The 45,421-nt window shown below is 48.3% G+C and carries 36 protein-coding genes and 1 pseudogene; 11 read left to right on the top strand and 26 right to left on the bottom strand.

The genetic code is table 11. The features are described 5' to 3' along the window. The 3 genes from Xkoz_RS27070 to Xkoz_RS27060 all read left to right on the top strand — a co-directional run. Positions 1–1,024 (top strand): non-ribosomal peptide synthetase (locus Xkoz_RS27070; RefSeq protein WP_141554389.1); only part of this gene is annotated, 1,024 nt, incomplete at its 5' end. After that, complete coding sequence (locus Xkoz_RS27065; RefSeq protein WP_099140168.1) at positions 1,017–11,804, top strand: non-ribosomal peptide synthetase; 10,788 nt, start codon at positions 1,017–1,019, stop codon at positions 11,802–11,804. The genes Xkoz_RS27070 and Xkoz_RS27065, both read left to right, overlap by 8 nt. A gap of 420 nt (positions 11,805–12,224) precedes the next feature. After that, a complete protein-coding gene (locus Xkoz_RS27060; protein ID WP_099140169.1) occupies positions 12,225–12,851 on the top strand; it encodes a beta/gamma crystallin domain-containing protein in 627 nt (208 codons plus the stop codon). Between the two features lie 150 nt (positions 12,852–13,001). On the opposite strand, the gene yfcD is transcribed toward Xkoz_RS27060, so the two are convergent. Continuing rightward, positions 13,002–13,520 (bottom strand): NUDIX hydrolase YfcD, encoded by a 519-nt coding sequence (gene yfcD, locus Xkoz_RS27055; RefSeq protein ID WP_099140170.1) that lies wholly within the window; start codon positions 13,518–13,520, stop codon positions 13,002–13,004. A gap of 122 nt (positions 13,521–13,642) precedes the next feature. Between yfcD and Xkoz_RS27050 the strand changes: the two genes are divergently transcribed. The 3 genes from Xkoz_RS27050 to Xkoz_RS27040 all read left to right on the top strand — a co-directional run bounded on the left by Xkoz_RS27050 (position 13,643) and on the right by Xkoz_RS27040 (position 15,758). Continuing rightward, complete coding sequence (locus tag Xkoz_RS27050) at positions 13,643–14,263, top strand: glutathione binding-like protein (protein ID WP_099140171.1); 621 nt, start codon at positions 13,643–13,645, stop codon at positions 14,261–14,263. Between the two features lie 149 nt (positions 14,264–14,412). Then, positions 14,413–15,324 (top strand): TIGR01777 family oxidoreductase, encoded by a 912-nt coding sequence (locus Xkoz_RS27045; RefSeq protein ID WP_099140172.1) that lies wholly within the window; start codon positions 14,413–14,415, stop codon positions 15,322–15,324. A 32-nt stretch (positions 15,325–15,356) separates the two neighbouring features. Then, positions 15,357–15,758: a DoxX family protein gene (locus Xkoz_RS27040; RefSeq protein WP_099140173.1), complete on the top strand. Its 402-nt coding sequence runs from the start codon at positions 15,357–15,359 to the stop codon at positions 15,756–15,758. A gap of 118 nt (positions 15,759–15,876) precedes the next feature. Here the strand turns inward: Xkoz_RS27040 and Xkoz_RS27035 are convergent, their stop codons facing one another. The 11 genes from Xkoz_RS27035 to Xkoz_RS26985 form a co-directional block, all read right to left on the bottom strand. Next, the gene (locus Xkoz_RS27035) at positions 15,877–16,455 is read right to left on the bottom strand and encodes a UbiX family flavin prenyltransferase (protein ID WP_099140174.1); all 579 of its coding nucleotides are present in this window, start codon (positions 16,453–16,455) and stop codon (positions 15,877–15,879) included. Positions 16,456–16,603: 148 nt separating this feature from the next. Next, positions 16,604–18,121 carry an amidophosphoribosyltransferase gene (gene purF / locus Xkoz_RS27030; RefSeq protein ID WP_099140175.1) on the bottom strand — a complete coding sequence of 506 codons (1,518 nt, stop codon included), beginning with the start codon at positions 18,119–18,121 and terminating at the stop codon, positions 16,604–16,606. Positions 18,122–18,153: 32 nt separating this feature from the next. Beyond that, positions 18,154–18,642 (bottom strand): colicin V production protein, encoded by a 489-nt coding sequence (cvpA, locus tag Xkoz_RS27025; RefSeq protein ID WP_099140176.1) that lies wholly within the window; start codon positions 18,640–18,642, stop codon positions 18,154–18,156. A 260-nt stretch (positions 18,643–18,902) separates the two neighbouring features. Next, a complete protein-coding gene (dedD, locus tag Xkoz_RS27020; RefSeq protein ID WP_099140178.1) occupies positions 18,903–19,571 on the bottom strand; it encodes a cell division protein DedD in 669 nt (222 codons plus the stop codon). Continuing rightward, entirely contained in the window at positions 19,561–20,859 is a 1,299-nt protein-coding gene (gene folC / locus Xkoz_RS27015) for a bifunctional tetrahydrofolate synthase/dihydrofolate synthase (RefSeq protein WP_099140179.1), read from the bottom strand. The genes dedD and folC overlap by 11 nt, the downstream gene beginning before the upstream one ends. After that, a complete protein-coding gene (gene accD, locus Xkoz_RS27010; RefSeq protein WP_099140180.1) occupies positions 20,852–21,799 on the bottom strand; it encodes an acetyl-CoA carboxylase, carboxyltransferase subunit beta in 948 nt (315 codons plus the stop codon). Before accD ends, folC begins: the two co-directional genes overlap by 8 nt. Positions 21,800–21,932: 133 nt before the next feature. Continuing rightward, on the bottom strand, positions 21,933–22,631 hold the full coding sequence (locus Xkoz_RS27005) for a DedA family protein (protein ID WP_099140181.1): 699 nt from the start codon (positions 22,629–22,631) through the stop codon (positions 21,933–21,935). Positions 22,632–22,677: 46 nt separating this feature from the next. Next, positions 22,678–23,517 carry a tRNA pseudouridine(38-40) synthase TruA gene (gene truA / locus Xkoz_RS27000; RefSeq protein ID WP_099140182.1) on the bottom strand — a complete coding sequence of 280 codons (840 nt, stop codon included), beginning with the start codon at positions 23,515–23,517 and terminating at the stop codon, positions 22,678–22,680. Next, complete coding sequence (locus Xkoz_RS26995; protein WP_099140411.1) at positions 23,517–24,527, bottom strand: aspartate-semialdehyde dehydrogenase; 1,011 nt, start codon at positions 24,525–24,527, stop codon at positions 23,517–23,519. Before Xkoz_RS26995 ends, truA begins: the two co-directional genes overlap by 1 nt. Positions 24,528–24,595: 68 nt before the next feature. Then, positions 24,596–25,723 carry a 4-phosphoerythronate dehydrogenase PdxB gene (gene pdxB, locus Xkoz_RS26990; RefSeq protein ID WP_099140183.1) on the bottom strand — a complete coding sequence of 376 codons (1,128 nt, stop codon included), beginning with the start codon at positions 25,721–25,723 and terminating at the stop codon, positions 24,596–24,598. A 150-nt stretch (positions 25,724–25,873) separates the two neighbouring features. Beyond that, complete coding sequence (locus Xkoz_RS26985; protein ID WP_099140184.1) at positions 25,874–26,653, bottom strand: AraC family transcriptional regulator; 780 nt, start codon at positions 26,651–26,653, stop codon at positions 25,874–25,876. Positions 26,654–26,903: 250 nt separating this feature from the next. On the opposite strand from Xkoz_RS26985, the gene Xkoz_RS26980 reads away from it, so the two are divergent. Next, positions 26,904–27,806: a DMT family transporter gene (locus tag Xkoz_RS26980; protein ID WP_099140185.1), complete on the top strand. Its 903-nt coding sequence runs from the start codon at positions 26,904–26,906 to the stop codon at positions 27,804–27,806. On the opposite strand, the gene Xkoz_RS26975 is transcribed toward Xkoz_RS26980, so the two are convergent. Together Xkoz_RS26975 and tctD are read right to left on the bottom strand one after the other, a co-directional pair. Continuing rightward, entirely contained in the window at positions 27,756–29,189 is a 1,434-nt protein-coding gene (locus tag Xkoz_RS26975) for a sensor histidine kinase (RefSeq protein ID WP_099140186.1), read from the bottom strand. The genes Xkoz_RS26980 and Xkoz_RS26975 overlap by 51 nt on opposite strands. Further along, a complete protein-coding gene (gene tctD / locus Xkoz_RS26970) occupies positions 29,186–29,854 on the bottom strand; it encodes a transcriptional regulator TctD (protein ID WP_099140187.1) in 669 nt (222 codons plus the stop codon). The genes Xkoz_RS26975 and tctD overlap by 4 nt, the downstream gene beginning before the upstream one ends. A 283-nt stretch (positions 29,855–30,137) precedes the next feature. Between tctD and Xkoz_RS26965 the strand changes: the two genes are divergently transcribed. Genes Xkoz_RS26965 through Xkoz_RS26955 form a run of 3 tightly spaced genes read left to right on the top strand, consistent with a single transcriptional unit; the run spans position 30,138 to position 33,087 of the window. After that, positions 30,138–31,112 (top strand): Bug family tripartite tricarboxylate transporter substrate binding protein, encoded by a 975-nt coding sequence (locus tag Xkoz_RS26965; protein WP_099140188.1) that lies wholly within the window; start codon positions 30,138–30,140, stop codon positions 31,110–31,112. A gap of 12 nt (positions 31,113–31,124) precedes the next feature. Beyond that, positions 31,125–31,556 carry a tripartite tricarboxylate transporter TctB family protein gene (locus tag Xkoz_RS26960; protein ID WP_099140189.1) on the top strand — a complete coding sequence of 144 codons (432 nt, stop codon included), beginning with the start codon at positions 31,125–31,127 and terminating at the stop codon, positions 31,554–31,556. A 10-nt stretch (positions 31,557–31,566) separates the two neighbouring features. Next, positions 31,567–33,087, top strand: a complete 1,521-nt coding sequence (locus tag Xkoz_RS26955) for a tripartite tricarboxylate transporter permease (RefSeq protein WP_099140190.1) — start codon at positions 31,567–31,569, stop codon at positions 33,085–33,087. A gap of 74 nt (positions 33,088–33,161) precedes the next feature. On the opposite strand, the gene fabB is transcribed toward Xkoz_RS26955, so the two are convergent. Further along, on the bottom strand, positions 33,162–34,376 hold the full coding sequence (gene fabB, locus Xkoz_RS26950) for a beta-ketoacyl-ACP synthase I (protein ID WP_099140191.1): 1,215 nt from the start codon (positions 34,374–34,376) through the stop codon (positions 33,162–33,164). A 204-nt stretch (positions 34,377–34,580) separates the two neighbouring features. Between fabB and mnmC the strand changes: the two genes are divergently transcribed. Further along, positions 34,581–36,629 (top strand): bifunctional tRNA (5-methylaminomethyl-2-thiouridine)(34)-methyltransferase MnmC2/FAD-dependent 5-carboxymethylaminomethyl-2-thiouridine(34) oxidoreductase MnmC1, encoded by a 2,049-nt coding sequence (gene mnmC, locus Xkoz_RS26945; protein WP_099140192.1) that lies wholly within the window; start codon positions 34,581–34,583, stop codon positions 36,627–36,629. Positions 36,630–36,720: 91 nt separating this feature from the next. Here mnmC and Xkoz_RS26940 read toward each other — a convergent pair whose 3' ends face one another. From Xkoz_RS26940 to Xkoz_RS26890, 11 genes and pseudogenes are all read right to left on the bottom strand, one after another. Next, positions 36,721–37,320 carry a GNAT family N-acetyltransferase gene (locus Xkoz_RS26940; protein WP_099140193.1) on the bottom strand — a complete coding sequence of 200 codons (600 nt, stop codon included), beginning with the start codon at positions 37,318–37,320 and terminating at the stop codon, positions 36,721–36,723. 73 nt (positions 37,321–37,393) lie between these two features. Further along, positions 37,394–37,767 (bottom strand): annotated as a pseudogene (locus tag Xkoz_RS26935) (IS982 family transposase); the annotation flags it as partial. 350 nt (positions 37,768–38,117) lie between these two features. After that, positions 38,118–38,399 (bottom strand): hypothetical protein, encoded by a 282-nt coding sequence (locus Xkoz_RS26930; protein WP_099140194.1) that lies wholly within the window; start codon positions 38,397–38,399, stop codon positions 38,118–38,120. Between the two features lie 538 nt (positions 38,400–38,937). After that, on the bottom strand, positions 38,938–40,599 hold the full coding sequence (locus Xkoz_RS26925; RefSeq protein ID WP_099140196.1) for a terminase large subunit: 1,662 nt from the start codon (positions 40,597–40,599) through the stop codon (positions 38,938–38,940). 11 nt (positions 40,600–40,610) lie between these two features. Next, positions 40,611–40,970, bottom strand: coding sequence for a phage terminase small subunit P27 family (locus tag Xkoz_RS26920; RefSeq protein WP_099140197.1), 360 nt, complete (start codon positions 40,968–40,970; stop codon positions 40,611–40,613). A 130-nt stretch (positions 40,971–41,100) separates the two neighbouring features. Further along, positions 41,101–41,535 (bottom strand): HNH endonuclease, encoded by a 435-nt coding sequence (locus tag Xkoz_RS26915; RefSeq protein WP_099140198.1) that lies wholly within the window; start codon positions 41,533–41,535, stop codon positions 41,101–41,103. Next, positions 41,535–41,837, bottom strand: a complete 303-nt coding sequence (locus Xkoz_RS26910) for a head-tail connector protein (RefSeq protein ID WP_099140199.1) — start codon at positions 41,835–41,837, stop codon at positions 41,535–41,537. Before Xkoz_RS26910 ends, Xkoz_RS26915 begins: the two co-directional genes overlap by 1 nt. After that, positions 41,830–42,168 carry a phage head closure protein gene (locus Xkoz_RS26905; RefSeq protein WP_099140200.1) on the bottom strand — a complete coding sequence of 113 codons (339 nt, stop codon included), beginning with the start codon at positions 42,166–42,168 and terminating at the stop codon, positions 41,830–41,832. The genes Xkoz_RS26910 and Xkoz_RS26905 overlap by 8 nt, the downstream gene beginning before the upstream one ends. Continuing rightward, a complete protein-coding gene (locus Xkoz_RS26900; RefSeq protein ID WP_099140201.1) occupies positions 42,165–43,388 on the bottom strand; it encodes a phage portal protein in 1,224 nt (407 codons plus the stop codon). Before Xkoz_RS26900 ends, Xkoz_RS26905 begins: the two co-directional genes overlap by 4 nt. A gap of 2 nt (positions 43,389–43,390) precedes the next feature. After that, the gene (locus Xkoz_RS26895; protein WP_099140202.1) at positions 43,391–43,939 is read right to left on the bottom strand and encodes an HK97 family phage prohead protease; all 549 of its coding nucleotides are present in this window, start codon (positions 43,937–43,939) and stop codon (positions 43,391–43,393) included. A gap of 43 nt (positions 43,940–43,982) precedes the next feature. Then, a complete protein-coding gene (locus Xkoz_RS26890; protein ID WP_099140203.1) occupies positions 43,983–45,137 on the bottom strand; it encodes a phage major capsid protein in 1,155 nt (384 codons plus the stop codon). Positions 45,138–45,421: the final 284 nt, after the last annotated feature.

Raw genomic sequence — 45,421 nt, 5'->3', positions numbered from 1 at the left:
CCGCTGGATTAACTCCTATGGCCCGACGGAAACCACGGTGATTGCCACCACCCTGAAACTGGACAACCAAAACCTTCCGCCTTTCGACGGGGCTATCCCGATCGGTTATCCACTCCCCAATACCCGCATTTATATTCTGGATACCCAAGGACGACCGGCGCCGATTGGCGTCAGGGGTGAAATTCATATTGGTGGCGCAGGCGTCGCACGGGGTTATCTGAATAAACCGGAGATGACTGCCGAGAAATTTATCCCTGATCCCTTCAGCACGCAGCCAAATGCACGCATGTACAAAACCGGTGACTTAGGGCGCTGGTTGCCAAACGGCATGATTGACTATCTGGGACGCAACGATTTTCAGGTCAAAATCCGCGGCTTCCGCATTGAATTGGGGGAGATTGAGGCACAACTGGCCGCCTGTGAAGGCGTCAGGGATGCGGTGGTGATCGCCCGCACAGAAGAAACCGGTGACAAACGACTGGTAGCCTATGTCATACCGCAATCCGGCTTCACGCCAGATGCCAATAGCCTGCGTGAACAACTGAATCGCCGTCTGGCTAGCTATATGGTGCCTGCCGCGTTTGTCATGCTGGCAGCCTTCCCATTAACCGGCAGTGGCAAATTAGATCGTAAGGCTCTGCCCGCGCCCGATCGCAGCGCCATCGCCAGCCGTGACTATGAGGCTCCCCAAGGTGAAATCGAGCAGCAGGTTGCCGCCATCTTGCAGAGTTTATTGGGGTTAGAACAAATCGGCCGCCATGACAGCTTCTTTGATTTAGGTGGGAATTCCTTATCAATCATTCAGTTAATGGCAAGATTACGGGATAAATTCCAGCTTGAAGTGTCCATCCAGGACATATTTACCCATCCAGAACTTTCTGAACTCGCTGAACTTATTGCGTCAAGACAGATTGAAACCTTTTTTGCACCAGAAGATATCGAATCGCTGCAAAAAGAGTTGGAAAACTTGTCCGAAGATGAACTGCGCGCCCTGCTAAATGGAGAGAGTGAATTAAATGAGTAACAAAGAACTAAGCCTGCTTGAGTTAAGACAAGCGGTACTCCAGAAAAAGATGAAAGAACGCATCAAAAATAGTCAGATTGGGGAAACCAGGCCGCTTGATGAAAAAAGGCAAATTTTACCGAGAAAGGCTGATCAGCAAACGCTTCCCCTCTCCTGGGCACAACAGCGTTTGTGGTTTCTGGCACAGTTAGATCCCGCAGCCCAAACGGCATACCACATTCCGGGTGGCCTGCGTCTGCAAGGCTATCTGAATTTAGATGCCCTGCAAGCCGCACTGGACAGAATTGTCGCTCGCCATGAAATTTTACGTACCACGATCAAGATGGTCGAAGGGCAGGCCCTGCAATTCATTGATAAGCCAGAGTGTGGCTTCTGTTTGGCAACAGACGATCTCAGCCATTTGCCGGCAAAAGCGCAACAAACCACCATCGAAGGGATAACCCAACGTGAAACCCATCAGCCATTCAATTTCGCACAAGGCCCCCTTATCCGGGGGCGTCTGCTGCGGCTGGCTGAGAATGAACATATCCTTTTGATAACCCAGCATCATATTATTTCTGATGGCTGGTCCCTCAACATTCTGATGCAGGAGCTGGCCACGCTTTACCCTGCGTTCAGTCAAGGGCGGGATGATCCCTTGCCCGCCCTGACACTCCAGTATGCCGACTATGCCCTTTGGCAAAGGGCGTGGCTACGGGAAGAGGTGCTGGAAAAACAGGTGAATTTCTGGCGCGACGCGTTACAGGGTGCCCCCGCACTGCTGGAACTCCCGACTGACAGGCCACGCCCGGAGAAACAGAGTTATGCCGGAGGATATGTCGAGATCGCCCTGTCACCGGCATTAAGTGCCGGATTGAGAAGCCTTAGCCAGCGCCACGGGACAACATTATTTATGACGCTGATGGCGGGATGGGCCATTTTGCTTTCCCGTCTTAGCGGGCAAAAAGATCTGGTGATTGGCACCCCCATAGCGAATCGGCAACACAGTGAATTGGAGCCACTGATTGGGTTCTTTGTTAACACACTGGCTCTGCGGCTCCAGTTAGATGGCAATCCGACGGTCAGCGCTCTGCTCACACAGGTTAAGACCCATGCACTGGAAGCCTATGCCCATCAGGATCTGCCCTTCGAACAGTTAGTCGAGGCACTGAAACCCCCGCGCAGCCTGAGCCATAGCCCGATTTTTCAGGTGATGATGTCCGTGGATAACACCCCAGGCCAGCAAAATATCACCTTGCCGAATATCACTATCCGTGAAATGAATCTGGCTGAAAACAGCTCGCATTTCGATCTGTCCCTCGCCATCAGTGATACTGAGCAGGGTTTAGTCGGTGGCCTGGAATACGCCAGTGATCTGTTTGACCATGCCAGTGTTGAACGTATCGCCGGTTACCTGCAAACCCTGCTAACTGCCATGGTTGAGGATGATGCGCAACCCGTGGAAAATCTGCCGCTCTTGCAACCCGACCAACGTACCCAGCTTTTAGTCGATTTTAATGCGGTCGATTTTAATGAAGTGGCCTTCCCATCCCCACAGGCGTCATTGATCCATCAACGGCTTGAACAACAAGTCGAACAAACGCCGGATGCCATCGCCTTAGTGTCCGGCGATAGCCAATTGAGTTATGCGGCGCTAAACCGCCATGCCAATCAATTGGCACATCATTTGATCGCTTTTGGGGTTCGTCCTGATGATCGCGTGGCAATTTGTGTCGAGCGCAGTCTGGATATGATCATCGGCATTTACGCCATCCTTAAGGCAGGCGCCGGCTATATCCCGCTCGATCCCGAATACCCTGCCGAACGGCTGGCTTACCAGTTATCGGACAGCCAGCCCGTGTTATTGCTCACCCAGCAGCATTTAGCTACCCGCTTGCCCATACAGGATATTCCGGTCTGGTTACTGGATGACCAGCAGCATCGGGATGACGTGGCAAAACAGCCCACCCATAATCCTGATCCCCGCCAACTGGGGCTTAAGCCGCACCATCTGGCCTATATCATCTATACCTCCGGCTCCACCGGCCAGCCCAAGGGCGTGATGCTGGAGCACCGCAATGTGGTGAATTTTATCCAGGCCCAACATCAGACCAGCGAACCGAAATTAGGCGATCGCATCCTGCAATTCGCCACCATCGCATTTGATACCTCGGTTTCCGATATTTTCCCGACCCTCGCCTCCGGTGCGACACTGGTTCTGCGCCCGCCCCATATCCGCATCCCGGATATGACCTTTGTGAACTACCTACGCGAGCAGAAGATCACCATCATGGATATGCCCACCGCCTTCTGGCATTACTGGGTGCAGGAGATGATGGCGGGGCGCAGTGGTTTTAGCCCGTACCTGCACACGATTATTGTCGGCGGCGAGAAAGCGGAATACCGCCATCTCATGAGCTGGCTGTCCCATCCCGAAACCCAGGGCTGCCGCTGGATCAATTCTTATGGCCCGACCGAAACCACAGTGATTGCCACCACACTAAAACTGGATAACCAAAATCCACCGCATCTTGAAGGGGTTATCCCCATCGGTTATCCACTCCCCAACACCCATATTTATATTTTGGATCCGCATGGACAACCGGTTCCGATTGGCGTCAGTGGTGAGATCCACATTGGGGGCGCGGGCATTGCCCGTGGTTACCTGAACCGACCTGACCTGACCGCAGAGAAATTTGTGGCTGATCCGTTCAGTACACAACCCGATGCCCGGATGTATAAAACCGGTGATCTGGGGCGCTGGTTGCCCGATGGCACGATTGAATATTTGGGGCGTAATGATTTTCAGGTCAAGATCCGCGGTTTCCGTATTGAACTGGGGGAAATTGAGGCGCAACTGGCGGCCTGTGACGGTGTCAGTGATGCCGTGGTGATTGCCCGTGACGAAGGCACCGGTGACAAACGGCTGGTGGCTTATTTCATCCCCCAAACCGGCATCACCCTCAGCCCGGCTGAATTACGTAAGCAACTGAGCACCCGATTGATGGATCATATGCTGCCCAGTGCGTTTGTGATGCTGGATGCCTTTCCGATGTCCGCCAATGGCAAGCTGGATCGCAAAGCGCTGCCGGCGCCGGATGGAAGCGCTATCGTCAGCCGTGACTATGAAGCGCCACACGGGGAAACTGAACAGAAACTGGCGGCAATCTGGCAATCTCTGCTGAATGTGGAGCAGGTTGGGCGCCATGATAACTTCTTTGAACTGGGCGGGCATTCACTGCTGGTGGTCAATCTGATTGAGCAATTACGCGCCCACGATTTGTCGCTGGATGTCAGCGCCGTGTTCTCTGCCCCCACGCTGGCAGCCATGAGCGCCTTAATCCGTCATCATCACGCCCACACCACGACCATACAGGCAGTGCCGCCTAACCGGATTCGGGAAGGGAGTTCTGTCATTACGCCAGATATGCTGCCATTGGTGAAATTAACCCAAGATCAGATAGCGCAGATTGTTTCCCGTGTCACGGGGGGGATCGCCAACGTTCAGGACATCTATCCATTGGGACCCTTGCAGGAAGGTATCCTGTTCCACCATTTGCTGGAAACGGAAGGGGATCTCTATCTGGATAACCACCTGATGACTTTCGACAATCGCACACGATTGGATAATTTCTTGCAGGCACTCCAGCAGGTAATCGACCGACACGATATTCTGCGCAGCGCCGTCCACTGGCAAGCGCTGCTTAAACCCGTACAGGTCGTCCATCGCCATGCACCGTTGCCAATTAGTGAACTCACGTTATCGGCAGAAGAATCCGCAGAAAGCCAGTTACGTCGCCTCACTGCCCGGCTGGACATCACCCAAGCCCCCCTATTGGCGGCTTATATCGCCAAAGATCCCGGTTCCGAACAATGGCGACTTTCCTTGCTGTACCACCATTTAGTCTGTGATCACGTCTCACTGGATATGATATTTGGTGAAATACAAACCCTGCTGTTGGGGGAAAGTGAGAAGTTACCCACGCCACTGCCTTACCGCAATTTTATTGCGCAGGTTTGCAACGTACCGCTGGAAGTTCACCAAACCTATTTCCGCGAATTATTGGCCGATGTGGAAGAGCCGACTTTGCCGTTTGGGTTGCTTGACGTACAAGGGAATAACCAGGATGAGATAGTGGAAAACGTCTTCACACTAGAGGATGAACTGGCACGGCAGATCCGTAATTGCGCCCGTCAATTGGGTATGAGTGCTGCCGTACTGTTCCATGTGGCCTGGGCACAGGTACTGGCGCAATGCAGTGGCCGAAATGATGTCATCTTCGGCACCGTTTTGTTAGGGCGGTTACAGGGTGGGATCGGGGCATCCGAAGTGCTTGGTATGTTTATCAATACCTTACCGATCCGCGTTAAGTTACAGGCACATAGCGTGAAGCAGGCGGTACAAGAAACTTACCAGCAGTTAACCACACTGTTGGAACATGAGCAGGCACCACTGGCCGTTGCCCAGCGTTGCAGTGGCATTCAGGCACCGTTGCCGCTGTTTAACAGCCTGCTCAATTTCCGCCATAGCCCACGTGAAGATGAACAGGTCGCCTCAATCGCCTGGGAAGGTATTCACGAAATAGAAAGTGAAGAACGTAGCAATTACCCACTGTCGCTGGATGTGGACGATTTTGATGACGGGTTTTCGCTGACCGCACAGTGTCATCAGCAAATTAATCCGGCTCGGATTAATGGCTATATGAAGATGGCCTTAGAAGGCATTGTGGCCGCGCTGCAATCTGCGCCGGAGCAGCCGATCCAGTCGGTCGATATCCTGCCATTGGCCGAGCGTCACCAATTATTGGCGGATTTTAACGATACGGTGAGGGACTATCCGCAGGATACCTTGATCCATCAACTGTTCGAACAGCAAGCAGCGCGTACACCGGATGCCACGGCATTAGTCTTTGGCGAAAGCGAACTGAGTTATGCGGCACTGAACCGCCATGCCAACCAACTGGCGCACCAACTGATGGCGTTTGGCGTGCGTCCTGACGATCGCGTGGCAATCTGTGTCGAGCGCAGTCTGGAGATGATCATTGGCTTATACGGCATTCTCAAAGCCGGTGCCGGCTATATTCCGCTCGATCCCGAATACCCTGCCGAACGGCTGGCGTACCAGTTGTCGGATAGCAAGCCGGTACTCTTGTTGACCCAGCGGCACTTGCAGGGGCGGTTACCCACCCCCGATCTCCCGGTCTGGTTGCTGGATGATGAAACCCATCAGGATCAAGTGGCAAAACAGCCCGCCCATAATCCTGATGCCAATCAATTGGACGTTAAGCCGCACCATCTGGCCTATATCATCTATACCTCCGGCTCCACCGGCCAGCCCAAGGGCGTAATGCTGGAGCATCGCAATGTGGTGAACTTTATCCATGCCCAACATCAGACCAGCGAACCGAAAGAGGGGGATCGCATCCTGCAATTTGCGACTATTGCATTTGATACCTCGGTTTCCGATATTTTCCCGACCCTCGCCTCCGGTGCGACACTGGTTCTGCGCCCGCCCCATATCCGCATCCCGGATATGGCCTTTGTGAACTTCTTGCGTGAGCAGAAGATCACCATCATGGATATGCCAACCGCCTTCTGGCACCACTGGGTACAGGAGATGATGGCGGGGCGCAGTGGTTTTAGCCCGGATCTGCACACGATTATTGTCGGCGGCGAGAAAGCGGAGTACCGCCATTTAATGGGCTGGCTCTCCCATCCTGAAACCCAGGCCTGCCGCTGGATCAACTCCTATGGCCCGACCGAAACCACGGTGATTGCCACCACATTAACCATCAATGATAAAGGCCAAGATCCGCTTGAATTGACTGAGGTTATCCCGATTGGTTATCCGCTGCCGAATACCCGCATTTATATTCTGGATAGCCAAGGGCGACCGGCGCCGATTGGCGTCAGGGGTGAAATCCATATTGCCGGCGCGGGCGTTGCCCGTGGTTACCTGAACCGCCCTGATCTGACCGCGGAAAAATTTGTGGCTGATCCGTTCAGTGCACAACCCGATGCCCGGATGTATAAAACCGGTGATCTGGGACGCTGGCTGCCCGATGGCACGATTGAATATTTAGGCCGCAATGATTTTCAGGTCAAGATCCGCGGTTTCCGTGTCGAATTAGGCGAGATTGAGGCGCAACTGGCAGCCTGTGACGGTGTCAGCGATGCTGTGGTGATCGCCCGTGAAGCAGGGGCAGGCGACAAACGGCTGGTCGCTTATCTGATCCCACAAACCGGCATGACACTCAGTCCGGTTGAACTACGTAAGCAACTGGGCACCCGATTGATGGATCATATGCTGCCCAGTGCGTTTGTGATGCTGGATGCCTTCCCGATGTCCGCCAACGGCAAGCTGGATCGCAAAGCGCTGCCGGCGCCGGATCGCAGCGCTATCGTCAACCGTGAGTATGAAGCGCCGCAAGGGGAAACTGAACAAAAACTGGCGGCAATCTGGCAATCCTTGCTGGATGTGGAACAGGTCGGGCGCCATGATAACTTCTTTGAACTGGGCGGGCATTCCCTGCGGGTGGTCAGCCTGATCGAACAGTTGCGCCAACAAGGGCTGTCTCTGGAGGTCAGCGCAGTCTTCTCCTCCCCCACGCTGGCAGCCATGAGTGCCCGCTTAAATCAGGGGGATGATCACGCTACCGATGCGCAGGCTATTCCTCCCAATCTGATCCGCGCAGACAGCCAGCACATTACCCCTGATATGCTGCCATTGGTCACATTAACCCAGGCACAAATTGACCAAATTGTTGCCCGCGTACCGGGTGGCGTCGCTAATATTCAGGATATCTACCCACTGGGGCCATTGCAGGAAGGGATTCTGTTCCACCATTTGCGGGAAGAAACCGGCGATACCTATCTTGAAAATATCCTGATGAACTTTGACAACCGGGCGCGGCTGGAGGGTTTCTTGCAGGCGTTGCAGCGGGTGATTGACCGACACGATATTCAACGCAGTGCCTTCCACTGGCAGGCACTTCCGATGCCGGTGCAAGTGGTTTACCGCCATGCACCACTGCCAATCACTGAACTCTCGTTATCCGCGCAAGAAAGCGCCGAAACCCAATTACGGCGTCTTACCGATCCTGACACTATCCGGTTAGCTATTACTCAAGCCCCTTTATTGGCCGCTTATATCGCCAAAGATCCCGGTTCCGATCGGTGGTGGCTTAGCTTGTTGCATCATCATCTGGTCTGTGACCATCTGTCACTGGAAATCATTTTCAGCGAAGTGCAGGCACTGATCCTGGGCGAAGAAGCGCCCCTGCCAGCGCCCCTGCCTTACCGCAATTTTATTGCCCAGACCCGTCGGGTGCCGATTGAAGTCCATCAGGCCTATTTCCGGCAGTTATTGGGCGATGTAGAAGAGCCAACCTTGCCGTTTGGGTTGCTTGATGTACAGGGAAACAACCACGATCAGATCGTGGAAGATAGTCTTATCTTGGATGATGAATTGGCACAGCAAATCCGTGATAGCGCCCGTCAATTGGGCATCAGTGCTGCCGTGCTGTTCCATGTCGCCTGGGCACAGGTATTGGCACAATGTTGCGGCCGTGAAGATGTGGTGTTCGGCACCGTGTTATTGGGGCGCTTACAGGGAGGCATCGGCGCGTCTCAGGTGCTCGGTATGTTTATCAATACCCTGCCAATCCGTATCCCATTACACACGCGTACCGTTAAGCAGGCGGTACAGGAAACCTACCAGCGCCTGAGCGAACTGCTGGATCATGAACAGACACCACTGGCAATTGCCCAGCGTTGCAGTGGCGTTCAGGCATCGTTGCCACTGTTTAACAGCCTGCTCAATTTCCGCCACAGTCCGCGGGAGGAGGAACAATCCAGCTCACATGCCTGGGATGGTATTCAGGAGTTGGACAGTGAGGAGCGCAGTAACTATCCGTTGTCACTGGATGTGGACGATTTTGATGACGGGTTTTCGCTGACCGCACAATGCAGCCCGCAAATTAATCCGGCTCGGATGAATGGCTATATGGAGATGGCCTTAGGAGGTATTGTGGCCGCGCTGCAATCTGCGCCGGAGCAGCCGATCCAGTCGGTCGATATCCTGCCACTGGCCGAGCGTCATCAAGTATTGGTGGATTTTAACAATACGGTGATGGACTATCCGCAGGATACCTTGATCCATCAACTGTTCGAACAACAGGCAGCGCGTACACCGGATGCCACCGCACTGGTCTTTGGCGAGAACGCACTGAGTTATGCGGCACTGAACCGCCATGCTAACCAACTGGCACACCAACTGGTGGCGTTTGGCGTGCGTCCTGACGATCGCGTAGCCATTTGTGTCGAGCGCAGCCCGGAGATGATCATTGGCTTATACGGCATTCTTAAAGCCGGTGCGGGCTATATTCCGCTCGATCCCGAATACCCGGCCGAGCGACTGGCGTATCAACTGTCGGACAGCAAACCCGCCCTACTGTTGACCCAGCGACACTTGCAGGGGCGGTTACCCACCCCCGATCTCCCGGTCTGGTTGCTGGACGATGAAGCCCATCAGGAGCAGGTGGCAAAACAACCCTCCCATAACCCTGATCCCCGCCAATTGAGGCTTGAGCCGCACCATCTGGCCTATATCATTTATACCTCCGGCTCCACCGGCCAGCCCAAGGGCGTGATGCTGGAGCATCGCAATGTGGTGAACTTTATCCATGCCCAGCATAAGACCAGCGAACCGAAAGGAGGGGATCGCATCCTGCAATTTGCGACTATCGCATTTGATACCTCGGTTTCCGATATTTTCCCGACCCTCGCCGCCGGTGCGACACTGGTTCTGCGTCCTGCCCATATCCGCGTGCCGGATCAGGAATTTGTTAACTTATTAAATGAGCAGCGGATCACTATCCTCGATATGCCAACCGCTTTCTGGCATCAATGGGTACAGGAGATGACGGCGGGACGCAGTGGTTTCAGCCCCTACTTGCACACGATTATTGTCGGCGGCGAGAAAGCGGAATACCGCCATCTCATGAATTGGCTATCCCATCCAGAAACCCAAGCCTGCCGCTGGATCAATTCCTATGGCCCGACCGAAACCACGGTGATTGCGACGACATTAAAGGTTAAGAACCCACAAAACGGGGATGGCACACAATCGACTGAGTTCAGCGATAACATTCCGATTGGCTACCCCCTGCCTAACACCCGCATCTATATTTTGGATGCATTTGGCAGGCCGACCCCGCTGGGTATCAGCGGTGAAATTTATATTGGCGGGGCAGGCGTTGCCCGTGGTTACCTGAACCGTCCTGATCTGACCGCGGAGAAATTTGTGGCTGATCCGTTCAGCCAGCAGCCAAATGCACGCATGTATAAAACCGGCGATTTGGGGCGCTGGTTGCCTCATGGTGTGATTGAATATCTGGGGCGTAATGATTTTCAGGTTAAGATCCGCGGCTTCCGCATTGAACTGGGTGAAGTGGAAGCTCGTCTGGTGCAATGTCAGGGGGTGCAGGAAGCCATTGTCCTGGTGCGGGAAATAGCCCCTGATGATAAACGTCTGGTCGCCTATGTTCAGCCCCAATCCGGAGCCAAACTGCATCCCAATGAACTGCGCCAGCAGCTTGCCCAACATCTTGCCGACTATATGCTACCCAGTGCCTTCGTCACCCTTGACGCGTTCCCGCTCACGGCGAATGGCAAAATTGACCGCCAGGCATTCCCTGCTCCCGATCAATCTGCCATCGTCGCCCGCGAGTATGAAGCTCCCCAGGGTGAGATTGAAATCGTACTGGCTCAAATTTGGCAAGATCTGCTCGGAGTAGCGCGGGTCAGCCGCCATGACCATTTCTTTGAGTTGGGCGGTCATTCGTTGCTGATTTTGAAAGCCTGCTCTTTGGCTGTAGAAAAACTTGGCCTTTCGCAGAATAGGATGGCGAGTTTGATGGCGTTTACGACCATCAAAGACCAAGCCAAAGCCATTGAAGATCGAGAAAATAGCAATGTTGGCTCGATGGTTGGCCTGTCACGGAACACCAACGCCACCCCGCTGTTCTTTGCGCCCGGCACCGGAGGGCATGTGCTCTATTTACGGGAATTAGCGACAGCATTAGAAGGCACTTATTCCGTTTGGGGAATGCGATCCCCAGAGTTAGATGGCCGCAGCGATCCGCCACAAAGCCTTGAGGCCATGGCCAGCGTGATGATCGAGTCGCTTAAGAAAGTTCAACCCAATGGTCCCTATCACTTGGGCGGGCACTCTTTCGGCGGCTGGCTCGCATTCGAAATGGCGCGGCAACTCGTTCAACAAGGGGAAAGTATTGGCTTACTGGCTGTAGTCGATAGCGAATCGCCGCTTGAGAGTTTAAGCGAAAAGATCGAATCAGCATGGTCTGACAGTCACTGGCTGGCCGAGTTTGGGAATGCGCTGGCTGCATCGGCGGGCGCAGAGGAAAACTTTACTGAAGAAGAATTCCAATCCATGACAGAAGCAGAGCAACTTGATCGCTTGCGGCGGCGCCTGATTGCGGAGGAACTCTTACCTCCCCAATTTGAACCTAGGGAAATTGCCACCTATTTAGGCGTCTTCAAGGCTCACTCTTTGGTGACTTATCAGCCACAAGGGCGCTATCCAGGTGCACTCCAACTGTTTCTGGCTGACGATAATCAACCCGATATTTCGACCAAGAGCAGGGTTGATGGATGGCAGGCACTGGTGACCGGAGAAGTTATCCCCACAACGTTAGCGGGTGATCACATCACCCTCATGCGCCCACCTTTTGTGCAGGATTTAGCCGCGGCCATAGCCGGTGTGAATAAATCGGTATAAAGATACTCCCATGCACTTCTGGCAGCCTTAGCCGATAAAAAAACCTCGTTATGTTTAACGAGGTTTTTGTTGGGGCTAAAAGATGCCAACGCTGGGCGCTTAAGCCAGAGCCATCCAAAATTTTTTCAGCCTAAATAAAATCAAAGCACACATTCCAAATTTAAATAACATCATTTATTAACAGAAAAGAATATAAAATCAAATAAATATTTTTTAAAGTTAAGGGTCAATATAAAAGCCACCCATTATCTTGACATATAAATTCAGCCTCTTATCCTAAATGAGTTTCAGAATAGAGACACATTTAAAATATGAGGTTTCCTCACTCTTCGCTACGCAAGGGATAAGGAATTGACCTATGATTTTTTGATCCTTATTTAGATGTTATTTTTATAACCAAGCATAAGGAGAATATTGATTATGTCTAAAGATGAATTAATTAATGGCGTGGTATTTTACACCGGAAAAAATTATACTGGCGCCGCTTATGAATATCCAGAAAATAATACAGCAGTCAATTTAGTTGGTACGCCATTAAATGATCAGTTTCTTTCCGTCAAAATTGGGATAGGCTCTGTCGTGTTCGCCTGGCGACATAGCAGTGACAGTGAAGTTGGGCAAATTTATCGTGAATGGGATACAAACCAGCCAGACATCAGTGATATTAAAGGGTTAACAAAATTTATTGTCTCCCCTTCGAACCGTGATTTACTCGCAGTAAAGTTGATTAACGAATCCGGTGTCGATCAAGTATTCAGGGTTAATATTCAAACCTATACCATCCCCAATCCTGTCGATTGCTATTCAAATGATGACTACAAAGTTGTCGGTTTAGTGCCCAAAGATGGTCAACTCTATGTAACGTCCGTTGTCATCTTTAATCAAAATAATATCCCTGTCACTCAAGGAGCTGTCTATTTTAAACACAATGGTACAGATCTTGATATTGTCACTTATGATACCACTAAACCAGCCCATATGCGGTTTGAAAAAGTAGAGGGGTATCATTTTAAATTCGTTTTGGAAAATATTTCTGACGACCAATAAAATAAAAGTGAAATACTAAATTAACAATAGTCAATCCGTAACAAAATAAGGGGATGTACTGTAAATAGACATCCCCCCTCTTTTAGATTGTTATTTAGTCTCAACGAAAGCTCCTCATCCCCGGAATAAAACCCTCAATGGCAGATAAAACTATTCCACTTGATTATTCCGCGCCAACCATAAGGAGAGCGCCTTTAGTGAATCCTGTGTGAATTCATCACAACGGGCGGTAATTTCTTGCGGTGTTAACCAATAAACGGCGGAGACTTCCTCTTCCTGCAATGCAAATGGCCCGTGACTGACACAACTGTACAGGCCACCCCATATACGACACGCCTCCTCTTCATAATAGAACATGCCATGTTCCGCAAAAGGAACACCGGCAATCCCTAACTCTTCTTCGGCTTCCCGACGGGCAGCATCAAGAAAAGTTTCTCCTGTCATCACAACACCGCCCGCCGTTGCATCCAATTTTCCCGGATAAAAGTCTTTCGTTTCTGTACGATGCTGAACCAGAATTTTGCCCATCCCATCATGCACGACAATATAAGTCGCGCGATGCCTCAGATTTTGCGCTCTCATCTGCCGACGAGTGGATTGCGCAATCACGTCATTATCTTCATTGACAATGTCAATCCATTCAATGCTTGCTGATTTTTCTTGCATCATCCTAAAAACCTTTTATCAACGAGTTGCATATTTTTTTGCAGTCAATTTATCACACTTACAGACAAACGATGGTAAGGTAACGCCGATACATTTTTCATAAAGTTATTATTGCTGGAGGTTATATGATAGATCTATATTATGCCCCAACCCCAAATGGCTACAAGATCACCTTGTTCCTCGAAGAAGTCGGCATGCCTTACACTATCCATCCCATCAATATCAACACCGGCGAACAGTTCAAACCTGAATTTCTTGCCATTTCCCCGAATAACAAAATCCCGGCGATTGTCGATCATCAACCCGCTGATGGCGGAGAGCCTGTCTCTGTCTTCGAATCAGGGGCTATCTTACTTTATCTGGCAAACAAAACCGGCCAGCTATTGAGCAAAAGTTTGCGTGAACGAACCGAACAATTGCAATGGCTGTTTTGGCAAGTTGCTGGCTTTGGCCCTATGCTCGGTCAAAATCACCATTTCAATCGCTACGCCCCAGAAGTTGTACCTTATGCCATTAATCGCTATGTGGAAGAATCAAAACGTTTATACAAGGTGCTAAATACCCAACTGGAAAAAACGGCTTATCTCGGAGGCGATGAGTATAGTATCGCAGATATTGCCACTTATCCGTGGGCGAAATGCTATGAACACCAAAAAATCGATTTACAGGATTACCCAGCGGTTGCCAAATGGCTGGATAAGGTCAGACAACGCCCTGCAACACAAGCAGCCTACAAGGATGCCTGATCCAAATATATGTAATAAATTCAATTAATGACGAAATTATTCACTATAAAATTTGATATTTGTAACATATAGCAACATATTTCTCTGTCACTTAAGCCATCCCTTGTTTATAGTCAATAGATGATTATCCTTTGTTACAGGGGGTGGCTATGCGGATCTTAATGACGGGAGGGACAGGATTGATTGGTCATCGTTTGACCTGCCAACTGCTTTCACTCTCTTACTCCATCACCATTTTGAGTCGTTCACCGCAAAAGGTGTATTCTCTGTTTTCTGATCGCGTTGAATGTTGGACAACCCTCAATGACCAGCCCGATCTTGATGGCTTTGATGCGGTGATCAATCTTGCCGGTGAGCCAATTATCAATAAGCGATGGACACCAAAACAAAAAGAGAAACTTTGCCACAGTCGCTGGCAGCTTACTGAACAACTGAGCAAGCTGATCAAGGCCAGTCAATCTCCGCCATCGGTGTTTATTTCCGGTTCAGCCGTTGGCTATTATGGCGATCAGGGACAATCCGTGGTGACTGAAAATGATCTTCCTCACAATGAATTTGCCCATCGGCTTTGTGAACGTTGGGAACAGCTTGCCCTACAGGCCAAAAGTGACAAAACCCGCGTATGTTTGTTACGTACAGGCATTGTATTGGCTCCTGAAGGGGGAGCACTCCCAAAAATGTTGCCGCTATTTCGGTTAGGTTTAGGGGGTGCAATCGGCAATGGCAAGCAGTATATGCCGTGGATCCATATTGATGACATGGTCAATGGTATCTATTACCTGCTGGTATCATCTGAGTTACAGGGTCCCTTTAATATGACATCCCCTTACCCTGTTAGTAATGAGCTGTTTAGTGCCACACTCGCCAGTGTATTACATCGCCCTGCTTTTATACGCATTCCTGTCTTTGTGTTAAAAGCCATGATGGGAGAAGCCGCAGAGTTAGTTTTAGGTGGGCAACAAGCCCTTCCCAAACGACTGGAAGAAGCCGGATTTGGTTTCCGGTATTTTCAACTGGAGGAAGCGCTACAGGATGTCCTAAAAGCAAAAGATAGCGTTTGATCGTTTAAATCAATGTAAGACAATATGCTGTTGTGATTGATTCACAACAGCATTTCTTGTTTATTATTTTAACTCGAATACTGCTTTTAGTTATTTTCGTTTCATCCGGGCTGGCCAAGGTTATCGATTTTGAAGGCAGTTTGGCAGAAATGCGGGCGGCGGGTTTACACCCGGATTGGTTTTTTAATATCGCCTCGGCGATTGTCTTACTTTTTGGCTCCCTATTGATTTTATTCGATCGCTTTGTCTGGCTTGGTGCCGGTGCACTGGCTACCTTCCTGTTGTTGACGATTTTTATTGTCCATACGTTTTGGCATTTTTCTGGCGAATACGCCAAAGTCTCACTCTATTTTGCGCTCGAACACACCACGGTGATCGGGGGATTGTTGGCAACGGCGATTGCGAGCCATTTAAGAAAAAAACTTAAGGCATAGAAACTTAAGGCATAGCGGGTAGCAGAAATGACTAACCACCCGATAAAAACGCAATTCAACATTAAATATAGAATCGACATCATCCGATTGGATTAACCGGTTTTCTCTCTTGGCTTGATCAAATCAACTTAGCGCCTTGCCAACGGCAAAATAGATCGGCGGGCAAGTCAACCTCAAATTGATCCAGCACACGGTTAACGGTCTGGTCGATAATATCCTGAAGATGTTCAGGACGATGATAAAAGGCGGGAACAGGGGGCATGATGACTGCCCCAATTTCGGCGGCCTGCACCATTAACCGCAAATGCCCCAAGTGCAAGGGGGTTTCCCTCACCCCCAACACTAACTTACGATTCTCTTTCAAAACAACATCGGCGGCACGGGTAATTAAACCATCAGTGTAGCTGTGCACAATACCGGATAGGGTCTTTATGGAACAAGGTAAAATCACCATCCCTAATGTCTTAAACGATCCAGAGGAAATGGAGGCCGCAATATCACGATTGTCATGTACAACATCAGCCAGAGCCTGTACATCTCGCAACGTATAATCCGTCTCCAATGCCAGAGTCTGCCGGGCTGATTGGCTGATCACCAAATGGGTTTCAATGCCTTCGACTGACTGCAAAACTTGCAGTAACCTGACGCCATAAATCGCACCACTTGCTCCGGTCAGCCCGACAATCAATTTTTTCATGTTTTCCTCTGAGATCCTGGCTATACCAGTCGCCTTTCAAGATGAACCTTATCTCTCCCCGCGCCGCGGGGAAAGATAAACACTCTCATTGGTTTGCAAACGGCAACTTGAAGTTGGATTGGTATATAACTGAATGATAATAACAATATTATCCTTCATTATATATTTCCAGATCCTCTATTTCGCTCTGTCCACGCACTTTCATCTCATCGTCTTTACGTAAGTTTTCCAGATAATCGAGGTAACGCTGGTCAATGTCTTTCGTAACATAGATGCCATCGAATACGGAGCATTCGAATTTTTCAATATCGGGGTTTTCTTCCTGAACCGCTTGGACAAGATCATGCAGGTTTTGGTATATCAGGGCATCAGCCCCAATGATCTGGCGAATTTCATCCACTTCCCGGCCGTGGGCTATCAGCTCATTGGCATTGGGCATATCAATACCATAAACATTCGGGAAACGAACTTCCGGTGCCGCCGATGCAAAGTAAACTTTCTTGGCTCCCGCTTCCCGCGCCAGTTCAACAATCTGTTCAGAAGTGGTGCCGCGCACAATGGAATCATCCACCAGCAAGACATTTTTACCCCGAAATTCAGCGCGATTAGCATTTAATTTACGGCGAACGGATTTACGTCGCTCCTGCTGGCCGGGCATGATAAAAGTACGCCCTACGTAACGATTTTTAACAAATCCCTGACGATAGGGTTTATCCAGAATTTGGGCGATTTCGAGTGCGATATCACACGAGGTTTCCGGTACGGGAATCACGACATCAATGTGCAAGTCTTCCCATTCTCTGGCAATTTTTTCCCCTAATTTTCGCCCCATCCGCAACCGTGCGTTATAGACCGAAACCTTGTCAATAAAGGAATCCGGCCGGGCGAAATAAACAAACTCGAACAAACAAGGTGTCAATGATGGGTTTTCCGCACATTGGCGGGTAAACAGTTGCCCGTTTTCCGTGATATAAATCGCCTCCCCGGAAGCGACATCACGCAGGAATTCAAAACCTAATGTATCCAGTGCCACACTTTCCGAGGCCACCATGTATTCGTTGCGGCCATCCTCCAGTGTCCTCTTGCCCAACACCAGCGGGCGAATACCATGCGGATCACGAAAAGCCACCACGCCATGCCCAATGATCATGGCAACGCAAGCATAAGCCCCACGGATCTTTTTATGCATGTTTGAGACTGCCGAGAAAATGTCATCAGGCTCTAATGGGAAAAGTGGAAATTGGGTTAATTCATTGGCAAAAATATTCAGCAGGATTTCAGAATCTGAGGTGGTATTGACATGACGGCGGGCATTTTCAAACAGCATTTTTTTCAATTCATGTGCGTTTGTCAGATTGCCGTTATGCGCCAACGTGATACCAAAAGGAGAATTCACATAAAAGGGCTGCGCCTCAGATGCACTGGAACTGCCCGCCGTGGGATAACGGACATGTCCAATTCCGATGGTTCCCTGTAAACGTAACATGTGCCGTGTTTCAAACACATCCTTGACCAAACCATTAGCCTTACGTAAACGAAACTCATTGTTACCATCAATGGTTGCAATACCCGCTGCATCTTGTCCACGGTGCTGAAGCACCGTCAATGCATCATAAATCGACTGGTTAACCGGTGTAAAACCGACGATACCGACAATACCGCACATGTAGCCTTTCCTCATCAGCTAAGCGGAGAGCGCTATCTCTCCGGCAGGAAACTCGACGCACTTTGTAGGTAGTCAAAAAACCACCTGATGATTTGACTGAACTGTGGGATCAGTTGCGATTGTTGCCAATCCTGGCTCTTAGGCAGTGGCGTGAAAGAGTCTGCAACAAACAAAATAGCAGACACAACCAAGACGCCACGCAAAGCCCCAAAACAGATCCCCAAAACCCGATCAGTACCTGACAGGCCCGTTCGCTGGACAAGTGAACCAATGACATAGTTGACTACCGCGCCAACAATCAGTGTTGCAATAAATAAGATAGCAATCGCCACCCCATTGCGCACTAATTCATCTTCCAGGCGGGTAAAATACGCCGCCAGATAAGTGTAGAAATGGCTTGCAACAAAGAAAGCACAACCCCATGTTATCAGGGAGAGCGCTTCGCGAACAAAACCACGAATCAAGCTAACCAGTGCCGAGAAGCCAATGATGGCAATAATCGTATAATCAATCCAGACCATTTTTTAATCCAAAAACAGGCCCCCGACATTCAAGTCGGGCGCATTTTAACAGAAAACGAAAACGTTTGCGTAGTAGATTCATCACTCTACTGAAAATAAATTTTGGCGGGTAAACAAACAGCATTCGCTGTAATGGGTCAATTTTTAACTGCTGTTTCCATAATGGAAAATCACCTGTCATTTTGAACCCTTATAAGCCCCGTGATGGCGCTTTTGGTGTGATCATGGGAAGTTTTTACTTCCCATAAGTGCCAATCTGATTATGGCTGATAGTTTTTAATCTGTCCTTGTAAGCCCGTCAGTTCCTTCAATTCAGACAAGCTGGATTCCAGTGCCTGTCTTGATCCATTCGGCCCTACATAGATCCGGGTTAATTGCCCTTGTGCCGGAGAAGACGGAACGGTATAGACCTGATGCCCAGAAAGACGCAGCCTTGCCACTATCTCTTCAACTTTACCCGCATTTTTTAATGCGCCAAGTTGAATAACATATGCCGTTGCCTGGGGGGCTTGTTCAGCAGGCTTCGATTGAGTCTCTGGCTTGCTTTCAATACGGGGTTCAGGTTTACGCGGTTCAGGTTTGACCTGCGGTTTCGTCTCCACTTTCCGTGGAGGAGAAAAATCAGTTGCCTTAGGCGCTTGCGTAGTCGTCACAGGAGGGGCGGTTATCAGCGCGTCTATATCCGGTTCTGTCTCCTGTGATTGCATCGCTTGCGCTGCACCTTCGGGCGGTGTCGATGGCATGTTTTGTGCCAATGGTGAGATAGAGTCAATATCTTCTTCATCACCCGGTTTTGGCACCAGAGGAATCGAAGCAAATTGATCTTCGTTATATTTCTTATCGCCATCAAAAATCATCGGCAGCACAATCACACCCAATGCGACAAGGACGATGGTGCCAACCAGACGATTTTGAAATTTACTGGCCACTTTCCTTGCCCTCCTCCAGTACTTCCATGACATGAGCAACCGTATGGAAAGAGCCACAAACCACGATGATATCCTGCACCGATGCGTCTTCCATTGCCTGCTGCCATGCGGCTCTCACTTCGGAAAATGTTCGGGCTTGCACCAGATGCCCGGACAACACTTCGGCTTCAGCTCCCCTCAGTTCATCCAGTGATGCGCAGTACCATTCATCAATCTGCTGGGAAAGGCAGGCAAGTGTACCGGCGATATCTTTATCTCCCAACATGCCAACCACACCACGGATCTTACTGTCTGGTGCGCGAGGCAGTTCTGCCAATTTTTGCACCAGATAACCCGCAGCATGTGGATTATGAGCCACATCCAGAATGACCCGCGGAGCTTCCCTGACCATTTGGAAACGCCCCGGTAATTGCGCATTCTCCAATCCTGCACGGATTGCCTGCTCATCAATGGCACGGCTGACTTTATCATCCTGCTGCAACAAGCAGTTAATGACCCCCATCGCCGTCGCGGCATTGGCTAACGGCACATTGGGTAACGGTAATTCATTGAATTGCAGATGACCGCCCAGCCAGTTCCAGCTATTTTCATTCTGTGAGAAATGCCAATCAACGTCTCGACGAAAAAGTTTAGCGCCCAGTTCATCTGCGACGTCAGCAATGGAGTGAGGCATATCCTGTTCACCCACCACGGCAAAGTGCCCACGACGGAAAATACCGGCTTTTTCACGGCCAATGTGTTCGCGATCCGCGCCCAGCCAATCGGTATGGTCCAGCGCAATGCTGGTGATGGCGGCGATATCGGCATCGACGATATTAGTGGCATCCAAACGGCCACCCAACCCAACTTCCAAAATCACGACATCAAGATCAGCTTCTTTAAAAAGCTGTAATGCGGCCAAGGTTCCATACTCAAAATAGGTTAATGAGATATCGCCACGCTGGGCTTCAATTGCCGCAAAGACACGGCAGAAATCTTGTTCTGCGACTTCCCTACCCTGAATACGCACCCTTTCGGTATAACGGATTAAATGCGGGGAACTGTACACGCCGACTTTAAGCCCTGCGGCCAGAAAAACAGACTCAAGGGTATGGCAAGTGGTTCCCTTGCCATTAGTGCCTGACACCGTAATGACTTTAGGTGCCGGGTTTAATAAACCGAGCTGACGGCCAAGTTTACCCACACGCTCAAGCCCCATATCAATGGCTTTGGTATGCAGGTTTCCCAGATAGGAAAGCCACGTCATCAGTGGCGACGTGGCTTGAGGAATTTGCAAATTATCAGACATCTTCTTTATTAGGATTGATGTTTATATCCGCTTCGACATCAGCAGGTTCAATGACGATGGTTTCCACTGGCTCGGCGTTTGTGCCTGGATGCGGCTGATGGGTCAACATTGCAAGCAGGCTGGCAACCTTATCGCGCATTTCCGGACGGCGAACAATCATATCGATCGCGCCTTTCTCCAGCAGGAATTCACTGCGCTGGAAGCCTTCCGGCAATTTTTCACGCACCGTCTGCTCGATGACACGCGGGCCGGCAAAGCCAATCAATGCCTTAGGTTCAGCGATATTGATATCACCCAGCATCCCCATACTTGCCGTTACCCCGCCCATTGTTGGGTTGGTCAATACACAGATATAAGGCAAACCCCGATCTTGCATTTTTGCCAGCGCAGCACTGGTTTTTGCCATCTGCATCAGCGACATCAACGCTTCCTGCATACGTGCGCCACCACTGGAGGTAAAACAAACAAACGGGCAGTTGTCTTCCAGAGCCTGTTCAACCGCACGCACAAAACGGGCGCCAACAACAGAGCCCATTGAGCCACCCATGAAATTGAATTCAAAGGCACCGGCCACGACGGGCATCTCATGCAGCTTACCTTTCATGACGATGAGTGCATCTTTTTCTTGCGTCTGCTTCTGGGCGGCCGCTAAGCGATCTTTGTATTTTTTGGTATCGCGGAATTTCAGGATATCTTTAGGTTCCAGCTCACTGCCTAATTCTGTACCCGTGTCTGCATCTAAAAATGCCTTCAATCGATTACGGGCTGAAATGCGCATGTGATGGTCACATTTTGGACACACTTCAAGGTTACGCTCTAATTCAGCACGATAAAGTACCTGACTACAACTGTCGCATTTTGTCCAAACTCCTTCAGGTATGCTTGCCTTACGAGTTTGCATTATTTTGCTTTTGTTTAGAATCTTTTCAATCCAGCTCATTAATGAACCTTTCCGTCTGAAATTTGGCTGTTGCCAGCTTTTGTTTTACGTGCCATTAAACCACAATGCCATTGCAGTGTGGATAAAAAACTGCTCAAACCTGTTTACGGTTATCGATTTATCTATCTTCTATTTATCTGTCTGCTGCGCGACCGGCTGCTTTTTTCGATGCAGCACGCCGATGGCGCCAAATTTCTATGATACCCGGCAGAATAGAAATAAAAATAATTGCAACAATCAATAATTTCAGGTTTTGCTGTATGACTGGCATATCGCCAAATAAATAACCGGCATAAGTGAATAATAGCACCCAGATAAATGCACCGATGACATTATAAGCAGCAAAATGGCGGTAAGACATTTTCCCCATTCCTGCTACAAACGGTGCAAACGTTCTAATAATGGGGACAAACCGCGCCAAGATGATGGCCTTTCCACCATGTTTTTCATAAAAACCATGGGTTTTATCTAAATAACTACGGCGGAAAATCTTTGAATTTGGATTAGTAAATAACTTCTCACCGAAAATTCTGCCAATGGTATAGTTTATCGCATCCCCCATAATCGCGGCCGTAATCATCAAAGCCACCATAATGTGTACATTCAAGTCATTGGAATCTAATGCAGAAAGTGCGCCTGCCACGAACAGCAAAGAGTCCCCTGGCAAAAATGGCGTCACCACCAAACCGGTTTCACAAAATATAATCAGAAACAGGATGCCATAAACCCAATCACCATAATTCGCCACCAACTCCGCTAAATGGGCATCAATGTGTAAAATAAAATCGACAATGAATTTCGCAAAATCAACAAAATGAGTTAAAAACTCCATAATATTCCTCGTGATAACCCAACATCCCTGTCACTATTCGAAAATGTCAGATTAGATTATTTGCCAGAAACAGCGGCCCCATAATAGGTTCAGGTAAACCAAAACGTTCAGGATAATCCACGGCAACTAAATATAACCCCTCAGCTTTGGCAGTCGCTGCCGCTTTTGTCCTGTCTTTCAGTGCCAATAGTTCGGCCATCCAGCCAATATCCTGATTACCGCAACCAATCTCCAGCAAGCTGCCAACGATATTGCGTACCATGTGATGCACGAAGGCATTCGCCTTAATGTCCACGACAATATAATGCCCATGCCGGCTGACATTAATATGCATCATATTGCGCCACGGTGAATTGGACTGGCACTGCACCGCCCGGAAAGAGGTAAAGTCATTTTCGCCCAACAGGCGCTGTGCCGCTGCATGCATTTTTTTCTCATCCAAGGGATAATGAAAATGCGTAACGCCGTGTGCTAATACCGCTGGACGATAGCGATGGTTGAAAATCACATAGCGATAGCGGCGAGCGGTTGCGCTAAAACGGGCATGAAATTCATTATCCACCGTTTTAACCCAACGTACGGCAATATCTGGTGGCAAGTGGGTATTGACTCCCATTGTCCAGGCGGCGTCTTTACGTTGAGCCGAGGTTTCAAAATGCACAACCTGCCCCGTCGCGTGTACCCCTGCATCCGTTCTACCCGCACAAAAAACTGAAATCGGCGCATTCGCGACTTTCGATAGCGCCTTTTCCAGGCATTCCTGCACACTTTTCACTTCTTGCTGACGTTGCCAACCATAATATCGACTGCCGTCATATTCAATCCCCAGTGCAATTTTCACTTTCTTTGCCTCTGGCACAGACTGGCTTAGCTCTGTATCAGACATCAGTAAAATTGCTCCTGCATCAGTTTTTCTGCAACTTCAATCGCCATCAAGGCACCGCCGAAACGGATATTATCGGCAACTGACCAGAATTGCAGCATCTCTGGCATGCCATAATCATTGCGCAGACAGCCGATGCTCAAACTATCCGTGCCTGACGCGTCAGTGACCGGCGTCGGGTAATCCCCCTCTTCGGAAACCTGAATGTCTTCGAGACGTTCAAATTCACTACGAGCTTCTTCTATACCAACCGGACGCAGTGTTTCCACACTCACCATTTGGGCAATGCCATAAAAAACAGAGGATTGGACACAACTGACAGAAACCGGTAATCCTTCATCCTGCAATATTCTGCGAATTTGATCGACAATACGGCGCTCTTCACGCACCACGCCTTCGGCATCGGGCAGCAAAGGCAGGACATTGAAAGCCAACTGCTTGCTAAAACGATCTTCATCCGGTGGAATGCCATTTAATAAACGCGCACTTTGGCCTGCCAGTTCGTCAATGGCGGCTTTACCATGAACGGAAACCGGCAAGATGTTGGTCAAATGTAAACGGCCAATGCCAGCCGCATCGATCAATGGCTTAATGGCCGTCAAAACCTGGCTTGTTGCGCTATCTGCCACGGCAATGATGTTACGGTTACGATATTCCGCTAATACGTATGGGTTAACGCCGGGAACAACCAGAGGCACATCGGGTTCTGCGGCAAATAAACCGCTACTATCAATCACCAAACAACCCGATTCGGTTGCCTTTTCAATATGTTGGGCAGTGACTTCCATCGTCGCGGCAAAAAAAGCGAGCTGTACCTGTGACCAGTCGAATTCTGCCGCATCGCGAACCGTAAGGTTTTTTCCGTTGAAACGCTGGATCTTTCCAATACTCTGTTCGCTGGCAAGAAGATGCAGTTCACCAACCGGAAATTGACGCTCCTGTAATAACGCCAATATCGCTTCACCGACTGCGCCTGTTGCACCTAAAAGCGCAATACTCCAACCCTCTGACATGTTGGTTTTCTCCACTTCTCTTATTCCGCTACTTTTATTTGGCTGACGGGCAGGGAACCCTGCCCGCATTAAACCACTTTTGCATTAAATCCCATCCTGGACAGTAATTGTGCGCTCTCTTCTGAGTCACAATGTACGGTCAGGGAAGACCATTCCCGACGATCGGGATAGTATTTGCGTAATTGATCAAAAGCGCCCTCTTGATGCGCAACCTGACGTAAGGGGGCATCATCACGGCGCACATCATACACTAAATGCATCAAACGCTTGAGGATGCTTTGCGTCACTTCTCCTCGTACCGTGATTTGACTAAAATCGGGAGTCGGCAACAAATCAGCCAACTCAGTCTTGCGAGGTTGTCCCAGAAACTCACAATAGGCCTCAAAAACCTGAGTTGTTCCCCGCGCTTTGCCTTCCAGGGTATAGCCGGCAATATGGGGAGTCGCAATATCAACTAAGGCTAATAGAGGCAGAGAAAGGTTAGGTTCTACTTCCCAAACATCAAGCACGACACGTAATTTTTTTCCATTTTGTAATACGGAAAGTAACGCTTGATTATCAACCACCTCACCACGGCTGGCATTAATCAAAATTCGGTTGTCCGGTAATGCAGAAAGCCATTCTGCGTCGGCTAAGTGATAGGTTTTATAGGGGCCTGATTGATTAAGCGGTGTATGGAAAGTTAATATATCCGCTTCCTGTACCAATTTTTCTAAAGGCCAAAACTCCCCTTCATCACCACGATCTGCGCGAGGAGGGTCACACAGTAAGGTTTTCACGCCCAAAGCTGCCAATCGATCAGCTAAACGCCCCCCGACATTGCCAACACCCACAATGCCGACCGTTTTATCTTTTAACTGAAACTGATCTTGCTCAGCCAATAACATCAGTGCCGAAAATACATATTCAACCACAGCAATGGCATTGCACCCAGGCGCGGCGGAAAAACCAATGCCGGCCTGGGACAACCATTGCTGGTCAACATGATCCATTCCCGCCGTGGCAGTCCCGATAAATTTCACCGAACTGCCTTGCAACAGGGATTCATTGACTTTAGTGACAGACCGGACCATAAAGGCATCAGCATGTTCCAAAACCCCGGCAGGTACTGGGCGTCCTGGAATTGCCCGCACTTCTCCTAATTGCTGAAAGAGTTGTTCAGCATAAGGCATATTTTCATCAACTAAGATTTTCACTTTTCTCATCCAATGGCTTACATGGGCGTGATCCGCTATTCTGCCACTTTATCCACATAAAACCTATATGCCTTCCGCCTTATCTTTTAAGCCATCGCTTCATTAACCGCCCAGTAAGAAAATAACGGACAGGTGATTTTTGCTATCAGGTCAGCCTTTTCTGAAACGTTCTGGCGTTGTACCGGCAAGTTGCTGAAACATGGCAATAAAGGCTGATGATGAGCTATAGCCCACATCAAACGCGATTTCGTGGATACTTTTTCCCTGTTCCAATAAGGAGATGGCATGCAGAAAACGCAACCGCTGCCGCCATTCACTAAATGACATTCCCAATGCTTGCTTACAACGCCGCGATAACGTTCTTTCGGAGGTATAACGCTTTTTGGCCCACTCCGCTAAGGAGGTGTTATCCGCCGGATTGCGTTCCAGCATCTGTAGTATTGGGGCAAGCAACTTATCTTTTGAGGAAGGTAAATAGGTACATTGCTTTGGTGACAACGCCAACTGATCGATTAATACTTGTGCCAACCGCCGATCTTTTTCTGTTTCCGGCTGCCGGATATTTCGTGCAAAAAAATTCACCATAATCGCATTGAAGATGCCACTCAATCGGATAATACAGGGGTGTTGCGGTAAGGAATCACTCCATTCGGGGGAAATGTCGATGATCCAGAACCGTAATTCTTTGTGGTTATAACTCGAATGGGCGGTATTTTTCGGCATCCAGATACAAAATTCCGGCGGAGCAAGAAAGCGCTGCGCCCCCACTTGCGTTTCCATGACACCACAAACGACATAAATTAATTGACCGAAAGGATGTGCATGTAACCGACATTCAGTATCAGCGCTCAATGTTTCATCACGAAAAGAGAGTGTCTCTGGTATGACTGACTCAAATATGGCTTGATTCGTCTTCTCTCGACCGAACATTTTTACTCCCGCAATTTTTTATCCATAAAATAATAAGGGTATAAATAGATTTTCATCATAGCAATACACCCAAAGTATGCGCTTTCCTTACTCCTCGCTGCGCGAGGAGTAAGGAAATGACCGACAATTTTGGGATCTTATTGATATCTTGTCTTAATTGACACACCTGTTGTCTGATTATCAATATATATAATAAATCGGTCATTGATACACTAAACAGACAATAGACTCATAGAAATCATTTCCCTCAATGAAAAACTTATTATTCCCCTTCGTCGCTGTGCTGATTTGGTCAATCAATGCCGTTGTCAGCAAAGCGGCTGCCACCCTTATTGAACCCGCTGCAATTGCTTTCTATCGGTGGTTTATTGCCTTTCTGGCTTTAACCCCTTTCATCTTATTGCCGATCTTAAGGCAGCGGAAAATCGTCGCCCAATATTGGTGGAAGTTATTGATTTTAGGCTCCCTGGGTATGGTACTTAACCAAAGCCTGGCCTACTACGCAGCCCATACCGTCAGTGCGACAATCATCGGGATTTTCACTTCATTGGTCCCCTTATTAACCGTCATTATCAGTATCTTTGCCTTGCGGGTTACCCCTACGGTTGGCATTACCCTTGGTACGGTTCTGTCTTTGTTCGGCCTTGTGTGGCTGGTCAGCAAAGGAGAACCCGCTTCCCTATTGCAACATGGCCTGGGTATTGGCGAAGTGATGATGTTTATTGCCGCAGCCTCTTATGCCTTGTATGGGGTGTTGACTAAACGCTGGGCAATTCCATTACCTAACTGGCAATCTCTTTATGTACAAATTGGGTTTGGCGTTTTATTGCTCCTGCCTAATTTCATGATGACGGACAATATTCAGTTAACGGACGATAATATTTCCCTTGTTCTGTTTGCCGGCATTCCCGCCTCCATTATTGCCCCCTATTTATGGATACAGGGTGTTGTTCGCATCGGCGCAAACATGACGTCTATTTTTATGAATCTGGCGCCCGTTTTTACGGCCGTCATTGCTATCGTCGCTCTGCATGAAAAGATGCACAGCTATCACTTAATTGGAGGAGGCATTGTTCTGGCCGGTGTCATACTTGCACAACAGTTACGTATCCCGCTCACCCGCAGAAAGCCTGAATACAATTCTCACCAGTAACCCGCCTAGCGCTTCACTGGGTAAAAGCTGGAGAGTGGCATTGTGGTATTGGCAAATTTCTTTAACAATGGTCAGCCCTAATCCCGCCCCCTCCAGCCCAGCCGCGTTGTCCAAACGGTTAAACGCCATAAGAGATTGACGAATATCTGCCTGGGCGATACCGGGTCCTGAATCGTCGATCTCAAGGCAACCCCGTTTTTTGTCCGACATGATGGTTACCCTTCCCGTCACCACGCCCATTTGCGGGCTGTATTTGATGGCATTGTCCAGCAAGTTAGCGCACATTTCGGCTAACAATAACGGATCGCCTTTGATCCACAAGGCCTCTTCCCCTTCATAACCTAAGTCAATATTTTTGCTTTCTGCTTGCTGTAAGCGGGAAAAGCAGACTTGCTGCAACAACCCTACGATATTGACTGGCTGATAATTTTGTATTGCCTCTTTTTCATGCATCTTAAGTTGTGAAAGTTGCAACAGGCGAGCGGTCAGCAAGATCATGTTATCCAAACTCTTATCAATCGCCGCCAGTATGCTATCCCGCTGTTTTGGATCTTGGTTGCCACGAGCCACGACGACTTGTGTTTTCAATACAGTCAAAGGTGTCCGCAGTTGATGGGAAGCATCCGCACTGAAGCGCTCTTGGCGTTCAACCATCAATCTCAACCGTCCAATATATCGGTTAATCGATTGAAGCAATGGGGCAAGTTCGGACCAGGGTAAAATATTTGGCAGTGATGTGAGATCATTCGCGGAGCGGTGGCTCATAATGCCAGAAAGTTTTCGCAACGGTTTAAGCAGGCGCTTGAGCAGGATGTAAGCAAGGAGCAATGTCAATAATACGACGGCGCCCTGATTAACCAGTGAAGACAGCAGTAATTGGTCGGCCATATATTGACGGGAAGTCACCGTTTCTGCCACCAAGATCAACGCCATACCCATCATGTTGCCTTCATTAATGGGCTGGTACAACCCCACTACGCGTATAGACTGCCCCTGATATTCCGCATCATAAAAATAGGCCAATGCGGTATACAAGGGGGAACGCTGGAGATGCTGCGGTATTCGAGGAAGATCGTCATAACCGGAAATTGTTTTTCCTTCCGGGGAAATAACTTGATAGTACAAACGATCATTGATATTGCGCTCGAAACTGTCCAGAACCACATAAGGTACATCGACGATCAGGTTTTGATCCCGAACAGTCAGACGTTCCGCAACAGTTCTTGCTGACGCAAGCAGTGTTCGGTCATAGGCCAGCATGGCTGCATTTTTTACACTGACATACTGGCCATAAACAGAAGCACAGCCCAGTAACAGTAGGGGAACGCCAAAAAACAGCAGCAATTGATGGAATAACGACCGTGGTATTTTTAGAGAGTTCATTGTAGCAACTGCTCCAATCGATACCCCAAGCCACGTAATGTCCTGATCCCAACATCACTGTTAAGTAATTTTTTCCGCAATCGGTGAACATACAGCTCTATGCTTTGTGGATTCGCTTCCTCTGATAGAGAAAATACCTGCTCAAACAGTTGCTGTTTAGAGACCGGACGCCCTCGGCGATAAAATAGTGTTGTCAGGACAGACAGTTCTCTGGGCGTCAATGCCAACGGTACATTGTTCAAGACGAAATACCCTTCGCCTTCATAAGCCAGTGAGCCAAATTTCTGTGGTTCTTGTGGTATGGCTGAACTCCGACGCAACAAGGCACGAATGCGGGCTTCCAGCTCCTGGAAATCAAAAGGTTTGGTCAAGTAATCATCAGCACCAGAATTCAATCCCTTCACACGATCCGTGACATCGGTTTTGGCCGTCAATAACAGTACGGGTAAGTTTTGGCCACGCTTACGCAACCGCGATAACAGGGACAGGCCATCCAATCTGGGCAAGGCAACATCCAGAATTAACAAAGCATAATTTTCCGTCTGCAAAAGCTGATCGGCAACAATACCATCTTCAGCCAGATCAACCACAAACCCAGAACTATTCAGTGCTTTCTGTAACCAATGTGATAATTCTGGGTGATCTTCAACCAATAAGAGCCGCATAAATAATACCTATTGTTAAAAATTAACCAGAGAAATAAAGCGAAGTTATTACACAATTGCAATATTAAGTCTTAGCAATTGCTTACGGGTTAACAAAAAACATCTGCACAAACAAATAATTAACATAAAAATGTAAAACACCACGCAAATTAGGCGACTAAGGTCACATCCAGACAATTTTTATTGTTAATGAAAGGTAATTGAAAGGTTTCATTTCTATAAATGGACAGGTGCCAGAAATTTGCCATTGATACCCTTTACTGGTGCTATGTGAGGAATAAAAATGAACACTTTTAAAACGTTATTAACGGCTGCAAGCCTGCTTATTTGTTCCTGCGCTTTTGCAACCTCTGCCCCCAATCGAACCGAATGTATTGCACCCGCCAAACCCGGTGGAGGCTTTGATTTAACCTGCAAACTTATTCAAATTTCACTCTTGGAAACCAACACTATCGACTCTCCTATGCGGGTAACATTTATGCCCGGCGGTGTCGGTGCGGTTGCCTATAACGCCATTATTGCCCAACGGCCTGCCGAACCTGGCACTATCGTCGCCTTTTCCGGGGGTTCCTTATTGAATCTTGCCCAAGGCAAATTTGGTCGCTACAACGTCAATGATGTGCGCTGGCTGGCCAGTGTCGGCACAGACTATGGCATGATTGCGGTGCGTTATGATTCCCCCTACAAGACGCTGACAGATTTAATGGAGGCGTTTAAAAAATCCACCGATAGTATTGTGTTTGGCGCCGGTGCTTCCATCGGTAGCCAGGACTGGATGAAAACCGCATTACTGGCAAAAGAAGTGGGTATTGACCCCCGCAAAATGCGCTATGTTGCGTTTGAAGGGGGGGGTGAACCTATCACTGCCCTGCTGGGTAACCATATTCAAGTCGTATCCGGTGACCTAAGTGAAACGCTACCTTATCTCAATGGCGATAAAATTCGCATCCTCGCGGTTTATGCCGATAAACGGCTGGACGGCGATTTAGCAAAGATCCCTACAGCAAAAGAACAGGGTTATGACCTGGTTTGGCCCATTATTCGTGGTTTCTATTTGGGACCAAAAGTTTCCGATGAACAGTATCAATGGTGGGTGGATACCTTTAAAAAACTCCAACAAACTGACGAGTTCAGAAAACAGCGTGAACTACGCGGGCTGTTTGAATTCAATATGTCTGGCAAAGAGCTGGATGACTATGTGAAAAAACAGGTTATTCAATACCATGAAATGGCAAAATCCTTTGGATTAGCAAAATAAAGGCGTTGCATCATGAGTGATCGTATCTTTGCTACTGTATGGCTAGTGCTGTGTGGAATAGGGTTGATCATTGGCTGGGGGATCCATAGCGAATATAGCTATGAGCCTTTGGGTCCCCGCCCATTTCCAATTGCCATTATTTCATTAATAGCACTCTGTGCTTTACTGCTGCTCTTTAAAAAACCCGATCCTGTCCACTGGCCGGCACCTCCGGTGTTACGTCGCTTAGTTTTATTGATTGCCCTACTCGCCATTTATGCAGGGTCATTTGAGTGGCTGGGTTTTCCACTGGCAACCACATTATTGACCATCTGTATGGCATTACTCTTTAACGCCACATTCCCGGCTGCGATTATTTCTGGTGTATTTCTCGGTAGTTCGCTCTTTTTTGTTTTTGATCGTCTGTTAGATGTCACTCTGCCAGTCGGCAGTTGGCTCAGCTAAGGAGACAACAATGGATACTTGGGTATATCTGAGCCACGGTTTTGAAGTCGCATTAGTCCCTAAAAACTTGGTCATTGCATTAATCGGCTGTTTTATTGGTACGGTTGTTGGGTTACTGCCCGGCCTCGGTCCCATCAATGGGGTGGCGATCCTACTACCACTGGCTTTTGCATTAAAATTACCGGCTGAATCCGCCTTGATTTTGTTGGCCACGGTCTATATTGGCTGTGAATATGGCGGCCGTATCTCGTCAATCTTACTGAATGTACCGGGAGATGCCGCTGCCATTATGACAACCCTTGACGGCCATCCAATGGCAAAACAGGGGCGAGCAGGGGTTGCACTCTCTATCTCCGCTGTCAGTTCATTTTGTGGTTCACTGTTAGCGATTAGCGGGATCATCTTATTTGCGCCACTTTTGGCCCAGTGGTCTTTAGCATTTGGGCCTGCTGAATATTTTGCCCTAATGGTGTTTGCCATTGCCTGTCTTGGCAGCATGATGAGCCAAAATCCCATAAAATCATTATTTGCCGCTTTAATTGGTTTGGCTTTAGCCACCGTGGGTGTGGATGCCAACACCGGTGTTTATCGTTTTACTTTCAATAATGTGCACCTCTCCGATGGCATTCAATTTATTGTTGTCGTGATTGGGTTATTTTCAGTTAGTGAAATTTTATTAATGCTGGAAAGCACTTCTACAGGGCAAAAAGTCATTAGCCAAACCGGGCGCCTGCTATTTAATAGGAAAGAAGCGGCAGCGTGTGTAGGGCCAACCTTACGCTCCTCAGTGATTGGCTTTTTTGTCGGAATATTACCCGGCGCCGGGGCGACAATCGCCAGTGCCATTACGTACATGACAGAAAAACGGCTTAGCGGTAACAGTGACTCATTTGGCAAAGGGGATATCCGCGGTGTAGCGGCACCAGAGGCGGCCAATAACGCATCAGCATGTGGTTCATTTATCCCGATGCTGACTCTCGGTGTTCCAGGCTCAGGTACAACCGCTGTGATGCTGGGTGCTTTGACCCTTTATAACATCACCCCTGGCCCGACCATGTTCACAGAACAGCCTGATATCGTCTGGGGACTGATTGCCGCTTTATTGATCGCCAATATTTTATTGCTGATCATGAATATCCCGATGATTGGGCTATTTACCCGTATGCTGAATATTCCAATGTGGTTTTTGGTTCCATCAATAGCCATCGTTTCGGCAGTCGGGGTATATGCCATCCACAGTACCACTTTTGATCTTATGTTGATGGTTGGGTTAGGCGTGTTCGGTTATATCCTGCGAAAAATGAATTTTCCCATGTCACCGCTGATATTAGGTTTCGTCTTAGGTGAAATGCTGGAACAAAACCTGCGACGGGCACTATCAATCAGCAATGGAGATTTTGCGATCCTGTGGAGCAGTACTATTACACAAGTGTTGCTGATACTCGCGATGTTGGTCATCGTTATTCCCCCCGTACTACGCATTATTAATAAACGCCGTAATAAACATCACACTAAGATCTCAGCTTCTTAATAAAAAAATAGCCAATCCACATAATCAATGGATTGGCTTTCATGACAATGGATAAACTTGTCAGTAGCTAAAAATTAGCTCGAATACTTGCGCATCACCAGGGAGGCATTTGTCCCACCGAACCCAAAGCTATTGGACATGACTGTCTTTAACTCGCATTCGGTAGGTTCAGTAATAATATTCATGCCTTGTGCTTTTTCATCCAGATCTTCGATATTGATGCTTGGTGCAATAATTCCATGTTCCAACATCAATACACTATAAATCGCTTCATGGGCACCCGCTGCCCCCAATGAATGCCCTGTCATCGCTTTAGTGGCGGAAATGGCCGGTGTATTGTCGCCAAAAACTTCCCTAATGGCTTCCAGCTCTTTTAAATCACCAATTGGCGTCGAAGTTCCGTGGGTATTGATGTAATCGACTTCGCCCTCAACACCGTCTAATGCCATCTTCATACAACGCACTGCTCCTTCCCCAGAAGGGGCTACCATATCCGCACCATCTGAATTTGCCCCATAACCGATAATTTCAGCATAAATATGTGCGCCACGGGCCAATGCGTGCTCGAGTTCTTCAACCACCACAATACCGCCACCACCCGCGATCACGAAACCATCGCGAGCCTGATCATAAGTACGGGAAGCACATTCTGGTGTTTCGTTATATTTGGTGGACAGGGCGCCCATTGCATCAAATTCACACGCCATTTCCCAGCTTAATTCTTCACCACCCCCGGCAAAAATAACATCTTGCTTCCCGAGCTGGATTAATTCAACGGCATGGCCAATACAGTGCGCAGAAGTTGAACAGGCAGAACTGATGGAGTAGTTGACTCCCTTGATTTTAAACGGTGTTGCCAAACATGCGGATACACCTGAAGCCATCACCCGCGTGACCATATAAGGGCCAACACCACGCAATCCACGGGCACGCATACCATCAGCACCAACAACTTGGTTATAAGGTGAGCCACCTCCCGAACCAACCACCAAGCCAGTGCGAAGGTTAGAAACCTGTTCTTCGGACAGGCCAGAATCCTTAATTGCCTCATCCATTGCCAGATAAGCATAAATAGAGGCATCACTCATGAAACGTAGCGTTTTTCGATCAATCAAACCAGAGGTATCCAGCTTTACATTTCCCCAAACATGGCTGCGCATGCCCATCTCTTTAAATTTTTCTGAGAAAGTTATCCCGGAACGACCCTCTTTCAGAGATTCCAGCACCTCTTTCTGGTTGTTACCAATACTGGAGACAATACCCAGACCAGTGATCACTGCTCGTTTCATTACTTACCTCATCAATATGTTTACCTGCGGGATTTATTCATCTGCACTTTAGCGTACACTTGTACGCCGAACAAGTCCGATCAGGTTAAAAATTTAAGGAAAAATTGATCTGGACTCAGCCTGGAAGATTTATCATGGGTGGTGCAACTAAACGAAGACCGTTAAAATCCGCATATTATTGTTATCAACTGTACAGGCATTATTGTGAAAAACAGTGCTATCAGCAACGCAACCCTAAGTTGGAATGAGCAGGGCACCCCCATTTCAGAGCAGTTTGATGATGTTTATTTTTCAAATCAAGATGGCTTGGAAGAAACATTATATGTATTTTTGAAAGGCAATCATTTTCCTCAACGTTTCAATACTCATCCCCGTCCCGAATGCGTTATTGCAGAAACAGGATTCGGTACTGGATTGAATTTTCTAACACTTTGGCGATCTTTTTCCCAGTTTAGGCAACAATATCCTGAAGAAACCTTAAAACGACTGCATTTTATCAGTTTTGAAAAATATCCATTAAAGCTGACAGACCTGAAAACAGCGCACCAACGTTGGCCGGAACTTGAGGCATTTTCTGCACAATTATGCCAGCAATGGCCCTTACCATTGGCTGGCTGTCATCGATTAATTTTGGATAATGGCGCTATTACCCTGGATCTTTGGTTTGGGGACGTCAATGATCTATTACCGAAGATAAGTTCAAACCTGACAGGGAAAATTGATGCCTGGTTTTTAGATGGTTTTGCCCCAGCCAAAAATCCGCAAATGTGGAGTGAACAGTTGTTCACTGCAATGGCAAAATTTTGTCGTCCTGAAGGGACGTTTGCAACCTTTACATCGGCCGGGATCGTCCGGCGGGGATTACAAGAAGCCGGTTTTAATGTCACTAAAGTTAAAGGCTTTGGGCGTAAAAGGGAGATGCTCACGGGGACTTTATCTTCATTCAGTGATCCACCGCCTTTGCCCCATACCCCCTGGTTTTCTCGCCAAGCAGCTACCCATACCGACGATATTGCCATCATCGGGGGGGGTATTGCCAGCGCATTGACCGCACTTGCCCTATTACGCCGCGGCGCCAAAGTCACGCTATATTGCCAGGATGCGCAACCAGCCCAGAATGCATCCGGCAATCAACAAGGAGCCATTTATCCCTTACTGAATGGTAATGATGATCCATTAGAACGCTTCTTTACATCAGCCTTTACTTTTGCCCGCCGCCAGTATGACCAATTCATTGACGAAAATGTGTCATTTGACCACCAATGGTGTGGTGTCAGCCAATTAGCTTATGATGAAAAAAGCGCAAATAAAATTGGCAAAATGCTACGGACAGCATGGTCAGAAGAAATTGCACTTGGTATGAATCGCAACCAATTAAGCGACGTCGGTGGATTAGATGTAAATTATGCGGGTATTTATTATCCACAAGGGGGATGGTTATACCCTGCACAACTCACCCAAGCCGTTATCAAACTGGCTGAGCAGCGTGGAATGCAAGTTTACTTTAACCATAAAGTCACTCAGCTCATTCAAGATAAAAACGGCTGGCAATTGCAGATTGGACATGGAGAAAACCGGCAATGCAGGAAGCACAACGTTGTCATTATTGCCAATGGTCATTGCCTGCCACAATTTGAACAGACTAAACAACTTCCTGTCACCGCTGTTCGTGGTCAGGTTAGCCATATTCCAACCACAGATAGCCTGCGCCACTTGAAAAGCGTACTGTGTTACGATGGCTATATGACCCCCGTTAATCCTAATAACCAATATCACTGTATCGGTGCCAGTTATCAACGCAATCAGTTGGATACACTTTACTCTTCTCGCGAGCAGCAAGAAAACCAAGATCGTTTATTAAAATGTTTCCCCGATGTTAATTGGCCACAGGAAGTTGACATTTCAGAAGGGAAATCCCGTCAGGGTATCCGGTGTGTCATTCGGGATCATATGCCAATGGTCGGGAATGTTCCTGTTTTCAGTGAACTTATGGCTAAATATGCCCATTTATCCCAGCAAATAAACGCTAATAAAATGATTGAAGAATCTCCTTGTTACCCTGATTTGTTTGTTCTCGGTGCATTAGGTTCACGCGGATTATGTTCTGCCCCTTTAAGTGCCGAATTATTGGCTAGTCAGATTTTTGGGGAAGCGCTACCGCTTGATGATGAGACATTAGCGGCTTTACACCCAAATCGCTTTTGGGTCAGGAAGCTATTACGCGGCAAAGCAGTAAGAACAGAAAAACCTTAAAGTCGTTTATTCAGTTGCACCAGGTATGGAAAAGGCATACCTGGTACAAACCCTCGCTTCCCCACTCTCAACACTGACATTGTGATCTTATTTAGGTAGCAGTTATGGTCAGTAAGCGTTTCATTGCACAACGTTGTTCCTCGGTAAACCCATCATCGATCTCGCTTTGTAATAGTTGCTGTAATGATTCAGAAATTTGTTGCGAATCTAAGATCTCAAATCCCAATTGATGATAAAAAGGGGCATTCCAGTTGACATAACGGAAAGTTGTCAATGTCACTGCATTAAGATGACGCTGCCCTGCAACCTGGATGACGTTTTCAACCAATGCCTTTCCAATACCTTTTCTCTGCCAATTTTCATGCACAGAAAGCTCCATAATATGAAGACCATCATTTAACGGCTTAGCTAAAATAAAGCCAATAGGCAGAGAATCTTCATTAACGGCAACCCAGCTATTGCCTTGCGCAATATAGTCCAAATGTTGCTGCTCCGTTTGCACATGACCCTCGGCTATCCAAGCCAGTTCAGGGATAAACCCAAATAATTTCGCAGCAGAATGTTCTACTGCGGGTAATTGGGTGACATCTGATTTTTGTGTTAAGCGAATAGAAAACAGAGTGTTCAGATCATATACCTCATTGCTGTAATAATGACACCAGAAAAACCAAACATCATTGTTACCCTCCATTTGGTTTGAACCACTATTTTATTGAAATGGTTTTTAATTGCCCATGAATTGTTTTGATGATAAAACGATTTTATAACATCATCTTATCCCATTCAGTCAGCACATGCGCTTTCATGTTACGGCGTTTTTTCGTGATAAAAGTGACACCGGTTTGCGCTAAACTATCTGCCAGTTTCTGGCTGAGATAACCTTTGTCGCCATACAGAAAACCCGTTAATTCTTTTGCTAATTCTTGAACCGGTTCCCGATCATCCACATTACCGGCAGTGGCTTTAAGCGCCAGACTTTCGCCCTGATGGTCACAATCAAGTGGAGTTTAAAACCGTAAAACTATCCCATTGAGGTTTTTCCGCGTTTTGCTACCCCCTCAAACACCTTATGCCGAGGAATACGGATGTGATGACACACACATAAACGAGTGGAATCAATAAACGCAATGTTTGTCGGCGACGCAGGCGGTATCCGTACTGGTGTAGTCAAGTTATTCGGGGTAACAATAGGTAACGGTCACTTTGCTTTAAGTCAGATTTTTTAGGTGGTTAGGTTATGATGAGTGATGCGAGGTAACTTGATTCTGGCCCCTGCAGGAATCAAACGTGAATGTTATCAAATTGATTTTAAATAAAAATATTTGTTATATTTTTAAATCTATACAAATTTCTATGCAACTTACATTTCGTTAATAACTCTCGCCAGCTCTATTGCTCTACCTATGTGTTTTCAGTAATAGAGACAAGGTCAGCACACTAAACCTACCAACCTTGTAAAGAGGTCGCAATGTATTTCGTCGGAGCCTCTTAAGCGATAGCACTGACAGTCAACTGATAGCCCTGCCAGTAAGAAGCCTTTCCCATAACAGTGATCACCTGACCTTTCTGTAATAACATCACCGATAGTGCCATCTCATCAAAGCCAATAACACGCAGCGGATAATCACTGCGCTTTTCACTCTGCGCCTGCATGGTAGCGACTGCCATCACTTTACCTGTCTGGCACTTGATACACCTGGGGGCTACGGTAATCTTCCCTGTGACCGTGGCGACTATCGATGATGCGTTCTTTTGCTTTCTTCGTGCCATTTTCCACCGCCTGTAGATGGTCAAGATTTTGACCATGATAAAAATCAGCAAGTTAAATCACTGCGAACGTAATACGTACTCAGTTACATTAAGTAACCTTGTGCTGGACGGCGTAAACTCAAGCCCTCTGCGTTGTGATTTCCACAATAGAGGGTAATACATTGCCTCTATCTCGCTCTTTTGTGCACCTCTTAATGAGTTGTGCAAAGTTTGTGAGTAACCAATAGTAACCCGCAAAGTCCGATTATCGGATATTGGATTTTGCATACCGATATCTTCGGTGTTCAAAATATAAGCAGACGCCAAATATGTCGTCTGATTAAATATCAATGGGTTATCACCAAAGCCCGAATTAGGGCTTTGCCCTGCTAAAAGGTATGGTGATTTCCCCTATACCTAAGATGGGATATCACACTTTGAGATGGTCACGATTTTGACCATCTATGGCAACTATAGGGATTTCTCCAATAGTTAGTTAACTCCTTGATTTCACTAATCTCTGTCCCTGTGACAGAAATAAGCAATATCAATGGGTTAACTAAATCCCGTCAAAGCTAGCCAGTCGTTGCTTCTGCTCCTCATTGAGACTGAAAGCAAAATCCTCATGCTCGCTCTGCCATGTACCAAAGCTCATCAGGAATGCGATTGCAGGATCTATCTTATTCGCGGATTTCTTCTTGTTCGGTTTGATATTGGCGTTCGCATCAGTCTCCATTACGACATTGGACATTGCCCATGCGAGCACCGGATCGCCGTTGTGACGAATGATTTTGCGATTAACGAACACTTCGGCTGACTTCGCCACCGGGCTAAAGCGCATGTAGGTTTGCGGGAACGGTTCTACATTCAGCCCCGCGCCCTGTAATTGCGTGCGTAGGTGTGTAGCGTTCCATGTATCAAAGCCGATGAGCTTAATATCAAAGTGCTGGCTGTCTTTGAGAATATCATCACGAATACGGTCATAATCAATACAGTCGCCCGTCGTGGTACGTAGCCAGCCCATTTGCGCCCATTGCCGATAGATTGCCCGATTCTTGTTGGCCGGGTTCTGTAGCTGGGCTTCGGGCAGGTAGTGGCGGGTCAGGAGTAACAGTTCATTATCGACCGGAAACGTGTAGCAAAGACTGGTGATATCGCCTGTTGAAGATAAGTCCAAGCCGGCGTAGCACTCCAAGCCTTTGAGGTCGTTTTCATCATAATCTGACTGGCAGGCTTTCCATGCGCCTTCACCCATCCACGGGGTTTCACCCTGACACCAGATATTAAAGCGTTTGGTCAGCATTTCTGTCCATTGTGACGGAATACCCCGCGCTTTCTGGATAGTGTCATGCAAGGCGGTACTGTCTACCGACACATCCAGATTGGGATTGGCCTTTATCCAAAGGGCTTCATCATCAATTTCGTTCTCGTCGTCCAGTTCGTAAATCAGGGCAAACAGCGATTCATTTTGTTCTTCGCCATTCAGTATCTGGCAACAATAATCATAGTGTTGTTTACAGGCGGATATCACATTACTGCCCCCCGTGGTGATGGCAAACAGGAGTCCTTCGGGACGTGCGCCCATTCCCAGTTCAAGGGCAGAGTAAACCGCATTATCGGGGTGTAAATGATATTCATCGACAATCGCCAAACTGGGGTTTGTACCCTCAATCGTAGCGGCTTTGGCGGCCAGTGGCTTTAACAGGCTGTTGCTCTTGGCATAGGTGATTTTGTGTTGCTGGATAGCTACCCGTTTTTTGAGCGGTTTTGATAACAGGCACATCTGGCGGGCATCATCAAATACGATACGCGCCTGATCGCGACTCACGGCGGCGGTGTAAATATCCTGCTGCCCGTTCTCCATCACCAGAAACCAGTTCGCCAGTATTGCGGCCACGGTAGATTTGGCATTCTTGCGCGGCACCTGAATGTAAGCGCTGCGGTATTTCCGGCGACCGGTCGCTTTGACCTTGAAGCCGAACAGGTTAGCAAAGGCGAATTGCTGCCACGGTTCTAACACAATGGGCTGACCGCGTAAGTGGCCTTTGACGTGGGGGCAGAGACGGGAAAAGCCAATAAAACGCTCTACTACCTCAGTATCGAACAGATAAAGCGGGTTATTCAGGTCGTTATAGTAGCGTTTTACCGCCTGTTTTACCCGTTTGCAGGCCGGAATTGTGCCGTTTTCGACATCAAAAGCGTACTGTTCCCATGCGTTCATCATTGAACCACTTAGGCTATCAGCACATCTAAATCATCGGGTTCATCGCTTTCTATCGGATTTCGGCGGCGGGAAACCGGATCAAAGCCCAGCAGTGACGACATTTTTATCATGATTTTTTCGGCGTCGGCTTTTGCCTTCAGTGACGGGTTACTGGTTGCCGCGCCGCGAGACCCTTCCACCGCGAACCCGCGCACTTCAATATCTGCCACGGCTTTACGGTAAATGGCATAGTTGACGCAATACAGTTCCAGGTTGTTCCAGTCTGCCGGGCTGAGGTCGTCACGCTCGTTGAGTATCTTGGCTTTCGATTTCCATTGCTCGGCGGCGATGTCGTTCAAATAAACGGGGGGTTTGGGTGCTCTTGCCATAGTTATTGTATCCTGTTGAAATGACTGCTATTGAAAAAAGTGCCGTGCATAAAAATTTGAGGAGGGGGTCGGTTCCGCTGGGAAGCGCGTTTGTCATTTTTGATACCCCCACCCACTATTTCATTTGTTATTATTCTGCGACTAACCAACCGCGACGCGTTGCCGCTTCAGTTTCCCGTTCCTGATAGACACCCTGTTTGCGCTTCGCTTTGGTTATCGGGTCTGTCTGTACGGTCTTGCGGTTATGGCAGGCATGGCATAGTGCTTGATGATTGGATTCAGGCCAAAACAGCACATCCGCTTCACCCTGTATCGGAATAATGTGATCCACAATCGTTGCAGAGACATAGATATTTTGCTGTAGGCAGTGGACACATAACGGATTCGCTTTCAGGTATTGCAGCCGGTAGCGTCCCCATTGATTACTGTAACCTCGTTGGGTTCGGGTTCCCCGTTGTTTATCCTGTTGCCGTCTGGACTCGCGTTGGTGTTGTTCACAGCGGCCTGACTTCACCCGCTCACGGCAATTAGGATAGCTACAACGCTTTAACGGTTGCCACGGCATCAGTAAACTCCCACATCACGATAGACAGACCACAACGATTTGATGGTGAACGGGATTTCTTTGAATTCCTTATCTGCCACCATTGCCCGGTTCTCATACAGCAAACCGATATAGAGTAAACAGCCGACTTTGATCGCCGGGCTGAAAACCAAGCCTTCATCAAACCGTTTGCCGATATGTTGCTGGCAGACTTCTAATGCAGCATTGGCATAACCTTGAAGTAAGGTATCTTCTAAAGCATTACTTTCATCTATCCGGCAATGCTGTTTGATCTCATTCAGGGGGATTTCGATATCAGGCATATTTCACGCCTCCCTTGCAAAGCAGCTCTAAGTGAGTCCGTTTCGGATCAGGGATAACGGCAACGATGGCAAAGGCCTGACTATGGGAGCTATTACCCTGATAGATAATCCGGTGTGTGGTGGTGATATCATTCCGGTAGCGTAACCAAATACGTACAGTGGCTTCGGAAAGTATCCGCCCGGAGGCGACCAGTTCCCGACCGCTGATAAATTTCACCTCCGCCCAGACCTCAGCAATATTCACCCATGCTTTAATCACCGAACCGCCCGGGGAACGGGTTTGTTCATTTTTCTGGATAGTTATCCGATCTCTTAATGCACCCGCTCTCATTCCTTGCCCTCCGGTTCATTGGCTTTCTTCACTTCAACGGTTTGTTTCCATGCCTGGCTAAACTCATCTCCACCGTCACGGGGGGATAACCCCTCACGTTCACGGGCTTCATTCGGGCACATCACACCGGATTTAATCGCTGTCTCATAACTCTGGAAGCGTTCGTTGGGATTGGCACGCAATAAGTCGGCGGTATCGAACTCAACTTGGTAGCGAATGCCTTTTGTTGGTGAGTTCAGCAATAAAGCAGATTTGATTTGCTGCTCGAAATTAGCCAGCCACGGGCGCATGGTAATGGTCAGAAAAGCGCGGGAGGCTTCGCTAAAGTTGCTATAGGTGCTGTTCGAATACTCTTGCAGGAAGATCGGACTGATATTGAACATTCGGGCGATATCGTCAATGGTGAAACGGCGGGAGGCCAGCCATTCCGCATCTTGGTTACTCATTCCCAATTGCTGGTATTCCATCCCGCCCTCAAGAATGGGCGTTTTGCCTGCATTGCGAGCGCCCTTGTAGCGTTCGAGGGCTTCCAACGCCTTATTACCCTTGATGCCATCCAGCCAGTCAGCAGCCTTAATCACACCCGCCGCCATCATGCCGTCTTTCATGATGCTGGCTCCGTGACGCTGTTGTGCCAGCCCTAAGCCCAGTGTTTCCCGGCAAATCGTGACCGGTGAGCGTCCCAAAAAGCCATCTTCGGTGGCATAACGTAAATGCAGCACTTCTTCTTGCAGATAGGTTTTCACCTTGCCGCTATAAGGTTCGGTGACGGTGTAGGCAAACCGGTGATCGGATAACCGTTGCGGAACCACCGCTGACGGTGAGTAAGGGTGCAACGATTGTGGCTGACCATCCCGTCCCCAGACAATCACCGCATACGCATTACCATTCAGTAAGCAATGGCGCATCAGGGTTCGCTTAAACTGAAACGGGGTCTGGCAGTCGTTCGGGTATTCATTAAGCAGATAATCTACCGGGTGATCGCTCAACCATTCGCGGGATTCTTTCCCGTGCTGGTGCTGAACCCGATAGAGATAACAGGGCATGGTGGCAATGGCTTCACTAATCACCGTGACGGCATTCATCACGGCAGGTAAACCCTCGGCGGTTGAGGGGGAAACATGCTCGCCGGATTTGGTATTAGACATACCCGCCAGAGAAAGAAACTCATCAATACTGATACTACGAGTCTCAGCGGCTTTACGCTTAAAAGGCCACATAACTACACCTCAGACAGTTGCAGCCAGTAATGGCGCAAATCCACATTGCAGGGCTTGGCTGCGTTTAATGAGCGTTTGGCAATTTCAACGCCACTTTCAGGATAGGCAGGCAAACTGGTGACAGTGATTTCCCGTAATTCAGCCTCTAAAACAGTTCTGACATAGGGTTCCTGTCCCACATCCCACTGATCTTTAATCGCTCGAAAGCCAAAGGACATACCGGAAATATCACCGCGTTCAACCAGTGTCAGTACATCGTGCCCTAATTGGGTATCCGGCGGGGTTAACTCAAAGCGTAATCCGGTGGTATCTTCGCTAAGTTGCAATGTGCCTGACGTAGTGCGGCCTAACAGGTTCATGTGATCATGTTCATAAAGCGCCCTGACATCTGTACCCGCCGTTAAGCTGGTGCTAAACGCATTCGGGGCGAACTGCTCGACAAACTCATCCCACAAAACTTGTGATCGGCTGTTCCACTTAATCACGTAGCCGGTCAGTTTCTTATCACGGGCAGACAGTGAAGTCGTGCGGATTTCAAAATCATTCTTCATCTGTGAACTCCAAGACTGAAAAGGGGCGCTGTGCCCCTCTTGCTTATTTACTGGCTGCTTTCACTTCAAGGATCTTGATGGCGTTGGAGTCCACCAGACCACCGCCCAGATATTTATCGGTACACACCTTATAGAATCCCGGCTCGGTGATATTGTCGGGGCGGGTACGGGTGCCGGTCTCATGGTCAACAATGAAATAGCCGCGCTTGAAGTCACCCAGACCAATCACGCCATCCGGCATAAATTCGAGGTAATGGACAGACAAGCCCAACAGCATATCGGGATCACCGGCTTGTAAACGTTCACGCCAGATATAATCCCCATTACCGTTTTTCAGCTTTTGCACCTTAGCGGCCGTCGTGGAGTTCATCACCCAGACGGAATTTTTACGGTATTTATTCTTAAGCAGGAACTTAAGATCAATCAGGCTATCGGCCTCAAGCGTGGTCGCTTCCAGTTTTTGCAACGTGCCAAAATCACGCAACTTGTCGCCTTGGGTGTCACGGGGATAAGACAGAAAGCCTTTCGCTTTTTTACTGCCGTCACCGCTCACGAGATCGGTTTCTTCGGTATCCACGAACGTATCGGCAATTTCTGAGGTCAGCCAGCCTAAGATGTCCACATCGCTAAAATCGATGATTTCTTGGGTAGTCTTAGGATAGGCGTAGATAGGAAACAGCTTGATGCTCACTTCTTCCATCTTTGGTGTGGCTGTCTCACCGCGTGCCTTACCTTCTTCCCCGTGGGCTACGGCTGCGCCACCGGCCGAAATAAGTTGCTTATACTCGTTGCTGCGTGTGGTTTTGATGGTACAGATTCGGCGCATGACCGACTCATCCGCTAGTTGCTGCATGATCTGTTTATTCAGCTCAGGGATAACGGTGTAGCCGCCTTCTGAGGGAACGCCCGTAGACAAGGCGCGGGTTTCTCCGGTCAGAATATAGTGGCGCAACTCGTCATTGCTGAGGTTTTCGCGGGTCGGTTGGGATTTGCTTGCCTGACTGCGTTCTTCATCAGACAGTACCTCATAACGGGCGATTTCTGCATTCAGAGCATCGGACTGACTACGCAGTTCGTCGAACTGTTTCGCTTCATCGGCTGTCAGTGAACGCTTTTCGTCTTCGGCTTTGGTGAGCAGCGAACGCATTTGTTCAGTAAAGGTTGCTTTTTGCTGGCGTAATTCGAGCAGTTTTTTCATGAAAGGGTTTCCGTAACAATAATGTTAAGACGTGAAACCAGCTCTGAGAGGGGCAGGCCGAATAATCTTTTTCTGCGTCTCGCAGGCTACTTCTCGCAGCTTGATTAAACGGCCTTATGGCGGCTCACGTCTGAGTGCCATCTCTCAATATATACATGAAAAATATAATAAAAAGACCTCACAATAGGAGGTCTAAACAGGCGGAAACATGAGGACAGAATACTTACAAATCTTTACTCTTCAAAATTCCACGGGGCATGCTCAAGCGTTGAGGCGATATACTC

Source organism: Xenorhabdus kozodoii (assembly GCF_002632875.1).
In the GTDB taxonomy this organism is placed as follows: Bacteria; Pseudomonadota; Gammaproteobacteria; order Enterobacterales; family Enterobacteriaceae; genus Xenorhabdus; species Xenorhabdus kozodoii.
This window is presented reverse-complemented; position numbering and strand designations above follow the sequence as displayed.

Bases quoted from the DNA above. Each gene is read 5' to 3' on its own strand.
- Xkoz_RS26985 (WP_099140184.1), bottom strand. From the start codon at position 26,653: ATGTTCGGTCGAGAGAAGACGAATCAAGCCATATTTGAGTCAGTCATA.
- Xkoz_RS26900 (WP_099140201.1), bottom strand. From the start codon at position 43,388: ATGTGGCCTTTTAAGCGTAAAGCCGCTGAGACTCGTAGTATCAGTATT.
- Xkoz_RS27050 (WP_099140171.1), top strand. From the start codon at position 13,643: ATGATAGATCTATATTATGCCCCAACCCCAAATGGCTACAAGATCACC.
- Xkoz_RS27060 (WP_099140169.1), top strand. From the start codon at position 12,225: ATGTCTAAAGATGAATTAATTAATGGCGTGGTATTTTACACCGGAAAA.
- Xkoz_RS26915 (WP_099140198.1), bottom strand. From the start codon at position 41,535: ATGCCGTGGCAACCGTTAAAGCGTTGTAGCTATCCTAATTGCCGTGAG.
- Xkoz_RS27045 (WP_099140172.1), top strand. From the start codon at position 14,413: ATGCGGATCTTAATGACGGGAGGGACAGGATTGATTGGTCATCGTTTG.
- Xkoz_RS26925 (WP_099140196.1), bottom strand. From the start codon at position 40,599: ATGAACGCATGGGAACAGTACGCTTTTGATGTCGAAAACGGCACAATT.
- Xkoz_RS26895 (WP_099140202.1), bottom strand. From the start codon at position 43,939: ATGAAGAATGATTTTGAAATCCGCACGACTTCACTGTCTGCCCGTGAT.
- folC (WP_099140179.1), bottom strand. From the start codon at position 20,859: ATGTCTGATAATTTGCAAATTCCTCAAGCCACGTCGCCACTGATGACG.
- Xkoz_RS26975 (WP_099140186.1), bottom strand. From the start codon at position 29,189: ATGAACTCTCTAAAAATACCACGGTCGTTATTCCATCAATTGCTGCTG.
- Xkoz_RS27065 (WP_099140168.1), top strand. From the start codon at position 1,017: ATGAGTAACAAAGAACTAAGCCTGCTTGAGTTAAGACAAGCGGTACTC.
- Xkoz_RS26930 (WP_099140194.1), bottom strand. From the start codon at position 38,399: ATGGCACGAAGAAAGCAAAAGAACGCATCATCGATAGTCGCCACGGTC.
- Xkoz_RS27035 (WP_099140174.1), bottom strand. From the start codon at position 16,455: ATGAAAAAATTGATTGTCGGGCTGACCGGAGCAAGTGGTGCGATTTAT.
- Xkoz_RS26960 (WP_099140189.1), top strand. From the start codon at position 31,125: ATGAGTGATCGTATCTTTGCTACTGTATGGCTAGTGCTGTGTGGAATA.
- Xkoz_RS26920 (WP_099140197.1), bottom strand. From the start codon at position 40,970: ATGGCAAGAGCACCCAAACCCCCCGTTTATTTGAACGACATCGCCGCC.
- Xkoz_RS26905 (WP_099140200.1), bottom strand. From the start codon at position 42,168: ATGAGAGCGGGTGCATTAAGAGATCGGATAACTATCCAGAAAAATGAA.
- fabB (WP_099140191.1), bottom strand. From the start codon at position 34,376: ATGAAACGAGCAGTGATCACTGGTCTGGGTATTGTCTCCAGTATTGGT.
- Xkoz_RS26980 (WP_099140185.1), top strand. From the start codon at position 26,904: ATGAAAAACTTATTATTCCCCTTCGTCGCTGTGCTGATTTGGTCAATC.
- yfcD (WP_099140170.1), bottom strand. From the start codon at position 13,520: ATGATGCAAGAAAAATCAGCAAGCATTGAATGGATTGACATTGTCAAT.
- Xkoz_RS27005 (WP_099140181.1), bottom strand. From the start codon at position 22,631: ATGGAGTTTTTAACTCATTTTGTTGATTTTGCGAAATTCATTGTCGAT.
- Xkoz_RS26965 (WP_099140188.1), top strand. From the start codon at position 30,138: ATGAACACTTTTAAAACGTTATTAACGGCTGCAAGCCTGCTTATTTGT.
- Xkoz_RS26940 (WP_099140193.1), bottom strand. From the start codon at position 37,320: ATGGAGGGTAACAATGATGTTTGGTTTTTCTGGTGTCATTATTACAGC.
- accD (WP_099140180.1), bottom strand. From the start codon at position 21,799: ATGAGCTGGATTGAAAAGATTCTAAACAAAAGCAAAATAATGCAAACT.
- Xkoz_RS26890 (WP_099140203.1), bottom strand. From the start codon at position 45,137: ATGAAAAAACTGCTCGAATTACGCCAGCAAAAAGCAACCTTTACTGAA.
- tctD (WP_099140187.1), bottom strand. From the start codon at position 29,854: ATGCGGCTCTTATTGGTTGAAGATCACCCAGAATTATCACATTGGTTA.
- truA (WP_099140182.1), bottom strand. From the start codon at position 23,517: ATGTCTGATACAGAGCTAAGCCAGTCTGTGCCAGAGGCAAAGAAAGTG.
- purF (WP_099140175.1), bottom strand. From the start codon at position 18,121: ATGTGCGGTATTGTCGGTATCGTCGGTTTTACACCGGTTAACCAGTCG.
- Xkoz_RS26995 (WP_099140411.1), bottom strand. From the start codon at position 24,527: ATGTCAGAGGGTTGGAGTATTGCGCTTTTAGGTGCAACAGGCGCAGTC.
- Xkoz_RS26910 (WP_099140199.1), bottom strand. From the start codon at position 41,837: ATGCCTGATATCGAAATCCCCCTGAATGAGATCAAACAGCATTGCCGG.
- Xkoz_RS26955 (WP_099140190.1), top strand. From the start codon at position 31,567: ATGGATACTTGGGTATATCTGAGCCACGGTTTTGAAGTCGCATTAGTC.
- cvpA (WP_099140176.1), bottom strand. From the start codon at position 18,642: ATGGTCTGGATTGATTATACGATTATTGCCATCATTGGCTTCTCGGCA.